The organism is Chitinophaga nivalis, from assembly GCF_025989125.1.
Lineage (GTDB): Bacteria > Bacteroidota > Bacteroidia > Chitinophagales > Chitinophagaceae > Chitinophaga > Chitinophaga nivalis.
This window is the reverse complement of record NZ_JAPDNR010000001.1, coordinates 1,378,000-1,435,670: the sequence shown is the minus strand read 5'-3', so window position 1 is coordinate 1,435,670 and position 57,671 is coordinate 1,378,000. Positions and strand designations below refer to the sequence as shown.

40 protein-coding genes (1 of these 40 running past the window's edge) are annotated in these 57,671 nt (G+C 47.7%); 24 read left to right on the top strand and 16 right to left on the bottom strand.

The features are described 5' to 3' along the window. The 4 genes from OL444_RS05895 to OL444_RS05880 all read left to right on the top strand — a co-directional run. Positions 1–91, top strand: the 3' portion of a protein-coding gene (locus OL444_RS05895) for a DUF3127 domain-containing protein (protein ID WP_264734155.1). The gene continues 299 nt to the left of window position 1, outside the view; the window shows 91 of its 390 coding nt (coding positions 300–390); the start codon falls outside the window, past its left edge; it ends in the stop codon at positions 89–91. A gap of 163 nt (positions 92–254) precedes the next feature. Beyond that, positions 255–1,814, top strand: coding sequence for an NAD(P)/FAD-dependent oxidoreductase (locus OL444_RS05890; protein WP_264734156.1), 1,560 nt, complete (start codon positions 255–257; stop codon positions 1,812–1,814). 56 nt (positions 1,815–1,870) lie between these two features. Continuing rightward, positions 1,871–2,815 carry an ABC transporter ATP-binding protein gene (locus tag OL444_RS05885; protein ID WP_264734157.1) on the top strand — a complete coding sequence of 315 codons (945 nt, stop codon included), beginning with the start codon at positions 1,871–1,873 and terminating at the stop codon, positions 2,813–2,815. Positions 2,816–2,830: 15 nt separating this feature from the next. Next, positions 2,831–4,141, top strand: coding sequence for an ABC transporter permease (locus tag OL444_RS05880; protein WP_264734158.1), 1,311 nt, complete (start codon positions 2,831–2,833; stop codon positions 4,139–4,141). Positions 4,142–4,168: 27 nt separating this feature from the next. Here OL444_RS05880 and OL444_RS05875 read toward each other — a convergent pair whose 3' ends face one another. Both OL444_RS05875 and OL444_RS05870 read right to left on the bottom strand, forming a co-directional pair. Then, positions 4,169–5,113 carry an NAD(P)H-dependent flavin oxidoreductase gene (locus OL444_RS05875; RefSeq protein WP_264734159.1) on the bottom strand — a complete coding sequence of 315 codons (945 nt, stop codon included), beginning with the start codon at positions 5,111–5,113 and terminating at the stop codon, positions 4,169–4,171. 118 nt (positions 5,114–5,231) lie between these two features. After that, complete coding sequence (locus OL444_RS05870) at positions 5,232–6,224, bottom strand: sugar phosphate nucleotidyltransferase (RefSeq protein ID WP_264734160.1); 993 nt, start codon at positions 6,222–6,224, stop codon at positions 5,232–5,234. Between the two features lie 212 nt (positions 6,225–6,436). On the opposite strand from OL444_RS05870, the gene glyA reads away from it, so the two are divergent. From glyA to OL444_RS05845, 5 genes are all read left to right on the top strand, one after another. Continuing rightward, a complete protein-coding gene (glyA, locus tag OL444_RS05865; RefSeq protein ID WP_307734787.1) occupies positions 6,437–7,720 on the top strand; it encodes a serine hydroxymethyltransferase in 1,284 nt (427 codons plus the stop codon). A 183-nt stretch (positions 7,721–7,903) separates the two neighbouring features. Next, positions 7,904–8,737, top strand: coding sequence for an ABC transporter ATP-binding protein (locus OL444_RS05860; protein WP_264734161.1), 834 nt, complete (start codon positions 7,904–7,906; stop codon positions 8,735–8,737). A 9-nt stretch (positions 8,738–8,746) separates the two neighbouring features. Then, complete coding sequence (locus OL444_RS05855) at positions 8,747–9,565, top strand: hypothetical protein (RefSeq protein ID WP_264734162.1); 819 nt, start codon at positions 8,747–8,749, stop codon at positions 9,563–9,565. A gap of 11 nt (positions 9,566–9,576) precedes the next feature. Continuing rightward, positions 9,577–9,948: a GntR family transcriptional regulator gene (locus OL444_RS05850; RefSeq protein ID WP_264734163.1), complete on the top strand. Its 372-nt coding sequence runs from the start codon at positions 9,577–9,579 to the stop codon at positions 9,946–9,948. Between the two features lies 1 nt (position 9,949). Next, positions 9,950–10,633 carry a hypothetical protein gene (locus OL444_RS05845; protein WP_264734164.1) on the top strand — a complete coding sequence of 228 codons (684 nt, stop codon included), beginning with the start codon at positions 9,950–9,952 and terminating at the stop codon, positions 10,631–10,633. Between the two features lie 142 nt (positions 10,634–10,775). On the opposite strand, the gene OL444_RS05840 is transcribed toward OL444_RS05845, so the two are convergent. From OL444_RS05840 to OL444_RS05795, 10 genes are all read right to left on the bottom strand, one after another. Then, positions 10,776–11,951: a M20 metallopeptidase family protein gene (locus OL444_RS05840; RefSeq protein ID WP_264734165.1), complete on the bottom strand. Its 1,176-nt coding sequence runs from the start codon at positions 11,949–11,951 to the stop codon at positions 10,776–10,778. Beyond that, positions 11,935–12,378, bottom strand: coding sequence for an SPOR domain-containing protein (locus OL444_RS05835; protein ID WP_264734166.1), 444 nt, complete (start codon positions 12,376–12,378; stop codon positions 11,935–11,937). Before OL444_RS05835 ends, OL444_RS05840 begins: the two co-directional genes overlap by 17 nt. Before the next feature lie 30 nt (positions 12,379–12,408). Then, the gene (deoC, locus tag OL444_RS05830; RefSeq protein WP_264734167.1) at positions 12,409–13,077 is read right to left on the bottom strand and encodes a deoxyribose-phosphate aldolase; all 669 of its coding nucleotides are present in this window, start codon (positions 13,075–13,077) and stop codon (positions 12,409–12,411) included. A 284-nt stretch (positions 13,078–13,361) separates the two neighbouring features. Beyond that, the gene (gene secA, locus OL444_RS05825; RefSeq protein ID WP_264734168.1) at positions 13,362–16,688 is read right to left on the bottom strand and encodes a preprotein translocase subunit SecA; all 3,327 of its coding nucleotides are present in this window, start codon (positions 16,686–16,688) and stop codon (positions 13,362–13,364) included. 353 nt (positions 16,689–17,041) lie between these two features. Next, positions 17,042–18,526, bottom strand: a complete 1,485-nt coding sequence (locus tag OL444_RS05820) for a PKD-like family lipoprotein (protein WP_264734169.1) — start codon at positions 18,524–18,526, stop codon at positions 17,042–17,044. A gap of 21 nt (positions 18,527–18,547) precedes the next feature. Beyond that, positions 18,548–19,303 carry a DUF4843 domain-containing protein gene (locus tag OL444_RS05815; RefSeq protein ID WP_264734170.1) on the bottom strand — a complete coding sequence of 252 codons (756 nt, stop codon included), beginning with the start codon at positions 19,301–19,303 and terminating at the stop codon, positions 18,548–18,550. 14 nt (positions 19,304–19,317) lie between these two features. Then, positions 19,318–20,748: a RagB/SusD family nutrient uptake outer membrane protein gene (locus OL444_RS05810; RefSeq protein ID WP_264734171.1), complete on the bottom strand. Its 1,431-nt coding sequence runs from the start codon at positions 20,746–20,748 to the stop codon at positions 19,318–19,320. Between the two features lie 20 nt (positions 20,749–20,768). Next, complete coding sequence (locus tag OL444_RS05805) at positions 20,769–24,179, bottom strand: SusC/RagA family TonB-linked outer membrane protein (RefSeq protein WP_264734172.1); 3,411 nt, start codon at positions 24,177–24,179, stop codon at positions 20,769–20,771. Positions 24,180–24,283: 104 nt separating this feature from the next. After that, positions 24,284–25,261: a FecR family protein gene (locus tag OL444_RS05800; protein ID WP_264734173.1), complete on the bottom strand. Its 978-nt coding sequence runs from the start codon at positions 25,259–25,261 to the stop codon at positions 24,284–24,286. A 134-nt stretch (positions 25,262–25,395) separates the two neighbouring features. Next, positions 25,396–25,995: an RNA polymerase sigma-70 factor gene (locus OL444_RS05795; RefSeq protein ID WP_264734174.1), complete on the bottom strand. Its 600-nt coding sequence runs from the start codon at positions 25,993–25,995 to the stop codon at positions 25,396–25,398. Between the two features lie 189 nt (positions 25,996–26,184). On the opposite strand from OL444_RS05795, the gene OL444_RS05790 reads away from it, so the two are divergent. The 7 genes from OL444_RS05790 (at position 26,185) to OL444_RS05760 (ending at position 34,124) form a co-directional block, all read left to right on the top strand. Beyond that, complete coding sequence (locus OL444_RS05790) at positions 26,185–26,379, top strand: hypothetical protein (protein ID WP_264734175.1); 195 nt, start codon at positions 26,185–26,187, stop codon at positions 26,377–26,379. Positions 26,380–26,398: 19 nt separating this feature from the next. Beyond that, positions 26,399–27,562, top strand: coding sequence for a Gfo/Idh/MocA family protein (locus OL444_RS05785; RefSeq protein ID WP_264734176.1), 1,164 nt, complete (start codon positions 26,399–26,401; stop codon positions 27,560–27,562). Between the two features lie 25 nt (positions 27,563–27,587). Further along, complete coding sequence (locus OL444_RS05780; RefSeq protein ID WP_264734177.1) at positions 27,588–28,643, top strand: sugar phosphate isomerase/epimerase family protein; 1,056 nt, start codon at positions 27,588–27,590, stop codon at positions 28,641–28,643. Positions 28,644–28,732: 89 nt separating this feature from the next. After that, on the top strand, positions 28,733–29,143 hold the full coding sequence (locus tag OL444_RS05775) for a c-type cytochrome (protein ID WP_264734178.1): 411 nt from the start codon (positions 28,733–28,735) through the stop codon (positions 29,141–29,143). A 31-nt stretch (positions 29,144–29,174) separates the two neighbouring features. After that, a complete protein-coding gene (locus OL444_RS05770; protein ID WP_264734179.1) occupies positions 29,175–29,897 on the top strand; it encodes a 3-keto-disaccharide hydrolase in 723 nt (240 codons plus the stop codon). A gap of 115 nt (positions 29,898–30,012) precedes the next feature. Further along, complete coding sequence (locus OL444_RS05765) at positions 30,013–30,759, top strand: ThuA domain-containing protein (RefSeq protein WP_264734180.1); 747 nt, start codon at positions 30,013–30,015, stop codon at positions 30,757–30,759. Further along, entirely contained in the window at positions 30,756–34,124 is a 3,369-nt protein-coding gene (locus OL444_RS05760; RefSeq protein ID WP_264734181.1) for a ThuA domain-containing protein, read from the top strand. The genes OL444_RS05765 and OL444_RS05760 overlap by 4 nt, the downstream gene beginning before the upstream one ends. 73 nt (positions 34,125–34,197) lie before the next feature. On the opposite strand, the gene OL444_RS05755 is transcribed toward OL444_RS05760, so the two are convergent. From OL444_RS05755 to OL444_RS05745, 3 genes are all read right to left on the bottom strand, one after another. Further along, a complete protein-coding gene (locus tag OL444_RS05755; protein ID WP_264734182.1) occupies positions 34,198–36,483 on the bottom strand; it encodes a GH92 family glycosyl hydrolase in 2,286 nt (761 codons plus the stop codon). A 210-nt stretch (positions 36,484–36,693) separates the two neighbouring features. Beyond that, positions 36,694–38,985 carry a GH92 family glycosyl hydrolase gene (locus OL444_RS05750; protein ID WP_264734183.1) on the bottom strand — a complete coding sequence of 764 codons (2,292 nt, stop codon included), beginning with the start codon at positions 38,983–38,985 and terminating at the stop codon, positions 36,694–36,696. Positions 38,986–39,237: 252 nt separating this feature from the next. After that, positions 39,238–40,254 (bottom strand): LacI family DNA-binding transcriptional regulator, encoded by a 1,017-nt coding sequence (locus tag OL444_RS05745; RefSeq protein WP_264734184.1) that lies wholly within the window; start codon positions 40,252–40,254, stop codon positions 39,238–39,240. A 255-nt stretch (positions 40,255–40,509) separates the two neighbouring features. Here OL444_RS05745 and OL444_RS05740 point away from each other — a divergent pair, with 255 nt between their 5' ends. From OL444_RS05740 to OL444_RS05720, 5 genes are all read left to right on the top strand, one after another. Further along, the gene (locus OL444_RS05740; RefSeq protein WP_264734185.1) at positions 40,510–41,580 is read left to right on the top strand and encodes a fatty acid desaturase family protein; all 1,071 of its coding nucleotides are present in this window, start codon (positions 40,510–40,512) and stop codon (positions 41,578–41,580) included. 191 nt (positions 41,581–41,771) lie between these two features. Next, a complete protein-coding gene (fabF, locus tag OL444_RS05735) occupies positions 41,772–43,034 on the top strand; it encodes a beta-ketoacyl-ACP synthase II (protein WP_264734186.1) in 1,263 nt (420 codons plus the stop codon). A gap of 131 nt (positions 43,035–43,165) precedes the next feature. After that, positions 43,166–46,042 carry an excinuclease ABC subunit UvrA gene (gene uvrA / locus OL444_RS05730; protein ID WP_264734187.1) on the top strand — a complete coding sequence of 959 codons (2,877 nt, stop codon included), beginning with the start codon at positions 43,166–43,168 and terminating at the stop codon, positions 46,040–46,042. A 24-nt stretch (positions 46,043–46,066) separates the two neighbouring features. Next, on the top strand, positions 46,067–46,540 hold the full coding sequence (locus OL444_RS05725) for a DUF6452 family protein (protein ID WP_264734188.1): 474 nt from the start codon (positions 46,067–46,069) through the stop codon (positions 46,538–46,540). Then, positions 46,506–47,306, top strand: coding sequence for a DUF6048 family protein (locus OL444_RS05720; protein ID WP_264734189.1), 801 nt, complete (start codon positions 46,506–46,508; stop codon positions 47,304–47,306). Before OL444_RS05725 ends, OL444_RS05720 begins: the two co-directional genes overlap by 35 nt. A gap of 79 nt (positions 47,307–47,385) precedes the next feature. On the opposite strand, the gene OL444_RS05715 is transcribed toward OL444_RS05720, so the two are convergent. Beyond that, complete coding sequence (locus OL444_RS05715) at positions 47,386–47,838, bottom strand: GNAT family N-acetyltransferase (RefSeq protein ID WP_264734190.1); 453 nt, start codon at positions 47,836–47,838, stop codon at positions 47,386–47,388. A gap of 93 nt (positions 47,839–47,931) precedes the next feature. Between OL444_RS05715 and OL444_RS05710 the strand changes: the two genes are divergently transcribed. From OL444_RS05710 to pbpC, 3 genes are all read left to right on the top strand, one after another. Next, positions 47,932–49,422, top strand: a complete 1,491-nt coding sequence (locus tag OL444_RS05710; protein WP_264734191.1) for an ATP-binding cassette domain-containing protein — start codon at positions 47,932–47,934, stop codon at positions 49,420–49,422. A 158-nt stretch (positions 49,423–49,580) separates the two neighbouring features. Continuing rightward, on the top strand, positions 49,581–55,151 hold the full coding sequence (locus tag OL444_RS05705; RefSeq protein WP_264734192.1) for an alpha-2-macroglobulin family protein: 5,571 nt from the start codon (positions 49,581–49,583) through the stop codon (positions 55,149–55,151). Between the two features lie 132 nt (positions 55,152–55,283). After that, positions 55,284–57,656, top strand: coding sequence for a penicillin-binding protein 1C (pbpC, locus tag OL444_RS05700; protein WP_264734193.1), 2,373 nt, complete (start codon positions 55,284–55,286; stop codon positions 57,654–57,656). The last annotated feature ends 15 nt before the right edge of the window (positions 57,657–57,671 follow it).

Below are 57,671 nucleotides of genomic sequence, written 5' to 3'. Positions count from 1 at the left end.
GGCTACCGGCGCAGATCCAATGCCTAACTATGGCGCACCTCAGATGCCGGCTACCGGCGGTAACGACGGCAGCGACGACTTACCCTTCTAATTACACTGACAGCACAGCTGTCAACAGAAAGTATACAACGATTAAAGCGAAGATTGGCGCAGTCCCTCAACTGCCTTTTCTTCGCTTTAATCGTTGTATACCCTTTCCTTGCGGCATTTCACTTATCTTTGCACTGTTTTAGGATAACCACCTAACCCGTCATATGATACAACAATTATCACTCAAATTATTGCCGGCAGATGCCGCCTCTGCTGCACACATCACCCAACAGGCTGCTGCCGAACTGGGTATACCCGCTCACAACATCACAGGTTATCACCTGCTCAAACGCTCTATAGACGCACGTTCCAGGCAAGCATACTTTATACTTACCCTACAGGTATTTATCAACGAACCTTTCCAGGAAAGAGTACATACAGCACCGGTGTACCCTGCATTACCCGCGGATGCACCACATGTCATCATTGCCGGCGCCGGACCAGCCGGTCTGTTTGCTGCACTTCGGCTCATAGAAGCCGGCATCCGTCCTGTTATACTGGAACGGGGCAAAGATGTACGCGCCAGGCGCCGCGACCTCGCCGCCCTGAATAAAACAGGTGTGGTACACCCTGATTCCAACTATTGCTTTGGAGAAGGTGGTGCAGGTACCTATTCTGATGGTAAGCTCTACACCCGGTCCAATAAACGCGGAGATATTAACCGTATTCTCAACATATTTGTTCATTTCGGTGCGGAAGAAAAAATCATGATCGACGCACACCCGCATATCGGCACCAATAAATTGCCGCATATCATCACAGCAATGCGGGAACAAATCATCGCCAGCGGCGGTGAAGTGCATTTTGAACAAAAAGTAACAGCACTCAACCTACACAACAATACTATCACCGGCGTTAAAACCGCCAGCGGAGAAACTTTCGAAGGAAAACATCTCATCCTGGCCACAGGTCACTCTGCCCGTGATATATTTACCATGCTGCACCGGCAACACATTCTGCTGGAAGCCAAACCATTTGCACTGGGTGTGCGTATCGAACATCCGCAGGAACTGATCGACAGTGCCCAGTATCATTGCACCACCCGGGGCGAATACCTTCCGCCTGCCAGCTACAGCCTGGTGGAACAAGTGGAAGGCCGCGGCGTATTCTCTTTCTGTATGTGCCCTGGTGGCATCATTGCACCGGCAGCTACTGATCCCGGCGAACTGGTGGTCAACGGCTGGTCACCTTCCAAACGAAATAATCCCTTTGCCAATTCAGGTATGGTAGTAACGGTAGATGAATCAGACTTCGCACCATTTGCCAAACATGGCCCGCTGGCCGCGATGTACTTCCAGCAAGCGGTAGAAAAGAAAGCCTATGCAGCAGGTGGCGGCAACTTTGTGGCGCCTGCACAGCGGATGACTGACTTTGTACAGAAAAAAATCTCTGCCACACTCCCCGAATGCTCTTATGTACCCGGCCTTCACAGCGCAGATCTCCGCACGGTATTACCCGCTACGGTACATCAACGCCTCGCTGGTGCATTCAAAGCCTTTGGTCGTAAAATGAAAGGATACTATTCCGAAAATGCCGTACTGGTAGCCACAGAATCCCGTACCTCTTCACCGGTACGCATTCCCCGCCTCAACGATACCCTGGAACATCCGCAGGTAGCCGGCCTGTACCCCTGTGCAGAAGGCGCCGGATATGCCGGTGGTATTGTATCTGCGGCGATGGATGGAGAACGCGTGGCGGCTGCGATTGCGGCTAAACTCCGGTAACTTTTCCAGTAGTGGCAAAGAGATTAATTATTGCAGATTAATCCTTATTTTCCAATATGAATCTACTCGAAGTCAAACACCTGAAAAAACATTATGAAACCCACAAAGCGGTAGATGATGTAAGCTTTGACATTCAGCAGGGAAGTATCTTCGGTTTGCTGGGGCCCAATGGCGCCGGCAAAACCACCCTCCTGCGCATGATCACTGGCATCTTCTATCCGGATGAAGGGGAAATATTGTTTAACGGTCATCCTTTTGATCCACGGAATGATACCCGGTTTATTGGCTATATGCCGGAAGAAAGAGGACTGTATAAAAAAATGAAAGTAGGGGAGCAAACCCTTTACCTGGCCCGGCTTAAAGGCATGAGCGAAAAAGATGCCCGGCAGAAAATCAAATACTGGTTCGATAAATTTGAAATCAGTTCCTGGTGGAACAAACGGGTAGATGAACTCAGTAAAGGCATGCAGCAGAAAGTACAGTTCATTTCCACTATCCTGCATCAACCTTCCCTGCTCATTCTTGATGAACCTTTTTCCGGCCTCGATCCCATCAATGCCAATCTGATTAAGGAAGAAATATTCCGGCTCAGCCAGGAAGGTACCACCATCATCTTTTCTACCCACCGCATGGAACAGGTAGAAGAAATCTGCGATCATATCATGCTGGTGAACCAGGGACATAAAATACTGGACGGCAGCGTAAAAGAGATCCGGCAACGTTTCAAACAGGGATTATTTCGTATAGGCCTTGGCGTGACTCCCAATGCGGCTCAGATGGCTACTTATCATTTTACAATTGTACAGGTAGAAGAACAGGGCTATACCTTAAAAATCAATGAAGACAGCAATACAAACGACATACTGTTACATTTTATCCGCCAGGATATCCCCGTTACCTATTTTCAGGAAATACTGCCTTCTATCAACGAAGTATTCATCACCCAGGTTAAGCTAACGGAAAACGGCGCCCCGCAGGCACCCGTTGTACAGTTCACCTGATTATCTGCTTATACTATGGAAAAAATATGGCTCATTATAAAACGGGAATTTCTGACCCGTGTGCGCAAACGCTCTTTCCTGGTGGTGACCCTGCTGGTGCCACTGGCCTTTGCCGCCATGCTCATTGTACCTATATTGCTGGCCACCAGTAACAGTGAAAAACAACGCATTGCCGTCATAGACCGCAGTGGTCTCTTTGCCAACAAATTTCCGGATGCCAATGGTATTTACTTCAAATACCTGCCAGACCAATCACCGGACAGCCTCAAAAAACATTATGAGGAAAAAGGTTATAATGGTGTATTGTTTATTCCGGCTATAGACATTAACCGGCCTTCCGGCATCGAATTTTACAGCAACGGACAAGCAAGCGTATCGCTGGAAAGTAATATCAACCGCAACATCAATGATATCATTGAAAAGAAACGGATGGAACTGCAGGGGATTGATCAATCCAGGCTCGATGGCATCCGTTCTGATATTTCAGCCGAATTCAAAAACGGAAAGGAAGAACAAAAAGGCAGCTCCTGGGTGGCCTATGCCGTAGGCTATGCCAGCGGTTTTATGATCTACATTGTATTACTGCTGTTTGGTACTTCGGTGATGAGAGGGGTGATGGAAGAGAAAGTAAACCGGATTGCAGAAGTGATGATCTCCAGTGTGAAACCTTTCCAGCTGATGATGGGAAAAATTATCGGTATTGCTGCCGTAGGGTTGCTGCAATTCATGATCTGGGGCGTACTGATTGGTATCATCTATACCCTGATACCTTTATTCCTCTCGCCGGAAACTATCCAGGCGGCCAGTCAGGGTGGCGCCATGGCCCAGGGCGATCAGGCGGAAGCCGCCGCTGCTTTCAGCAAGATCCGGGAAATTATGGGTAACATCCACTGGAGCTTACTCATCAGCTGTTTTATTTTCTACTTCCTGGGCGGTTATCTGTTTTATGCAGCACTGTTTGCAGCTGTAGGCAGTCTGGTCAACGAAGATGCCACCGATATCCAACAACTGTCTTTCCCCGTTTCCGTGCCTATCATCATTGGTATTATGATCATGATGAAAGCGGTGCACGATCCTTCCAGTTCGCTGGCCGTATGGGGTAGTATCCTGCCGTTTACGTCGCCGATGGTAATGATGGCCAGGTTGCCTTACGGCGTACCTGGTACCGTACCTTACTGGCAGCTGGGACTTTCTTTTGTGTCGCTGATAGGCGGTTTTATCTTTACTACCTGGATAGCCGGCAGAATATACCGTACCGGCATTCTCCTGTATGGTAAAAAAATTACGCTGAAAGAAGCGGCCAAATGGGTGACCAGAAAATCTTAACCTGCTGTTACAGGCTATCAGGTACGTTTACCTGATAGCCTGTAACCGTTGTATGGTTTGTTCAAAAGTAGTCATGATTTCCTGCACAATTTCCGCAGCTGGTTTTATATCATGTATCAGGGCACTTACCTGACCTATCTCGAGTTCTCCCTCTTCCATATTCCCTTCAAACATGCCTGTTTTAGCCCTTGCACGCCCCAATAATGCCTTGAGGGTCTCTACATCCGCACCGTCATCTTCTGCCGCTTTTACCGTATTGTAAAAGTGATTTTTGATCAGCCGTACCGGTGTCAGTTTTTTCAGGCTTAACATGGTATCACCTTCTTTGGCATTGACAATGGCCTGTTTGAAATTGATATGGGAAGATGCTTCCGGCGTGGTCACAAAACGACTACCGATCTGCACCCCTTCTGCCCCCAGGGCAAAAGCTGCTGCCATCGCCTTGCCACAGCCGATTCCTCCCGCTGCAATCACTGGTATTTTCACCTGTTCGCATACCGCCGGAATCAATACCATGGTCGTTGTTTCTTCGCGGCCATTGTGCCCGCCGGCTTCAAAACCTTCTGCCACCACGGCATCTACGCCGGCGGCTTCACTTTTCAACGCAAAGGCGGCACTGGATACCACATGTACAACGGTTACACCGGCTGCTTTCAGTACAGGGGTCCAGGTTTTGGGATTACCGGCAGAAGTAAATACCACAGGTACTTTTTCTTCCAGGATAATCTGTATCAGCTGTTCGATGTCCGGGTACAACAGGGGTACGTTCACACCAAAAGGCTTATCCGTGGCCTGGCGGCACAGCCGGATATGTTCCCGCAATACGTCCGGATACATGCTGCCGGCGCCGATCAGCCCCAGGCCACCGGCATTACTCACGGCACTGGCTAAACGCCAGCCACTTGCCCAGATCATCCCTGCCTGGATAACCGGATACTGAATATGGAATAAAGAAGTGATTCGATTGTTCATACAAACGAATATAAGCAGAAAGGTATAATGTAGAAAGCCGCAAAGGCAATCCTCACCAGGTACGCGGTACAACCGCTGTGAGAAATGCTTTTACGGCTTTAATATCTTATATGGGGAATTAACCCAGGTCTATTTCTGTATTGTCTCCGATATTCAGGCTTTGACTAAGCCCGCGGATATTGGCATCACTGCCGATCAGGGAAGATTTCAACACCACTTCATACAGGTTACTGAACGACCCGATGATGGAGTCTCTTACAATAGAATAATTGATCACGGTATTATCACCAACGGCCACATTAGGGCCAATGATCGCATTTTTGATATTACAGCCTTCCCCGATGCTTACCGGTGGAATGACAATGGTATTTTCATAAGGCAACACCGGATTGTTGGCGAGCTTATATTTTTTCAGGAGAATAGCATTGGTTTCCAGCAGGGTGTCTTTACGACCGCAGTCGAACCAGTTGCTTACTTTAAAGGCATTGAAACGTACCCCGCGCGCAATCATGCATTCCAGTGCATCTGTGAGCTGATACTCATCATGTGATTTAATTCTGTTGTCTACATTATTCTGCAGGCACTCGAACATTTCACGGGTTTCCTTGATCTTGTAAAGTCCCACCAGTGCAAGGTTTGACTTCGGAATCTGCGGTTTTTCCACCACGCGGGTAATACTACCCTGTTCATCCAGTTCTGCTACCCCAAAGTTCCGCGGATCATCCACCTTCTTCAATCCCAGCATGGAATAGGGCGCGTCAATCACTTCTTTGATATCGCATTCGCAAATGGTATCTCCCAAAACAATCAACACTTCATCATCACCGACTACTTCTCTTGTCAGTAATAAAGCATGCCCTGTACCTTCCCGGCTGTTCTGCTGTACAAAATGACAGGTCAGCTCAGGATATTTCTTCTCCACATAATGCTGTATTTTCTCACCGAGGTAGCCCACTACAAAAACAAATTCATTAATGCCAGCCTCTACCAGCTGATCTACGATGATACTGAGAATCGTGCGACCTGCTAAGGGTATTAATGCTTTGGGTTGTGTGTATGTGTGTGGACGAAGCTTGGTGCCTGCCCCTGCCACTGGTATTATTGCCTTCATGTACGCTGTAGTTAGGATTAGCTCCGAATGCCGCGAAAATAAAACAATTTTAAAAAATTTAAGAATTAGAGATGAAGAATTACCCATTGTTTAACAGATAACCGCAACCCTAGCAGCTATACGCATTTTAGATCTACTCCCGTTTTTTATCCCGAATTCGCCATTGCATTTCATCCAGCTTTACTTTACTTTTGCACCAAATTTTAGGCATCATGCAAAGAGATCAGCAAATATTTGATTTAATCAACCTGGAGTTGGAGCGTCAGCGCCACGGTCTTGAATTGATCGCGTCTGAAAACTTTACCAGTTTACAGGTAATGCAGGCGATGGGTAATGTGATGACAAATAAATACGCAGAAGGTTATCCAGGAAAAAGATACTATGCCGGCTGTGAAATAGTAGATCAAAGTGAACAACTGGCCATTGACAGGGCTAAACAAATATTCGGCGCAGCATATGTAAATGTGCAACCACATTCCGGCGCACAGGCCAATGCTGCTGTAATGCTCGCCATCCTGCAACCCGGCGATAAAATCCTGGGCCTGGACCTGAGCATGGGCGGACACCTCACACACGGTTCTGCGGTAAACTACTCCGGTAAACTCTATCAGCCTCACTTCTACGGTGTTAACAGAGAAACCGGCCTGGTAGAATACGATAAAATGGAGCAGATCGCCCACCAGGAAAAACCCAAACTGATTGTTTGTGGCGCTTCTGCCTACAGCCGCGACTGGGATTACAAACGTATCCGCGAAATCGCTGATCAGGTAGGTGCTTTTGTACTGGCTGATATTGCGCACCCTGCAGGGTTGATTGCAAAAGGCTTACTGAACTCTCCGTTCGAACATTGCCATTTTGTAACCACTACCACCCACAAAACACTGCGTGGACCTCGTGGCGGTATGATCATGCTGGGTAAGGATTTTGAAAATCCATTCGGCCTGAAAACACCAAAAGGTGAAATCCGTCTTATGAGCTCCCTCATCGACACAGCTGTATTCCCTGGTATCCAGGGTGGTCCGCTGGAACACGTGATTGCAGCGAAAGCCGTATCCTTCTTCGAAATCCTCTCCGATGACTACGATGTATACGCCAAACAAATGCTGAAAAACTCCCAGTCTATGGCGAAGAGCTTTGTCAGCAAAGGCTATCAGATCATCTCCGGCGGTACCGACAACCACCTGATGCTGATTGACCTGCGTAACAAAAATATCTCCGGTAAAAAAGCAGAACAAACACTCGTAAAAGCCGATATCACCGTGAATAAAAACATGGTACCATTCGACGATAAATCTGCCTTCGTGACTTCCGGTATCCGTATTGGTGTACCTGCTATCACTTCCCGTGGCCTCAACGAAGGACACATGGGCCAGATCGTTGACTGGATCGATCAGCTGCTGCTGGACGCTGACAATGAAGGCCTCATTACGAAAGTAAGAGGTGAAGTAAATACCTTCATGCAACAGTTTGCCCTCTATCCTGAATTAGGAAAATAAGGTTACCTTATATATAAGGCATTACGCCCTGTATAACAGCCTAAGCGAATCATCTTCGCCAACCGCTGATATACAGGGCGTAATGCTTTTTATGTTATCATGATAGAGAAATATTTGTCACACTTTAAAAAAGCGCGCTATATTTACAGTGTACTAGTTAAGTAGTACACTAAATCACACGATATGGTCAACATACAATCGCTCACCTTTAGTTACCAGAAAAAAAAGCCGCTCTTCACAGGACTAAACCTGCAGCTGGAAGCAGGCCACATCTATGGATTGCTGGGAAAAAACGGCGCCGGTAAATCCACCTTACTGAAACAAATCGCCGGCCTCCTGTTTCCCGACAGCGGCACCTGTGAAGTCATGGGTCGTCCCTCCGCACTCCGCCAGCCAGCCTTCCTGCAGGAAATATTCCTGGTACCGGAAGAATTTTACCTGCCTAAAGTAACGGTGAAACAGTATGTAAAGGTATATGCCCCCTTTTATCCCCGCTTCGATGAAACTGCCTTTAACAGCTACCTGCAGGAATTCGACATCCCCGGCAGTCAACGGCTGACAGAAATGTCGTATGGTCAGAAGAAAAAAGTGCTGATCAGCTTTGCTCTGGCCACCAACACCCGGCTGCTGATTATGGACGAACCGACCAACGGCCTGGATATCCCTTCCAAGAGCCAGTTCCGCAAAGTCATTGCTGCTGCAGTCAGTGAAGAAAAGTGTATCATGATCTCCACCCACCAGGTGCGCGATCTCGATAACCTCATCGACAGCATCGTGGTAATTGATGCCCACCAGATCATTTTCCGGGAAGAAGTGCAGACAGTAACCGAAAAACTTACGTTCAAAACAGTCAGTCACCTGGAAGACACACCTCACATCCTGTATGCCGACACCTCTTTACGCGGCCACACTGTCATCACCAAAAATACCGGAGAAGAACACAGTAAAATGGATATGGAACTGCTCTTCAACGCCATCCTGAAAAATCAATCTTCTATCCGGGAAATATTCCGCTAAAATCTACTTATGAAACAAAATAACTTCTTTGACCTGCACCGGATGCAGCTATACCTACAAAAACATTTTACGGAAACGTATCGTTTCTATCTGTTGGCCACCGGTTCGCTGGTGGGTATCATGATCATGGTACCCATTCTCATGATGACACTGGGTAAAAACGACGCACTCCAACTGATAGACCTCGCGCCGACTTATTACATCGGCCTCTTTGGCGGCGGATTGTTATTTACAGGCAGGTCTTTCGGTGAACTGGGCAATAAAGAAAAATGTGTAGACTACCTCCTGCTGCCGGCATCGCAGTTCGAAAAATTCATCACCCTGTTATTCACCAGTACCATCGGTTTTCTGGTGGTGTACCACCTCGCTTTCTATACCGGCTACCTGGTGGCGGATGCTATCCAGTTCTCTGTACAGCACCAGCATATCCAGACAAACTATACCTTTTTAAGTGACCCGGATGAGAAGACATACGTGTATTACTGCTACTTCATCCTGCAGGCCCTCTTCTTACTGGGCGCCACTTATTATCATAAATACAGTTTCATTAAAACCCTGCTGTCCATCTTTATATTTCTGTTTGGGATGGCTATGCTCAACTGCGTTTTTCTGTTCTGTTTATTTGGTACCGAAAAAAGCATCTGGAAAAGAGGAGTTCCTTTTGTAATGATCAATGTATTAGACCCCAAAGCGGCATACTCCTGGACTACCACTACGTATGTGATTCCGCAATGGTTAAGAGACATTTACCTGTTTGCCATCAGATTCCTGATTGCTCCCGCTATATGGACCATTGCCTATTTCCGGTTAAAGGATAAAGAAATTTAAAACATTGAAAAATGGAATTTAAAGATTCACAAGCCATATACCTGCAGATAGCAGATTACATCTGCGAACAGGTATTGCTCAATAAGTGGCCGGCGGAAGAGCGGATTCCATCTGTCAGAGAACTGGCAGTAACCCTGGAGGTAAATCCCAACACCGTCATGCGTACCTGTGAGCTGTTGCAACAACAGGAAATCATTTATAATAAAAGAGGAATCGGCTATTTCATCAGCAGTGATGCCATCAAAAAAATAAGGCAATATAAAAAACAGGCTTTCATTGCCCAGGAACTGCCCAGTTTTTTCCGTAGTCTTTACCTGCTGGATATAGACCTGGAGGAACTAAAACCTCATTTCGAAAAATTCAAAAAATCTAATTTTAAATAACATGAAAACGAGTAATAAACTACTGACCGGATTCACAGGTACACTCGTGTTATTGATGTTGTTCTCTGCCATTATCCTACGGGTCAATTATAGTAAAGGCATCACGCATAACACTACTCAAACTGTCATAAACCGGGATCATCACAAGGAGACCATTCATCCCTTTAAAGTACTGCTGCTCACCGGCGTTCAGACAACAACGCCCGGCGACATAGAAGAATATGAAAACAGTACACAGATAGATATCAGCTACCGGCCGGAATATTCCCTGCAACACCAGGGGGGCGTTACCTTCCGGCAATATGGTGATACCCTGCATATTACCGCGCAGCCTTCCCACGACATACAACTCACTTGTCCGACACTGGAAACGATCGACTGCCGCCAGGCTGACCTTAACATCGACGGATTTACGTTACCGCTGCTGGCCGTGCATATGGGACAGTTCTCTGCAGCTGTTTTCAGCAACATAAAGGTGAATAACTTCTCTTTTGCCGGCGACCAGGGTAGTAGTCTCAATATTCAGCAAGACAGTAAGGCGGATAGCATCCGGATAAAGCTGGGTAAATCCAGTGCGCTTACTTTTTCAGATATCCCTTACCGTTATGCAGATATTCAGGTAGATAGTTTAAGAGCGCTGCATATTTCCGGTAAAGCATTACAACATATTACCGTTATCAAATAACGTATATACATCTACGTTTGATACCCCCTATCTTATCAGGAGGTAACCCATTACCTCTTCCATCATTATAATAGCAGAACAAAATAAAAACGTCCCGGTATCTACCGGGACGTACTATTTTAATATCGTATCGTTGCTGTTATCAGAACTGCGTAGCCAGATAAGCCATCGTTCCCATACCAACTTCAATGGCACTTTCATCAATATCAAAAGTAGGGGTGTGTACACCGGAAGTAATGCCCCGGGCCACATTACCGGTACCTAACCGGAAAAAGCAAGCCGGTACCTGCTGAGAGTAGAAAGCAAAATCCTCTGCTCCCATCCGGAGTTCTGTATCTTCTACATTCGCCAGTCCCAGGTAATCTTCCGCCAGGCCACGGGCTTTCGCCGTTACGTCTTCATTGTTATACAGCGTCGGATATCCTACCAGTATTTCAATATCTATTTCCGCACCCATGGCTTCTGCAATACCTACTGCCTGTTTGCGGATCAGCTCATGCGCTTTAAAACGCCAGGTTTCGTCCATTGCCCGGAAAGTACCCATCAGCTTTACTTCACTGGGAATCACATTGGTAGTGAAACCACCGTTGAAAGCACAGATGGATAATACAGAAGGGGAGAACGGATTATTATTTCGGGAGATGACCTGCTGCAGACTTACTACCAGCTGAGAGGCCACCAGAATAGTGTCTACCGTCAGATGAGGTGTAGCAGCGTGCCCGCCTTTCCCTTTGATGGTAATATAGATTTCATCTGCACTGGCCATGTATTTACCTCCCCGGAATCCGAGTTTGCCGGCTTCCATGGTAGGTTGTACGTGCATACCCAGAATAGCATCCGGACGCGGATTCTCCAGCGCGCCTTCTTCAATCATAATACTGGCGCCACCCGGATGTTTTTCTTCACCTGGCTGAAAGAGTATTTTCACGGTACCTTCAAATTCATCTCTCAGTTCGTGTAATATCTTCGCCGCTCCCAGTACACAGGTGGTATGTACATCATGTCCGCAGGCGTGCATCACACCGGTACGCAGTGATTTATAAGGAACGTCGTTGGCTTCTGTAATCGGTAAGGCATCAATATCGGCGCGGAGGGCGATGATTTTAGATGCCGGATTTTTCCCTTCTATGAGGGCAATCACACCGGTACCTGCAATACCCGCTTTAAACGGGACACCAAACTCCGTTAGTTTTTCCTGTATAAACCGGGATGTTTCATATTCCTCGAAGGATAACTCGGGGTGCGAGTGTATATGACGCCTGATAGCGGTAAATGCTGGTGCATAGGCTTGGGCCAGCGCTTTAATACGGTTCTTCATTAGATAGTTCTTTATCCGGTGACACGTTGATGATGGCGGGCACTACAAATACGCCGCCTGAAAACAGGCCGGATAATTTGTCGCGCAATTCGCTGGCCTCTTCGCGGCTTTTGAAATCGCCTACGCGCACTTTGAAATAGGGAGCCTGATAATCCATATAGGTACGGTAATCGCTGTAGAGCTGCATTACCTTGGCTTTTGCTTCGTTTGCGTCGCCACGTTTGTTGGTGGAAATCACCTGTACCCGGAACCCGGATTGGTTACGAATAGCCAGTGTGTTAATATAGATCTGTTTTTTAATCAGTACATCCACACGGCTATCTTTAATCACTTTCACATTTCCATTGGAGGCAGTGGATGCATAATCCTGTGCCATCGCCCAACTGCTTCCCAACAAACAGCAAACCAGGACAAATAATTTTTGCATGAATACAGTATAATTAACTATGAATAATCTTTATTGTGCGCCGGCTTTCCTGCTCTCTTCCACGATATTCACACTGGCACTGGCTCCGATACGCGTAGCTCCGGCGGCTATCAGCTCTGCTGCAAAAGCAAAGGTACGAATCCCTCCGGAAGCTTTTATCTGTATATTCTCCGGCAGGTTGGCACGCATCAGCTTCACGGCTTCCACGGTAGCGCCTTTTTCTGCATATCCGGTAGATGTTTTCATGAAATCCACGCCATACTTACTATACAGCTGGCAGCATTTCACGATCTCTTCTTCCAATAATATGCCACTTTCGATAATGATCTTGATCACTTTTTGCTTTTCCCGGACAATATACATCAGGTGAGCGATCTCTTTTTCCAGGTATTCCCAGTCATTATTTTTGATAGCAGAGATATTAATCACTACATCCAGCTCATCTGCCCCGTCTACTATAGCCAATACTGTTTCCGCTACTTTGGCTTCTATGGCGGAGTACCCGAACGGGAATCCTATCACGGTAGCTACTTTGGTGTTGGTAGCACCTAAAAACTGTTTGGCTAATTTCACATATGGCGGCGGAACACATGCCGCAGCAAAATCATATTCCACACATTGCATACAGAGTTGTTTGATATCTTCCAGTACAGTCGTAGGTTTTAATATCGTATGGTCTATATAGCGATTTATATTCATGAGGCTTCTTTAGTTATTGACCCCAAAAATAAAGAATTACGGATTAAGAAGTAAGGATTACGCCGGGGGAAGCCATTTTAGCGGCAGGTACCTGACAATAATAAGGAAGTAAAGGGGCCATGCTATACCACCTTCCTGTAGGGTAGCTGCATAAAAAAACGGATTACAGATGGCACATTAAAAATGTTTCTCTGTAATCCGCTTGAATTAACTCAAAATATATGGTCCCTGTTACGCCTCATTCGCTGCTTGTTCATCACACATGGCGCAGGGTGGTTACCTGTTTACAGGTCTTTACCGTGGCATTGCTTGAATTTCTTGCCGCTACCACATGGGCAAAGATCGTTACGACCTACTTTAGGACCTACGCGTACCGGCTCAGATTTTACTTCTTCTGCCGTATCGTAATCAGGTGCTACTGCTTCCTGGCCGTTACTGCGTTGTTGTTGTTCCGCAATATCTTCATGGGAAGCGCGCAGGCGGCTCATGTCGGTTTTTTCTTCATGGCCTTCACGGATCTGTTCTTCTTCTGCTTCCTGGCTTACCGGAATACCGCATTTGCACAGGAAAGAAACGATATCGCGGCTGGTTTCACCATCCATTTGTTTGAACAGGTTAAAGGCCTCGAATTTATAGATCAGCAACGGATCTTTTTGTTCGTATACCGCACTTTGTACAGATTGTTTCAGATCATCCATAGCGCGCAGGTGTTCTTTCCAGGCATCGTCAATCAAAGCCAGGGTGATACTGCGTTCCAGGGCATTCATGGTTTCATGGCCATGAGTATCTACTACTTTTTTCAGGTTTGCCAGTACATTGATACCTCTCTTACCGTCGGTGAAAGGAATGGAGATATTTTCAATGTGGTGACCCTGTTCTTCATAAATACGTTCAATAACCGGCAGCGTGTTGCTAGTAATATCCTGTACTTTACGCTGGTAGTTATTTTTACCCTCATGATACAGTTTGGATGCCAGGGTAGGAATATCTGTACGAGCCAGTTCCTCTCTGGTAATTTCTGTATCAATGGAGAAGTTCATGATAGCTTCCATTTTGAAAGCATCGTAGTCGCCACTTTCTTTATGTGTAGTCACGAGACTTTCTGCTACATCGTAGAAGGCATTGTCCACATCGATCGCCAGTCGTTCGCCAAACAGGGCGTGATTACGTTTGGAGTAAATCACAGTACGCTGTTTGTTCATCACGTCATCGTATTCCAGCAAACGCTTACGGATACCGAAGTTATTTTCTTCTACTTTTTTCTGCGCTCTTTCGATAGAACGGGTGATCATGCTGTGCTGAATCACTTCTCCTTCTTTATAACCCATCCGGTCCATCAGACCAGCAATACGCTCGGAGCCGAACATACGCATCAGGTCATCTTCGAGGGATACGAAGAACTGAGAAGTTCCGGGATCGCCCTGGCGACCGGCACGACCACGCAGCTGCCTGTCTACACGGCGGCTTTCGTGTCTTTCTGTACCGATGATAGCCAGACCACCGGCTTCTTTCACACCGGGTCCGAGTTTAATATCCGTACCACGACCTGCCATGTTGGTAGCAATGGTCACCGCACCGGCCAGACCCGCTTCCGCTACGATCTGTGCCTCACGGGCGTGTTGTTTCGCATTCAGTACGTTATGGGGAACTTTATCGAATGCCAGCATTTTACTCAACAGTTCAGACACTTCCACGGAGGTAGTACCTACCAGTACCGGGCGGCCTTTCTGCTGCAGTTCTTTGATTTCTTCGATAACAGCTTTGTATTTATCACGTTTGGTTTTGTAAACCAGATCTTCTGCGTCGAGACGGGAAATAGGCAGGTTGGTGGGGATGGTTACCACATCCAGTTTGTAGATTTCCCACAACTCACCGGCTTCCGTAGAGGCAGTACCGGTCATACCGGCCAGCTTGTGATACATACGGAAGAAGTTCTGCAGGGTGATGGTTGCAAATGTTTGGGTAGCTGCTTCCACCTTCACATTTTCCTTGGCTTCAATCGCCTGGTGTAAACCATCGGAGTAACGGCGTCCATCGAGGATACGACCGGTTTGCTCATCTACGATTTTCACTTTTCCATCCATTACCACATACTCTACGTCTTTATCAAACAACGTATAGGCTTTCAGCAATTGCTGTACGGAGTGGATACGATCGGATTTCTGTGCGAAGTCCTGCAGGAGGATATCTTTACGCTGCAGTTTTTCATCAGGAGAAACTGACAGTTTTTCAATTTCAGCCAATTCACTGCCTACATCCGGCAGTACGAAGAAGTGTGCATCTTCGCCACCTTGTGTAATCAGTGCAATACCTTTTTCTGTCAGGTCTACGCTGTTCTGTTTTTCATCGATGGTGAAATACAGTCCTTCGTCTACTTTCGGCATTTCGCGTTGCTGATCTGCCAGGTAATAGTTTTCTGATTTCTGCAGTAACACCCTGTTACCGGATTCACTGAGGAATTTGATCAGGGCACTGTTCTTCGGTAAACCTCTCCAGGCGCGCATCAAAGCCATACCACCTGTTTTGGAGTCGTCTTTACCTTCCGCAATCAGTTTTTTAGCTTCCTGCAGGTATTGGTTGGTTACTTTTTTCTGCATTTCCACCAGGTATTCGATGCGCGGTTTTAACGCATGGTATTCCTGTTCGTCACCGCGGGGAATAGGACCGGAGATGATGAGTGGTGTACGGGCATCATCCACCAATACGCTATCCACCTCATCCACCATCGCAAAATGGTGTTTACGCTGTACCATTTCATCCGGGCTGTGTACCATGTTATCTCTCAGGTAGTCGAAACCGAATTCGTTATTGGTACCGTAGGTAATATCTGCCAGGTAGGCATTACGGCGTTCTGCGGTATTAGGTTGGTGCTTATCGATACAATCAACTGTGATGTCGAGGAATTCGAAGAGAGGACCGTTCCACTCCGAGTCACGACGTGCCAGATAGTCGTTCACGGTTACGATGTGTACGCCCTGACCAGCCAGTGCGTTGAGGTAGGCAGGCAGGGTAGAAACGAGGGTTTTACCTTCCCCTGTTGCCATTTCCGCAATTTTACCCTGGTGCAGTACCATACCACCGATGAGCTGTACATCATAGTGGATCATGTTCCAGGTAACATCACTGCCGGCAGCTTTCCAGGTATTTTTCCAGATTGCCTGATCGCCTTCAATGGTTACGTATTCTCTTCTTACTGCCAGCTGACGGTCCAGGTTAGTCGCGGCTACAGTCAGCAGCGGGTTCTGGGTAAACCGGCGGGCGGTTTCTTTCACTACTGCAAAAGCTTCCGGCATAATCTGCTGCAATACTACTTCCAGCTGTTTATCGCGGTCTTTTTTCAGTATATCTATTTCCTGATATATAGTGTCTTTCAGTGTTACATCTTCTGCAGCATCTGCTGATTCCTGCTTAGCGGCTATTTCCTGATCGATAGTAGCGAGGTGCGCTGCTATACGCTGACGGAAGTCCTGCGTTTTGTTACGCAGATCATCGATAGGCAAGGACTGCAGTTTTTCGTACTCCTCATTAATCTGCCGCACAAATGGAGAGATGGACTTAATATCCCTGTCTGATTTATTCCCTCCAAAAAGCTTTGTTAAAAAACCTAACATGTTGAATGTTTAATTACGAATTACGATTTATATATATTGTAACCTAAAACCTTATCCAGGCTGAGTCGATATCAGTTGGTTTATACCTGCTCCACCAGCCTGTGGCACATAGGCTGCGGCTTAGTTAATTGGATAAAGGGTATTCAAGTTACTCAAATATTATGCTTGTAAGAACAAACTGTCAAGCTGTCAGTTGCTGATAGCTGCTGCTTAAGGCCTGTAAAAGTAGTAATAAATTTGGGGATTTAACGGGGATTTTGGGCTGATTTTAAGAATTTAAAAGGATTGCAGCTCCGTCGCATGGGGGTTATAGCCCGAATATGGGATGACCGGGCTTACGCCCGGTCATCAACTTATCTGTAAAAAAGGTCCACTACTTTTCCCAGTCCTTCATAAGACTGATATTTTGTCAAGGGTTCATTCCGGCCAGGGATGTCATAGAAGTCAATCCGGCCATTCCGTCCTTCCGGCAATGCCGGATCATAACTACCTACGATAATGCTTTTCATCAGCTGACCATCCCATTTGCCTACCATCGGGCAATTGATATAGGTAATCGGCTTGCTACCCAGATCCAGCATCAGGTAAGACACATCAGCATAAATATCATATTGATACAAACGGCTGCCTGCCGCGTAAAACAAAGTACCAAACTGATTACTCACCGCAAACGCGGTAGCACGGGCAATATCCGTGGCATGATTCATATCACAGTAAAAAGTAGGCACCACCCCATTCCCCATATTAAACCGGTAGAGCGAGTATTTGCTGGTACCTGGTACTTTCAACACCGCGTAGTTATCCCGGTTGTTAAAGTTGGTAGACATCATCGTCACCAGATCTTTACCTGTCTGGAAACTGAAGATGGTATCGCTTCGCAGTACCGTACAGAAAGCACTGTACCCATCGTGTTGCAGAAACTGCCGGTTGGTAGCATCATATACCACCGAAGAAAAAGAGCCGCCTGTATTACTCGCAATAAAAGGCGCCGGATTAAAGTAAGCCGTATCACCGTCTATCCGGTTTGCAGGCAGGCCAAAACCGGATTTTCCAAATATCTGGTTCTGATAGAATAACCGGTCTGCTGTAATCAGGTAATCTACACTGCTATAAGAAGTAAGAATCGCTTCGGGCTTGAATCCCGCAGGTACCTGTCCAAGTATATCATAAGCAATGGTATAGGTAGGCTTCCAGGAAAAGTCTGCTGTCTTAAATTTCAGGACGGCTTCATCTGTATGCATATAAATATTCACCCCATCGCCATGCTGCGACTGGTTCAGCTTCCGCGGCCCCCGCACCACCGGTGCACCGGAATTCGTATAGGCCAGCAGGTCATTAATGATCAGGCTCTTGTTATCCAGCAAACTCACCATATCCATCCGCGCCACGCCGCCTACATCGCAGAGCAGCACCCATCCCGAAGAAGTAACAGATTGCACTTTCAGGTAGAAACGCTCCTGGTACCGGACATTCGTTTGTTTATCTGTCATGATAAAAAAACAATGATAATAACCCGGTTTCAGGTTAACGACGTAATTCAGATTCCGGCTGGTTCCCAATACCCGGCGTAAGGTATCTCCGACGCCGCCGGTCTGCATCAACGATTCCCAGCTGTAGGCATAACGCGCCGTATCATTATTATCCTGTGTGAATTTCGTCACAGGCCTGATTTGTAACGTATCCTTAAAAAAGAGGAAATACTCTTTGTGAATACTATCGAACGAAACAGATTCATTCACGGGTACATAATCATAATTACCCAGGTCTTTATAACAGCTGCTCCAGCATAATGCGGTGAAGAGCAGTATAAATATAAAAGATAGATGGTTGTGCTTCATGTTGATCGGATTTTAAACTGCTTATTGCGCATACTTACCCATTTTCATTAAATCGCCATTCTCTTCACGGATCGTATCTTTCGCCAGGGCATGGTCATCCAGGTAACGTTTCATGAAACTGGAGACATAGTACATTTTTCCCAGGGGAAAATCATTCTTATTAGGAGGATTAAAATCTGATAGTTTCATGGGTATTTCGCTGCACATGAGCAGGATTTTCTTTTTTGTGAAAACACCCAGGTAGTTGACCTCCCATACCTTGGGCATGTTCAGCTGATCTTCTACAATGACAACGTGTTTTAAAATACTCCGTTTGGTTTTAAGGGTATTGTCGATCACCGCAAAAGGCAGATTGGTAGTAAAGTTTTCATTCGGCTCCAGCGTCAGGGTAATAGAATAAGCCCTGGAAGCCATTTCCGCCGTCTTGTGCAACAGCACGGGCAAAGTTGTAACAACTTTGCCGGCAGGCATGATGGTTTTTGCCGGCAGGAAAAAATGTACCCCCTGCTTCGCCGCAGCTGCGGCGGTATCCACAATCTTTAGTTTAAACTCCCGGTCATAATCTGCTACCGGACCAACAGCCCTTATCAGCAAAGGAACAATCGTATCCGTAGTTGCCGGCGTAAAAGCGAAAGTAACCGGTGTAGTATCCTGGGTCACGCCGGAAGTATTAACTACAGAGAAATAAATATCATTATTGTTCGGATAGGGAGTAATATCAGTGCTTTTGCAGGCTACTGCTGCCAACAGCCATAGCCATCCGTATATTTTTTTCATAATGAAGTCTGCTTTTAGTTCCTGAATTGAATTTCACTATCGGGCAGTGGCAGGGTGTATTCCTTGGTGGTCATGGTCACATTACCACTACCGCTACCGGCAGGAATACTTCCCGTGAAGGTGCGTTTGTAATAAAAAAACACCTGTCCTTCACCATAAAACTCCCGTTTGTAATCTTTCTTTAACTCAGCGTCGATCCCCATACCAGGTAATACATCCGATACGTTCCGTACTTTCCGGATAGCATTGATATAAGTCAGTGCAGTGGCTTCATCCGGCTGACATTCTGCAGCGATGAAATACATTTCGCTGATACGGATCATCGGAATCAGGTTACGGTAATTCCGCCGGGTATCCGGAATGTCGGCATACTTGTAAAAGCAACGGAAGCTCTTTTTATTATCACTGGGACGCAGCCAGGTATTACCATACCTGGGATCAGGTTCTTTCTTTTCAAAATCACTTTCCAATCTGTTGGAAGCGGCAGCGAGTATTTTACGGTCGGCCTGCTCCGGACTGAAATACAGCAGGAACTTATCATTCAGGCGAATATCATGTAAGGCAAACAGGATCTCCGAAGAAAATACCCGGTCCGGGTTAGGCCCGGTTACCCGGTCGGAAGTTACCAGCGGAAATTTATCGCCGATTTGCTGCATCACGGCAGTAGCGCATTGCAGCGCAGCCGGCTTGTTGTTGGCATACAGATAAGCCCTGGCTTTCAGTGCCATCACAGCAAAATAGTTCATCCGCAAAGAGCGGTATTGCCACGTATCTGCGTTACCGTTAGGATCCGGAAAAAACAGTCTTCCACCTGTAATAACAGGATCATTCTTCAGGTAAAAAGCTGCACTATCCAGGTCTGTCAATACCTTCTGCATCACCTCACTGCCCGACAGCAACGGATTATACTGGGAAGTAAAAGTGGTATAATAAGGTATCCGCTTCGCCAGTGAATCCTTTATGTATACCGGGCCGAATAAACGAAAGGCATCGAAATGCAGGTAGGCACGCAGTGCAAACAGCTCTCCCTTCACCCAACCAAAATGGTTACCGGTAAACAAATCCCGGCGTTCATCTATCACAGAAAAAATCTTGTTGATATTGGCCACGTTCCGGTACAATCCCTGCCAGCTCCTATCCAGTATAGTTTTCACTTCCTCGCTGGCATAATCGTAGGTCACCAGTTTATACAGATCATGTCCGGAAGCAATGTTATACCGCTGGGCGAGTACCTCCGTCATCTGCATATTCATTTGTCCGCCATATAAATCATTGCTGGTAAGATCCAGGTATACGCCATTCAGGGCATTGAAAAATCCGTCTTCTGAATTAAATAAATCTGCTTCCGCCACTTTATCGCGTGGCCGCACATCCAGCCATTTTTTGCAGGCGGTAAACAACAGCACCGGCAACAACAGCAAAAGGGTAAATATTATCTTTCTCATGTAGTGTAGTGTTTGGCAGTTTAGAAACCTAAGCTGATAGAAAAGGACATCATATTGGCAAAAGGATAGTCAATACCTCTTTCCCGTTTGATCGTCGATATCCGGAAAATATCATTCATATAGGCGTTCAGTCGCAGATAGGACAGGTGCCAGCGTTTCACTATCGCATGTGGAACTTCATATCCCACGTTGATAGATTCTCCGGCCAGGGTATTTTCCTGCTCCACAAAGCGCGTCGACCTTTTCGCCATGTTGGCTTCTATCTGATTGGTGATAGTGGTCATGCTGATACGTCTGTACAAAGCTCTGTCGCCGGGCTGTTGCCAACGGTCGTATAAAGCACGCCGGTCCTGGTTATAGCGGATATCGGTCGTATTGATATTCTCCACCTTATTATACAGGGCGTCATTAAAAATATCGCCACCTACCCGGTAACGCAGGTAAACACCTACGGTGAGTCCTTTGTAGAAAAAGTTGGTACCGATGATACCATCCAACTTAGGCCTTTCATCTCCGACTACTACTTCATCATCTGCATCATAGCTGAACGTGAGTGAGCCATCTTTCTTAATAAACACTTCATTGCCCGTGCCGGGGTCAATACCTGCCGAACGTACCGCCCATATAGCAGTGGGACTACCACCATCATAATAACGGGTAAGGCTCTTGGATCTTTCTGCCTTGTTCATCTGATCCAGTTTATTACCGATGTTGGTAAAATGCGCCTTTTCATGTTTGGCAGAGAAGGAGAAACTCCAGGTAGTACGCTGTTCCGGCCGATATATAGGGAAAACGGTTGCCTGGAAATTGTAACCGGTACCCTGTTGGGCGCCCAGGTTGGTCGTATAGCTGGTGGTACCTACGGAAGATGGCACACTGATAACAGCAATCAACGGATCTGTTGTTCGCTGATAAACATCTGCATTTATTTTCAACCGGTTATTCAGCACCACAATATCCGCTCCCAGGTTTTTGTCGAGGGTTTGCTGCCATAACAGGGAAGGGTTGCCAAAATTGTCGATACTGGCGCCTACCCCGAAGTTATTGATGGCATTGGTATGGTAATAATAAGTAGTGTAAGACTGGTAGGCAGAAAAATTCTGGTTACCCGGTGTACCGATGGCCGCTCTCAGCTTCAGCATATTCACAAAAGAATAGGGCTGCATGAAAGTCTCGTTGTGCAGGTTCCAGGAAACACCTGCTGACCAGGAGCTCCGGAAAAAGTTACGGGAACCGAATACGGAAGAACCATCCAGGCGGTAGTTACCTTCCACCACAAAGCGCTGGTCATACATATAACCGCCATTCATATAAAAGCCGGTACTACGTGTAGTCGCTTCCGCGGAATACGGCCGCTTTTCCCGGGCATATCCGGCAGCATATGCCGGCGAATTCACTTTATCAGGAAAACCGCTCGCATCATACCCCTCGCTGGCACGCTGGTTTTGCTGGAAGTTCCAGCCAACCACCCCGTTTAGCTGATGTTTGCGGGCAATTACACGGCCATAGGTAGCCGTCAGTTCACCATCGTAATTCAATCCGGTAGTTTCCACATTGCTGTAGCTGCCTTTCTCCATCGGATCTTTGGCATCGAAACGGGTATTTTTGGGAGATAAAAATATCTCGTGCTTCTCCTGTTCTTTGGTGATTCCCACACGCGCCCTGATCCGGAGATCGTTGTTCACGGCATATTCCACATTGAAGTTATTGACCACCCCAAAGTTTTTGGTCCGGTCCATGTTCGGTTGCAAAGCGTTGAATAAAGGATTAGCAGTGGTATCATAGCCGCCTCCCGGTGTGGGCAATATATCCAGGTATTTGGATACGGTGCCGTCTTCATTTCTTTTAGGATAATAAGGATTGGCCCGCGCGAAATTTTCGAAAGACCCCCAGGACGATTCATTGGCGGTATAGAAATTCACCGACAGGTTATTATTGAAGCTGAGTTTCTTTTTACGATACATCAGTTTCAGGTTAGCCCCTCCCATATCACGGCCGGAGCCTTTCATTACGCCTTTCACTTTTTTGTAGTTGGCGCCGGCGCTATATCTCATCTGGTTATCGCCTCCTTCAATATATAGCGAATGGTTGGTCGCATAACCCACTTGCAGCGGCTCACTCATCCAATAGGTATTCACCCCTCTCAGTACCTGCAACTTTTTCACGTTATACAAACTGTCCATCAGCTGGCGGGCATTCTCATCATTCTCTATGCGTGAGTTGGGGCGGTAACGGCCTGTGATCCGTTCAAACTCCAGTTTCTCTGTTGCATTCATGAGATTATAGTCCCGCAGGTCTGGCATCACAATACTATTATCCGTACTATAGGATACTCTCAATTCACCCGGTTTCGGTTTACGGGTTTCCACCACAATCACACCATTGGCTGCTTTCGCGCCATAGATCGCGGTGGATGCCGCATCTTTCAGGATGGTAACACTTTCCACCCGGTTCATATCAAGATCTATAATGGTACGTAAGGTAGTCTGGAACCCATCCAGTATAAAAAGCGGTTGGTTAGGATCGGTACCAAACTGCTCTTTCAGGCCCAGGATACTGGTTTTACCCCGTATTTCCAGACTGGGAAGGATATTGGGATTAGCGCCCAGTTTATTATTTTCAAAAACGGTGAAAGACGGATCGAGGGAACGTAAGCTTTGAATAACGTTCTGGTTACCGATCTGTTTCAGTTCCTTCGCGGTATAGGTGGCAATAGATCCGGTAGTACTTTCCTTATTTCTTTCATAGATACCGGTAATCACTACTTCCTTCACTTTGGTGGCATCTTCCTCCAGCACAATCTCCAGCGGGCTATTGGCTTTAAAAGGTATTTCCCGGGTTTTGTAGCCTACGAAGCTCACCACAAGGATATCCCCTTCTTCCACCATTATACGAAAACTACCAAACCCGTTCGTCTGGGTACCGATAATTTTTCCTTTAACCCGGATGGTGATGCCGGGCACCCGTTGTTCGTTGCCTTTAGTGTCCCGGAGGGTCACCGAACCGGTAATGATCTGGCGTTTGTCTTGTACCGGCGTTGCAGCACGGCCGGCTACCTGATAGGAGGTCGCGCCGTTACTACCGGTATGTTTCACAATCACCTGGTTGCCTACGATGGTATATTTCACCGTTTCATTAAAGATGTTATGCAATACTTCCTTGAGTGTTGCATCGTTGGCAGAGATACTGATGAACTGCGCAGGATCTATTTGTGCGCCGTCGTATACAAAGCTGAGATTCGTTTGTTTCTCGATTTCAGATAATACATTGGAAATAGGCTGATTCCTGACTTTGACAGTTACTTTCCTGTTCAGTGTGAGATTGTCCTGGGCATTCAGCGGGGGACTGCCGATCAGCAATCCCACCATCAGTAATGGGCACGACATTTTGCGCCACCGCTGGCTGATGTACGGTACTAATTTTTTTTTCATGGCGTAAGCGATTTTACGTTAGGCTAAATGATTGGTTTTTTGGTTGTTGATAAATAGCCGGTAGTTGATTTCATCTGGTGGCTGATAATAAAGCCGGCGGTCTGTTATTTTACATATAGCGTATCTGCTTGCTGTTCAAAACTATAATCATAAAGTGCAGATAAAGTGGCTTTTACTTCTTCCAGGCTACGGTTACTGAAGTTGGCATTGAGCTTACGTTTATGACTGATCTTATAATCCGGTATGATAGTTACACCATAATAGTCAGAGAGGGCGCTACACACTTCTCCGATAGGTGCATTTTCAAAGCGCAGTTCATGTGTGCGCCATGACAGTTGATTGTATCCCGTTCCGGCATCTTCATTGAGATCGCCGTTATCGCTATAAAAAACGCCTCCTTTGCCGGCGGCCAGGCGCAGGGCGGTAGTACCCCCTGTTTGCTGCAGGGATATACTCCCCGTGAGTACAAATACCTGTACTGCATGCGGGCTGTTTTTTACATTAAAGGAAGTCCCCAGCACCTTTATCTGTGCCGGCCCGCTGGTCAATATAAACGGATGACCAGGATCTGTGGCGATATCGAAAAAAGCTTCCCCCGACTGGAGCGTTACGGTTCTGTTATGCCCTTTAAAAGTGGCAGGATACCTGACAGTAGCATGTTTGTTCAGCACGATGCGGGAACCGTCTGACAACAACAGGGAATCGATGGTATTGCCGGTGGTTTTACTCAGCCAGGCAATGGCTACACTGGTTTTATACCAGTACCATCCCATTGCAGTGCTAATCAGAATAGCAGCAGCTGCAGCGGCTCTTTTCCACCACGGACTACGTGTTGGCATATATATAACAGGTAGGGGTCCATCCAGCTTTTCCAGAAACCTCCTGGTGGCTGCGGCGGCATCTGCCCCTTCAAAATAACGTGTTTCTGCTGCCTGCTCCCACAACAGCTTTACTTTTTCATACAGTTCATTGTTCCGTACATCCGCTTCCAGCCAACGTTGGAGCTGTGCCTTACGCACAGCATCCTCCGGCAGCTGCAGGCAGTTGAGAATAAATAGAAAATCGTCGGTTGGTTTCATCATTTTACGAATGGGCCTGTTTTACTGAGACAAATAAGAATATGGTTCCCCCCAAAGCCGGGGAAAAAAAATTTTTACACGGCTATCCCATTTCGGATAACGTGCAATCAATAAAGCGTTTTAATGTTTTTGCTGGCCTAAATAGCGAACAGCCACCACAACAATTGCATACGACTGATAGCAGAAACCGGCCGTTCCGGATCATCCAGCAAGGCTGCTTTCAATTGCTTCAGCGCAATCGTCATTTGATTTTCGACTGTCTTAACCGATAAATTCAGTTGGTGAGCTATTTCATTGTTCTTTAACCCTTCGAACCGACTTAGTTTAAATATTTGCTGACATTTTTCAGGTAACCGGGAAACCGCCTGGTGGATGCGTTCCCGTAATTCCTGTTCTTCAATAAAGGTACATAAATAACTTTCTTCCTGCAGGTGCTGAATAGCAGAATGATGTTTTCTTAACAAACGGTTACGTTGCAAATGGTTGATGGCACGGTTGATAACAGCGCGATACAGGTAACTTTTCAACGCTGTGGCATGTTCCAATGTCCACTCTTTCTCCCACAGGTGCAGAAAAACATCCTGCACTATTTCTTCTGCCTGCACTTTGTCGCTTACGTATTTATGCGCCGTAGCAAACAAAACAGGGTAAAAGTGCTCGTATACGATGGCAAACACACCCCGGTCCCTGACCTGCAGGCCTTTTAAAATTTCATCACTGTACAAACCGTTAATCATAAAAATCTGTGCTCAGACGGCCATATTAAGGTTGACATTTCGGCTAAGATAGCCTATTACAGTGCGAAAAGAAAATTTCAGCAGAAAAATGAAGGAGAGCCGCCGTCAAAAAGATGAAAAAATGCAAATACTTTTTATAAATTTAAAGGTTTAATGTAAGTGTTTATTTTTACACCAATCTCCACGTTTATGGGACAGGCGATTCAGCCGCAGCAATTATTGACAGCCAGTAATATGGCTATGCCGGTAATATCCGGTTGTTGCGGTATCCGCGGCCACGGCATCGATTCCAACAGGCTGCCCGGCACCTTCCGGAGTATGGTCACTACACTTGCTGCATTTTCCTTTACCTACATCATCACAACACAGGTACCAATTGTTTAACTAAACGATCCTTGAAAATATGACACGGAAACTAAGAATGGGAATGATCGGAGGCGGTAAGGATGCCTTCATAGGCGCTATCCACCGGATAGCTGCCAACATGGACGGACTGATTGAACTGGTGGCAGGCGCCCTGAGCGTACACCCCGACGTGGCTATCGCTTCAGGGCAAATGCTGTTCCTGGATCCCGCCCGTACGTATACCGACTTCAAAACCATGCTGGAAAAAGAAGCCGCCATGCCGGCAGATCAACGCCTGGATTTCGTTACCATCGTAACACCCAACTTCGCTCACTTCGAACCCGCTATGATGGCGCTGGACCGGGGCTTTAACGTGGTAATAGAAAAACCTATTACATTTTCCCTGGACGAAGCCAAACAATTGGAAAAGAAAGTGGCCGATACCGGGCTTACCCTGTTACTCACCCATACCTACACCGGGTACCCGATGGTGAAACAGGCCCGCCAGATGGTAGCTGCCGGCGCTTTAGGCAAGATCCGCAAAGTATGGGTGGAATATCCACAGGGTTGGCTCAGCAAACTCAGTGAAAAAGAAGGCAATGCCCAGGCAGCCTGGAGAACAGATCCGACCAAATCCGGCAAAAGCGGTTGCATGGGCGATATTGGTACCCACGCCGCCAACCTGGCCGAATATATCAGCGGCGCCCGCATTGAAAAACTATGCGCAGACCTCAACGTAGTAGTACCCGGCCGCGCCCTCGACGACGACGGCGCCGTACTGCTCCGCTTCGATAATGGCGCCAGCGGTGTGCTCATCGCCTCACAGGTAGCGGCAGGAGAGGAAAATGCCCTGAAAATAAGGGTATACGGAGAAAAAGGCGGACTGGAATGGGCCCAACAGGAACCAAACACCTTGCTGGTAAAATGGCTGGATAAACCTACCGAAATCTATCGGGCAGGCGCCGGCTACAGCTTCCAGTCGTCCTACATGACACATAACACCCGTACCCCCGGCGGTCACCCGGAAGGATACCTGGAAGCCTTCGGTAACCTGTACCGCAACTTCGCACAAACCCTGTCTGCCAGAATAGATGGCGTGACGCCCTCACCGGAGTCACTGGACTTCCCCGGGGCTACCGATGGCGTACGTGGTATGGCATTTATTGATAACGTGGTAAGATCTTCACAAAGTGATACCAAATGGACCACTTTCGAGATCTGATTTACTTTATAACAAGCACGACTATATGAAAACGATCAAAGGACCTGGTATATTCCTCGCGCAGTTTATGGGAGACGCGGCTCCCTTCAACAGCCTGAAAACAATCTGTGAATGGGCGGCATCTATTGGTTTTAAAGGAGTACAGATCCCTTCCTGGGACGCCCGCCTGATAGACCTGCAAAAGGCTGCTGAAAGCAAAACCTATGCAGAGGAGATCAAAGGCATTGTACAGGAAGCCGGACTGGAAATCACAGAACTGAGCACCCACCTGCAGGGACAGCTGGTAGCTGTGAATCCGGCGTTTACGGAAATGTTCGACGGTTTTGCACCGGCACAATACCACGGCAATATACAGGCGCGTACCGCCTGGGCTACGGACCAGCTGAAATATGCAGCTAAAGCCAGCCGCCATATGGGCTTAACCGCGCATGCCACTTTCAGCGGCGCATTATTATGGGCGCCTGCCATGTACCCATGGCCACAACGGCCTGCCGGACTGGTGGAAGCCGGGTTTGCAGAACTGGCCAAACGCTGGCTACCCATCCTGCAGGAATTTGATGCCAACGGCGTAGACCTGTGTTATGAAATACACCCGGGGGAAGATCTCCACGACGGCGCCAGTTATGAACGTTTCCTGGAAGCCACCGGCAACCATAACAGGGCTTGTCTGCTTTATGACCCCAGCCACCTGGTACTGCAATGTCTCGACTATCTCCAGTACATCGATATCTATCATGAAAGGATCAAAGCCTTTCATGTGAAAGACGCAGAATTCAATCCTACCGGACGTTCCGGCGTATATGGCGGGTTCCAGTCGTGGATCGACCGGCCAGGCAGGTTCCGCTCCCTCGGCGACGGACAGGTAGACTTTAAATCCATATTCAGTAAACTGACCCAATACGATTTTTCCGGATGGGCCGTTATGGAGTGGGAATGCTGTATGAAACATCCGGAAGATGGCGCCAGAGAAGGTGCCCCTTTCATCAAAGACCACATCATCCGGGTAACGGAAAAAGCATTTGATGATTTTGCCGGCGCTGCTACCGATGAATCTTTCAACAAAAGAATATTAGGTATTTAAAACAAACAGGAAGACTTATTTTTGACTACTGCTAATTTCACGGAAACAAGTACGATCATCTAATTATTTTATAAATAAATCATCAAATTATGAGAAAGAGATATCTGGCGTCTTTGGTATTATGCACCGCATTATTTGCAGCATGCGGCGGAGAAAAAAAACAGGATCAACAGGCCGGCGATAACAGTCATGAAAACGCAACAGATAATTCCATGGTATCTCCGAATGCAGGAAAGCCTGCCAGCAAGGGAGAAACACTGATGGCGCAAAGCGATTGCAAAACCTGCCACAAAGAAGAAATGAAAGTAATCGGACCTTCTTTAAAAGATATTGCCGGTAAATATCCCAACACACCGGAAAACGTAGACAAACTGTCTGACAAAGTAATCAAAGGCGGTGCCGGTAACTGGGGCGATGTAGCCATGTTACCACATCCCAATATTTCAAAAGATGATGCGAAAGAAATGGTAAGTTATATTTTGTCGTTATCCGGCAAATAATAATGATTCTGTTATCACATAATCAATAATCATGAAAAGATTAACCATGGGTGCACTCCTGCTGAGTGCAGTCATCAGCACTTCCACGTTAAAAGCACAACAGGCCAATAAGCTGTCGGCCAAAGAAAGAAAAGCAGGATGGCAACTGTTATTCGATGGTAAAACCACCAAAGGCTGGCATACCTACCATCAGACTACTGCCAGCCCTGCATGGCACGCAACGGATGGTACCCTGGAACTGAACCAGGCCGCCAAAAAAGACGGCGCACCTGGTGGCGACCTCGTTACAGACGGTGAATATGAAAACTATGAACTGAGCATCGACTGGAAAATTTCTCCGGGCGGCAACAGCGGTATCATATTCAGCGTAAACGAGTCACCCGAATTCAAGGAAACCTACCTGACAGGTCCTGAAATGCAGGTATTGGACGACGACAAACACCGGGATGGCAAAATCATCAAACACAACGCCGGTGACCTGTACGATCTGAAAAAATCCGCACAGAAAGCCGTTAAACCGGTAGGAGAGTGGAACACCGCTACCATCACTAAAAAAGACGGACACCTGACCCTCCGCCTCAACGGTGTTACCACCGTAGAAACCACCATGGGCACACCGGAATGGGACGCCCTGGTAAACGATAGTAAATTCAAAACCTGGACAGGATTCGGCAAATATGCCAAAGGCCACATTGCCCTCCAGGACCACGGCGACCAGGTATGGTACCGGAATATCAAAATCAGACAACTTTAAAAGCGCATTGCCCTTTTATTGATTACGCATTGCCAGGTAGGTGTGAGCGGTTGCTATTTCCGTATAACTACCCGGTAATGCGTATTTTTTTGCGCACTCCTGCAAACGTTTTTCCATGATTAAAATAATCCTTGCCTTATTGCTGTCCGGCGTCCTGTACGCACAGGCAGCGCCTGTGCCACCCACCAAAAAAATACTGGTGTTTTCCAAGACCACCGGATTCCGGCACGATTGTATTCCCACCGCAAAGCAGGCCATCATGCAGCTGGGCGCGACCCATGGTTTTGCCGTGGATACCACCGAAGATGCCAGCGTTTTCACCACGGCCAACCTGCAGCAATACGCTGCCGTTATTTTCAGCTGCACCACCGGCGATGTACTCAACGATGCGCAACAAACTGCTTTCCAGGCATACATCCGGCAAGGTGGCGGCTTTGTGGGGATACATGCTGCCACCGATACCGAATATGACTGGCCCTGGTACAACCGGCTCGTAGGCGCCTGGTTTCTCAGTCATCCCCGGCAACAAACCGCTACACTGTTGGTGACAGATACGGCCCATCCTGCCACCCGGCATCTGCCGGCCAACTGGGTACGTAAAGATGAATGGTACAATTTCAAAGACCTGAATCCGGATGTCACTGTATTGATAAAAATTGATGAAAGCAGTTATGAGGGTGGCCAAAACGGTGACTATCACCCGATGTGCTGGTACCATGCGTTTGAAGGCGGGCGCGCCTTTTACACAGCAATGGGCCACACCATTGCGTCCTACCAGGATCCGCTTTATCTGCAACATTTACTCGGTGGTATTCAGTATGCAATTGGTAACTGGCACCCCAAAAAGACATCCTTACCATGAAACAGCTTGTTAAAATCATCCTGCCACTCATCATGGCCTGCAGCTTCGCCTGCAAAAAAACACCACCCGCCACATCGCGCGTACTGGTGTTTACCAAAACGATGGCTTACCGCCACAACGCCATACCCGCGGGTATCAGCGCCTTACAGCAACTGGGCCGGAAAAACGGATTTGACGTAGACACCACCGAAAATGCCGCCAGCTTTACGTCCAACAACCTGCAGCGATACGATGCCGTTATTTTCCTGAACACCACCGGCGATGTACTTAATAAAGAACAGGAAGCCGCATTTGAGCGGTATATCCAGTCCGGCGGCGGATATGTGGGGGTGCATGCTGCCACAGATACGGAGTATGAGTGGGGCTGGTACAACCACCTGGCCGGCGCTTATTTCCAAAGCCATCCGGATGGTGTACACGAAGCCGTACTAACGGTAACGGATACTGCTTTTCCGGCAACGGCTCGCCTTCCGCGTACCTGGAAGCATACAGACGAATGGTATAATTTCAAACAACTGGACACCTCCGTACATGTATTGTTGAAAGTGGATGAACACTCTTATGAAGGGGGCACGATGAACAACAATCACCCTGTCAGCTGGTACCACGACTATGATGGCGGCCGTGCCTTCTATACCGCACTGGGACACACCAAAGAATGCTATACAGATGATGTATTTCTGCAACACCTCCTGGGCGGTATCCAGTATGCCATGGGTGCTACCAAAGTGCCGGCAGAAGACCGCTTCACCAAAACCATGCTGGTAGCCGGAGAATTCTTTGAACCTACCGAAATGACGATACTGCCCAATCTCGATATCCTGGTAGCCCAGCGCCGGGGAGAATTGATGTTGTATAATCAGGCAACAAAAAAACTATCTCAGGCAGGTTTCCTGAAAGTGTATTACAAAACAGATATTCCGGATGTCAATGCAGAAGAAGGATTTATAGGACTGGCGGCGGATCCCGACTTCGCCAAAAATCACTATATCTATACCATGTATTCACCGGTAGATACCTCCGTGAACCGGCTATCCCGCTTTAAGTTCGAAAACAACCAGCTGGATATGTCTTCCGAAAAAGTGATCCTGGAATTCTACTCGCAGCGTTACATCTGTTGTCATACCGGCGGTTCTATTGCATTTGGCCCGGATAAACTGTTGTATGTTTCCACCGGCGACAATACCACCCCGTTTGATGAACCCGGACAAAAGTTTGGCAGTAAAGGTTTCGGTCCTACCGACGACCGCCCCGGCCACCAGCAATATGATGGCCGTCGCTCTTCTGCCAACACCAACGACCTCCGGGGAAAAATCCTGCGTATCAAAGTAGCCGAAGATGGCAGCTACACCGTGCCCGATGGCAACCTGTTTCCTAAAGGCACCAAAGATACCCGGCCCGAAATATTCGCCATGGGTACCCGCAACCCCTATCGTATTTCCATTGATCCCAAAAACGGATTTGTGTATTGGGGAGAAGTGGGGCCGGATGCCAATGAAGATGATCCCTCCCGCGGTCCGCGTGGGTATGATGAAATCAATCAGGCGAAGAAACCCGGCAACTATGGGTATCCGTTGTTTATTGCCAACAATCAACCCTATCATGCCTATAATTATGAAACCGGTGAAAGCGGCCCTGCCTATGATCCGCTGAAACCTGTGAATAATTCCCGCAACAATACCGGCCTGCAACTACTGCCGCCAGCTGTACCAGCCATGATCTGGTATCCTTACGGTCCTTCTGCGGAATTTCCGATCACCGGCAGCGGTGGCCGCAATGCAGAAGCGGGGCCGGTTTATTACAGCGATTTGTATCCGGAGGCTACCCGCCTGCCCGACTACTACAACGGGAAACTCTTTATCTATGACTGGATACGTGGCTGGATGATGGCCGTTACACTGGACAAAGACGCCAACTTCGCTAAAATAGAACGCTTCCTCCCCCACACCAAACTGAATGCACCCATTGATATGGAGATGGGGCCTGATGGGCGTTTATACGTGCTCGAATACGGCAACGGATGGTTCAGCAAAAATGCGGATGCAGGGTTGGCCCGCATTGATTACAACGGCGGCAACCTGGCGCCGGTAGCACGGATACAGGCCAGTCAGCTGACGGGCGCACTGCCCTTTACCGTGAAGCTTACGGCCAATGGTTCTATGGATCCGGAAGGAGATGCGCTCACTTATCTCTGGTATTTTGGTAATGGTAATAAAAAAGAAACCCATACCCCTGATGTGGAATACACCTATACTACAGCAGGCGAATATGCGGTAGCTGTAGAGGTGATAGATGCCCACCAGGCTAAAACCCGCAGCCAGCCAATTGATTTATATGCGGGCAATGAAACGCCACGGGTACAGATTAATATTACCGGCAACCGGCAGTTTTATTTTCCGGGTAAACCTGTGGCCTATAACATTACAGTAGACGACAAAGAAGACAACAGCCATGGCATCGATGCCGCCAATGTATGGGTGAAGGCAGACTACCTGCAGGGGCACGACAAAGCCGGTTCCACGCAGGGACATCAGGTGATTACCGGCGCCATTGCCGGCAAAAATATCATGGAAGTATCTGACTGTAAAACCTGTCATAAAACAGATGAAAAATCTATCGGTCCCAGCTTCAGACAGGTAGCGCAGAAATACCGGAAAGATCCGGCTGCACCAGACATGCTGGCGAAGAAGATTATCAACGGTGGTGGAGGCGTATGGGGAGAAACCGCTATGGCTGCACATCCTGGCATTTCTTTGGGAGAAGCCCGGCAGCTGGTGGAATACATCTATTCGCTGGATGACAAAGCGCCCAAAATGGCTTCCCTGCCCATGAAAGGCAGCCTGCAACCCGGTATGGGACAACCGCTGAAAGATAATGGTGTACTGTATCTGACAGCCAGCTATACCGACCGCGGTGCCCCTGGCATCAAACCGATCACCGGTACCGCAGCGGTGGAATTATACAGCCCCGTACTGACCGCAGCAGATTACAGCAAAGCAGACGGCGTAAACATATTTGCCGTAGGCGCTATGCGGTTCCTCGTTCCCGCAGCGCCACAAGGTTCCGCCACTTTTAATAACCTGGATCTTACCGGTGTGAATGGAATAGAGCTGACCTATATGGTACAGGCGCCGCAGCAATACGGATATGTAATGGAAATATGGATGGATGGAGAAAAGGGAACCCGCCTGGGAGAAATAACGATCGGGCCGGGAGCTGCACCCAAAGTACCTAATAAAGCAGCCATTCACTTTACGCCGCCAGCTGCTGGCGGCCAACATGCCCTGTATATCCGGTTCAGGACGACCACTCCTGGCCAGCAGGCACAATTAGGTATCCTGTCATTGAACTTGAAACAATCATAATAGGAGGGAGGGCGTTTTGTAAAAAAGATAGGCGTAGCCGTTATATTTTTACAAAACGCCCTTTATGAATGATTTACTGCTTTAAAGGTTTTGCTCCCATAAAGAAGGTAAGTTCCCCACCACGCATCATATCCGCATGCGTGATAAATGGTTCCCGTAAAGGTTGTCCATTGAGCAATACCCGTTGCACATACACATTTTTGTCGCCCTGATTTTTCACCTTTATCACCAAAGACTTTCCATTCTCCAGCTGTAAGGTAGCTTTATCAATGGCCGGACTACCCAATGCATACTGATCTGAACCCGGGCACACCGGATAAAAGCCCAGTGTACTGAATATATACCATGCACTCATTTGTCCGCAGTCATCATTACCTCCCAATCCATCAGGGCCGGGATGATACATCTTTTTCAGGATCATACGCACCCGCTCCTGTGTTTTCCACGGATAGCCGGTATAGTTATACAGGTAAGCCACGTGGTGGGAAGGTTCGTTTCCATGTACATAGTTACCGATAATACCATCGCGGGTGATGTCTTCTGTTTCCGCAAAATATTTATCCGGCAACTCCATGGTAAATAAGGAGTCCAGGTGGGCAGCAAATTGTTTTTTGCCGCCCATCATCGTTATCATCTCCGTCGGGTCATGCGGTACATACAAACTGTAGTTCCAGGCATTGCCTTCAATGAATCCCTGGTCATGTGTTTGCAGGGCATCGAAGCTGGCCTTAAAGGTGCCATCCGATAACCGGGGCCGCATAAAACCACTGCGGGCATCGAATACGTTGCGGTAATAACCAGCCCGTTTAATAAACTCCGTATAGATATCCGTGCGGCCAATCTTTTGGGCTATCTGTGCAATACACCAGTCATCATAGGCATACTCCAGGGTTTTGGAAACCGATGCCCCTATTTTATCTTCCGGTATATACCCCATATCCATATAATATCCCAGGCCGTCATAGGCGCGATGACGAGCTGTGGCCACACATGCATCCAATGCGGCGTTTACATCAAAAGGAGCGTTTCCTTTGATGATAGCATCAGCAATTACCGATACACTGTGATACCCGATCATGCACCAGTTTTCATTGGCATGATGCGACCAGATGGGCAGCATATGCTGTACACTTTGGTTATAATGCTGCAACATCGACTGAATCATATCTGCATTACGCTGCGGTTGTATCACATTAAACAACGGATGCAGCGCACGATAGGTATCCCAGAGAGAGAAAGTACTGTAGTTCGTGTATCCGTTGGCGGTATGGTTATTCATATCCAGGCCACGATAGGCGCCATCCACATCCATATAGGTAGTAGGATTGATGAAAGCGTGGTACATAGCCGTATAGAAGTTTTCCTTCTCTTCTTTGCTGCGGGATTCAATCTGTATTTTACGTAGTTCTTTTGACCAAAGTTCCTGGCCGGCTGCTTTTACCGCATTAAAATCCCAGCCGGGAATTTCTGTACGCAGGTTACGCAGGGCACCTGCTGTACTAACAGAAGACAGCGCAAATTTGATCTGTATTTTTTCACCAGGAGCGGTATTAAAATCAAAATAGGTGCGGAGTTGTTTGCCTGCCATTTCCGGGAAGTTGCGCGTCTGGTCGAACTTCCGCCAGAAACCTTTGTATACATCCTGCGCATAGTTTTGCTGACCGTATGCCGTAAAAGGTTTGGAGAAAGTCATGGCAAAGTATACGATTCTCGTACGGCCCCAACCGTTAGTTTGCCGGAAGCCGGTCACCAGCGAATCATTTTCTACCCGTATAAAAGACCATACATTTTTGTTGTCATAGTTATATAATCCCGACATCATATCCAGGATGATGTGCGCCGGTTCATTGCCGGGAAAGGTATATTGGTGAAAACCCACACGATTGCTGGCGGTCAGTTCTGCCAGGATGTTGTGGTCGTCCAGTTTCACCTTATAGTAGGCGGGTTCCGCTACTTCCGTGCTATGAGAAAACGAAGAACGGTAACCGGTTTCCGGATGTGTGGCGGTACCCGGGTTCAGCTGCAGTTTACCGGTAGTGGGCATGATCAGAAAATCGCCCAGGTCGGAATGCCCGGTACCACTGAAGTGGGTATGACTGAATCCAACGATGGTTTTGTCTTCATACTGGTATCCTGCACAGTATTTATATACATCCGGATTATATTTCCCGTTCATTTCATAGGGAATGGTATCTGTTTCCGGGCTGAGTTGTACCATACCAAAAGGTACGGTGGCGCCGGGATAGGTATGTCCCATCTTTTGTGTACCGGTAATGGGCTTTACATAAGAGAGCGGATTTTCCTGTGCCTGTAGCAACAGGGAAAGGCAAAGCAGTAAGGGTAACACCAGCTTTTTCATAAATAGTGGATTTATAACGGGTATTAAAAGCAAAAGGATTTACAGAACTGATGGGGGTTGCCTTTAGATATTTGTTATAATATGCCCCCACCCATCCTGTAAATCCTTTATGTTATCAACAACACTTGTTTTCAAATGAATTGATACACCCCGAAGAGTCGGGATGAATTGATCATAGTGAACAATGAAATCGTTTAAAAGATCAAAAAATTATTTTGCTGCCGGAGAATACGAATAAGGATAAGCCGCAGGCTGTGTACCTTTTGTCTGCTCAGGTGTTGCTCCCATGCGGAATATCAGGTTACCGCCCTGTTGCAGATCCTGGTGGCTGATCCAGTTTTTCGTATAGTCCTTGCCGTTTAAAGTAGTTTGTTGTACATACAGGTTCTTGTCGCTGTTGCCAGGCGCTGCAATCACCATTTTTTTACCGTCTTCCAGTGTCATGGTCAGTTTGGAAAACAGCGGCGCTCCCATCACATACTGATTGGTGCCGGGGCATACCGGATAGAAGCCCATGGCAGAAAACACGTACCAGGCAGAGGTCTGGCCATTGTCTTCGTCACCGCAGTAACCATCAGGTGTAGCCTTATACAAACGATCCATTACCTGACGTACCCAGTATTGGGTTTTCCAGGGCTGGCCGGCATAGTTATATAAATAGATCATGTGCTGGATAGGCTGATTACCATGTGCATATTGTCCCATGTTCATGATCTGCATCTCCCGTATTTCATGAATCACAGTACCGTAGTAACTGGCATCAAATACCGGCGGCATGTTGAATACAGAATCCAGCATGCGGGTAAACATTTGTTTGCCTCCCATCAGGTTGGATAATCCTTGTATGTCATGGAATACAGACCAGGTGTAATGCCAGCTGTTACCTTCTGTAAAGGCATCTCCCCATTTAAAAGGATTAAAAGGCGTCTGGAATTTACCGTCTTTGTTTTTGCCCCGCATCAGTTTTGTTTCCGGATCAAAGAGATGACGGTAGTTCTGCGCACGTTGTTCAAAACGGCTGATTTCTGCTTTAGGTCTGTTCAGGGCCTTTGCCAGCTGATAGACGGTGAAATCATCGTAAGCATATTCCAGGGTACGGGCGGCATTTTCATTCACGTTTACATCATAGGGTACATAACCCAGGCTGTTGTAGTATTTAACGCCTAAGCGGCCTACAGAGCCCAATGGACCTTCGTTTTCTGTATTTTTCAAAATAGCTTCATACAGGGTATTGATATCATATCCACGGATTCCTTTCAGGTATGCATCTGCAATCAGGGAAGCGGAGTTGGAACCGATCATGCAGTCGCGGTGACCAGGACTGGCCCATTCCGGCAACCAGCCACTTTCTTTATAGGTATTGGCCAGGCCTTCCATGATATGTGCACTCAGGGTAGGGTACATCAGGGTAAAGAAAGGATGTACAGCACGGAAGGTATCCCAGAAACCATTGTCGGTAAACATATAGCCGGGCAGTACCTGTCCGTTGTAGGGACTGTAGTGTACTACTTCCTGTTTCGCATTCAGCTCATAGAATTTCCGGGGAAACAGCATCACGCGGTACAGGGAAGAGTAGAAGGTAGTTACCTGTTCTACGCTGCCACCTTCCACGGATAAGCGGCCCAGTTCTTTATTCCAGGCGGCTTTCGCTTTTTTGCAGGTCTCGTCAAAGGCATCCCTGCCTATTTCCTGCTGCAGGTTCAGTTCCGCCTGCTCAAAGCTGATAAAGGAAGACGCGGTGGTTACATTTATTTTTTCACCTTTGGCCGTTTTAAAACCTACGATAGCGCCGGCATGACCCGCCTGTTGTTCCAGCTGCCCTTTGGCCAGTACGGAGTCGTGCCAGGTATGGGCAACCGTGAATGGTTTATCAAAAGTGATGACAAAGTAGTTTTTGAAATTCGCCGGTACGCCGCCACTGTTTTTGGTAGTATAGCCGATGATCTTCTTTTGTTCCGGCAGTATTTTAATATAGGAGCCGTTATCAAAAGCATCTACGACGAGGAAGGCGCTATCCGTAGCCGGGTAGGTAAAGCGCAACTGCGCCGCTCTTTCAGTAGGGGTGATTTCCGTAGTTACGTTGGCATCTGCCAGGTATACGCTGTAGTAGTAGGGTTTAGCTACTTCTGATTTATGAGAAAACCAGCTGGCGCGCTGGTGTTGGTCAAATTTTGTTACGCTGGTTACCGGCATGATGGCAAACTGTCCGTAATCATTTATCCACGGAGAAGGCTGGTGGGTTTGTTTGAAGCCCCTGATTTTATCTGCCGTATATTGATAGGCCCAGCCATCGCCCATTACATTGGTTTGCGGCATCCACGCATTCATTCCCCAGGGCAGTGCAATAGCAGGATAGGTGTTTCCGTTAGACAGGCTCACTTTCGAGTCGGTGCCCATCAGGGTATTTACCCATTCTACCGGATCAGTTACTTTATTAACTGTCTGGCTTTGTGCGCCATGTAAATAAAATAAGGCTGCTGCCAGCAATCCAATTTTCTTCATGATGTATAATTAAACAAATAATAAACCTGTCTCATTCCAGTTAAAAATCCCGGGACAGTATTGCCCCGGGCTACCAAAACGTGGAATTTTCAGAACTTAACAAAATCGATTTAGCATTGGTATCGAAAAAAAAGATTCTACGAATCCTTTTTTACTATTTCCATAGCTGATTCTAAAAGTATAACTATTTTCTCATCATTTGCAAGTATTGACCTGTTTTTTTAAAATTCGGGAGGGAGGTACCGGCCGGGATCAGGCAGATCCTCTTACGATGAACCTTCCGGGCAGTTCCACAGCGCATTGCCGGGCAGGCGGCTGATTTTTGTCCAGCTGGTGCATCAGCAGGTCGATGGCAGTACGGGCAATGCCTTCTATCGGTTGTTCTATCACAGAGATACCTGGTGGGTATAACCGGAAAATATCATGGTCATCAAAACAGATCACAGAAAGGTCTGCCGGCATCCGGATACCCAGGTTGGCAATCGCTTCCAGCCCCAGGATACCGAGGTAGTTGGTCGCAAAGAAAATCGCATCTATTTCAGGATTCTCTTCTATAAATAATTGCAGTTCTTTCAGGGATTCTTCGCGGGGTTTGTGATAATTAAGGCGGAAAACAAATTTTTTGCGGAGAGGAATATCATGATCTTTCAGGGCAGTTACATATCCGCGCATTCTTTCGTCGAGTTGTATCAGCTTCACATCTACCGTTACAAAGGCGATCTTGGTAATGCCTTTACTGATCAGGTGTTTCATCCCTTGCTGTACCCCGTCAAAATTATCGATCAGCACATAGGGTGTTTTAATGGAAGGAAAATAACTATCCATCAATACCACCGGTTTATGATGTTGTACCAGTTGCTGGATTTCCTTTTCCATTCCCGGCGCAGGCGTAATGAGGTATCCATCCACCATTTGCCGGCCCAGCATCCGTATCAGGTCTCCACCTTTCTGTGCATTATTTTCTGTGCTGCAGTACACCACATTGTATCCTTTGCGTTCTGCTTCCGTTTCGATGGTTTTTGCCAGGCTGGCGAAAAAGCTGCCGGAAATACTTTCTACAATGAGGCCCAATGTTTTGGATTGTCCGGTGCGCAGGTTCACTGCCATGCGGTGTGGTTCATAACCGGATTTCTCCACCACCTCCATGATTTTACTGGCTACCTCATCCCGTATACGCATTTGTTTGCCTTTGCCATTGAGTACAAACGAAACGGTGGAAGGAGCCACACCGGCCATTCTTGCAACATCTTTGAGTGTTAGTCTCTTCATTAATTTTGATTGGTTTGGTGCGTATCTTTTGCTGATTTGTTCCTGACAAGACAAATTCCCCGGAATACCTTCCAGCCGGATGGTTGCGAAAATTACAAAATAACCGTTAAATCATGCCAACAACTAATAAAATGGTTTATCTTACTGGGGGTTACCTGTAGTACAATAATAATATGCAGTAATGCACGTTAATGCTAATAAGCGGTCCACTATGCCAAACAGCAGCAGTTCCGTAAACACACACAACTGAATTTCATGAAGTATCTTTCCCAGCTTACAGACCCGGTTTATCAAAAACCGGAGAAATTGTCGTCGTTTGACCGTTTTCTATTAACACTCATCCGGGATGAACGCGACCTGCCGTTTTTGCATCTTACGCTGAAGATTACCTTCACGCTGTGGCCGCTGGCGATAATATTATATATACCAGGTCTGAACAACTGGCTGTGGTGGGCAGCTGCTATTGCCTATCACTTTTTTAACAACCTTGTTTTTAAAGGACCATTCGGTTTGATGTTACATTGTACCAGCCACCGCGTATTCTTCGAAAAAAAATACCAGTTCTGGAATCATTACCTGCCCTGGGCCATAGGCCCTTTGTTTGGTCAGACACCCGAAGGTTATTACTCCCATCATATCGGGATGCACCATCCGGAAAATAATATGCCGGAAGATGACAGCTCCACCATGATGTATCAGCGCGACTCTTTTTCCGGGTTCCTGCATTACCTGGGGAGCTTTATTGCATCGGGGGTGTATGACACCGCCTGTTATTTCCTCCGGAAAAAACGGAACCGGTTATGTATGCGTCTCGTCAGGGGAGAACTGATTTTCCTGGGCGCCTGTGTGGGACTCTCTTTTATTAACTTCCCGGCTACCTTCGCGGTATTTATATTGCCTTTTATTATCTCCCGTGTTATTATGATGGTGGGCAACTGGGCACAACATGCCTTTGTTTGTGCGGTAGAACCGGAGAACTCCTATAAAAACAGCATTACCTGTATCAATACCAAATACAACCACAAGTGCTGGAATGATGGTTATCATATCAGCCACCACGTAAAACCCAGTATGCACTGGACAGAACATCCTGTTTATTTCAAAAAAACACTGGATGAATATATTAGTAATGATGCCATCGTTTTTGACGGCATCCATTTTCTGCATGTATGGTTCTATTTAATGGGTAAACGTTATGACCTGCTGGCAAAACACTTTGTAAATATTGGCGACCGGTTCGAAACGGATGCCGAAATTATGAGCTTCCTGCAACAAAGAACCCGTCGCATTGTCACCATCCCGATGCCCACTGTGGCAGCTGCCTGACACCTATTTACACCTTTTTATATAACACTTCAATACCATTTATACCGCAATATGGACGCTCTAAACCGCGTCCATATTGCATTTCAGACCATCTCAAAGAAAGTTATATTATATTATCTTAATGAATATGCTTATTCATAACAATAAGTAACTAAATTTGCGCTCTAACTTTTTTTATTAAAGTAAAAAATATGCGTACTGTTACACTGAAAAGGGTTGTGATTACCGGCTTGGGAGCATTAACACCTATCGGGAATGATGTAAATACTTTTTGGAACAACCTGAAGTCAGGTGTGAGTGGCGCCGGCCCCATCACAAAATTTGACACCACAGAGTTTAAAACAAAATTCGCCTGTGAAGTCAAAGGTTTTGATGTGGAGAAATACATGGAAAAGAAAGAAGCCCGTAAAATGGATTGTTTTACGCAGTACGCTATGGCCGCTGCGCAGGAAGCAGTGCTGGATGCTGGTCTCGACAAAGAAGGTATAGATAAAACTAAAATAGGTGTAATCTGGGCTTCCGGTAACGGAGGTATGCTCACGTTCGAGGAACAGATAGTGGAATTTACGCAGGCTAATTTCGTCCCTAAATTCAACCCATTCTTTATTCCGAAACTGATTTGCGACATCGCTGCAGGCCAGATCGCCATGAAATACGGTTTCATGGGCATTAACTTCTGTACGGTTTCCGCCTGTGCTTCTTCTACCAGTGCATTGGTAGACGCCTTTAACTACATCCGCCTCGGTAAAGCTGCCGCTATCGTAACCGGTGGTTCCGAAGCGCCTGTTACCCGTGCAGGTATCGCAGGTTTCAATGCATTAAAAGCATTGTCTACCCGCAACGAAGATGCTACACATGCTTCCCGTCCGTTTGATATCGAAAGGGATGGTTTTGTAATGGGCGAAGGTGCTGGTGCACTCGTACTGGAAGAATATGAACACGCTATCGCCAGAGGTGCTACCATCTATGGTGAAATGATTGGCGGTGCCATGACCTGTGATGCCTACCACCTGACTGCTACCCATCCGGAAGGTATGGGCGCCAGACTGGGTATGGAACAGGCGTTGGAAGATGCCGGTATTACTACCACCGATGTAGACTACATCAACTCCCACACTACCTCTACACCAGTAGGTGATGTGAGCGAACTGAAAGCCATCGTATCTGCTTTCGGTGAACATGCAGAAAAGCTGAACATCAGTGCTACCAAATCCATGACCGGACACCTCCTCGGTGCTGCCGGCGCCATTGAAGCAATAGCCTGTATCAAAGCTACCCAGGAAGATATTATTCCTCCTACCATCAATACCAGTGTCCTCGGCGAAGGTATCCCAACTAACCTGAACCTCACCCTGGGCAAAGCACAGGAACGTACCGTAAATATTGCCATGAGTAATACTTTTGGTTTCGGCGGTCACAATGCTATTGTGGTATTTAAAAAATATAAAGCGTAGGCGCAAACGCCCTTACAGCATCATATTCACGGAAGCGAAGACAGAAGCGGATAACCCCGCTTTTATCTTCGCTTCCCCCGTTTTAAGTTACATGCTTTCGTAAATATCCCGTAGCTTAGTAGTTTAATATTATGGCAAAGAAAAAAGAGAATGTACCCGCAATTGCTGCTGCACCAGCTACAGCAGATGAACAAATAGCCGTATTCGGCGCACGGGAGCATAACCTGAAAAACCTGGATCTGCAGTTGCCCAAAAATAAGCTGGTAGTCATCACCGGTATCAGCGGCAGCGGTAAATCATCACTGGCTTTCGACACCATTTATGCTGAAGGACAACGTCGCTACATGGAAAGCTTTTCCGCCTATGCCCGGCAGTTTATCGGGGATATGGAAAGACCCGATGTAGATAAAATCACCGGTCTTTCACCCGTTATTTCCATAGAACAAAAAACTACCAATAAAAACCCCCGCTCTACGGTAGGCACCATCACGGAAATATATGATTTCCTCCGCCTCCTGTTTGCCAGAGCCGGCGTGGCTTATTCCTACAATACCAATAAGCGCATGACGCGCTTTTCGGAAGAAGAGATACTCACACATCTCTTTAAAAACTACCAGAAAAAGAAACTCGTTATACTCGCTCCCCTCGTACGCGGCCGTAAAGGTCACTACCGGGAACTGTTTGAACAGGTACGCAAACAAGGCTACCTGAAAGTGCGGGTGGATGGTGAAGTGCTCGACCTCAAAGAAAGAATGCAGGTAGATCGCTACAAAATCCACGACATCGAACTGGTGATAGACCGCATACAGGTACAGGAAGATGCCCGTACCCGTATCAGCCAAAGCGTACAGAAAGCCCTCACCATGGGCAAAGGACTCCTCTTTGTAATGGACCATGACTCCGGCAAAGTAAGTCAGTACAGCAAACAACTGATGTGTGAGGAAACCGGCCTTTCCTACGAAGAGCCCAGTCCCAACACCTTTTCCTTTAACTCCCCCTATGGCGCCTGCCCCCGTTGTAAAGGGCTCGGCACTATCTACCAGATCAATATGGAAGAAGTAATCCCTGATTACAACATCTCTATTAATGATGGCGGATTAAAACCACTGGGAGAAGCCAGAGATACCTTTACCTTTAAACAGGTACAGCAACTCGCAAAAAAATATAAATTCTCTTTAACAGCTCCCATTGCCAATATCCCGGAAAAAGCCATGAACGTATTACTGTTCGGCGACGAAAACGGGAAACTGGAAATGGATATGTCATTTGAAGAAAACAGCAATGGCCAGTATGCCACCGAATACGAAGGCGTGGTAAACATGGTACGTCGCTATTTCAATGATACCTCTTCCGATCACGTACGTACCTGGGCAGAAGGATTCATGCAACTCAGCACCTGCCCGGAATGTAACGGCGCCCGGCTGAAGAAGGAAAGTTTGTTTTTTAAGGTAGATGAAAAAAATATTTCCGAACTCGGCAACATGGACCTGGATAAACTGGCCGTGTGGTTCAGCAATATTGAAGACCGCCTGGAAAACAAACAAAAAACCATCGCCAAAGATATCTTAAAAGAAATACGGGAACGCCTGGGATTCCTCCTGAACGTAGGACTCAGCTACCTGACCCTCAACCGCCCTACCCGCTCACTGAGTGGGGGCGAATCACAACGTATCCGGCTGGCTACCCAGATCGGTTCCCAGCTGATGGGCATCACCTATATCCTGGATGAACCCAGCATCGGCTTACACCAGCGCGACAACATGCAGCTGATCGATGCCCTGCGCAACCTGCGGGAAATGGGCAATACCGTTATTGTAGTGGAACATGATAAAGATATCATGCTGCATGCCGATCATCTGGTAGATGTAGGCCCCGGTGCAGGTAAACACGGCGGACAAATCATTGCACAGGGTACACCCAAACAGATCCTCAAACTGGATACGCCTACCGCCGGTTACCTCAATGGTACCCGCGCGATGGACATCCCCGAGCAACGCCGCAAAGGCAATGGTAACTTCCTGGAGCTGAAAGGCGCTACCGGCAACAACCTGAAAAATGTGAACCTGAAACTGCCGCTGGGTACCTTTATTTGTATCACAGGCGTTTCCGGCAGTGGTAAATCTACCCTGATCAACGAAACCCTGTATCCGATTCTCTCCAAACATGCTTATGATTCCAAACTGGTACCGATGCCCTACAAAAGCATCAAAGGCCTGGAACATATTGATAAGGTAATTGAAATAGATCAGTCGCCGATCGGGCGTACGCCCCGGAGTAATCCGGCTACCTACTGCGGCTTTTTTACGGATATCCGTACGCTCTTTGCACAGGTACCGGAAGCCAAAATCAGGGGCTACAATGCAGGCCGTTTCTCCTTTAACGTGAAAACCGGCCGCTGTGATGTTTGTGAAGGCGGCGGCATGCGCGTCATTGAAATGAACTTCCTCCCGGATGTATATGTACACTGCGAAAAATGCAATGGCCGCCGGTACAACCGCGAAACACTGGAAATCCGCTATAAAGGAAAATCCATTTCCGATGTATTGGATATGACAGTAGATGAAGCCGTGGAATTCTTCCAGCCGGTGCCCTGGATCTACCGCAAGATAAAAACCCTGCAGGATGTTGGCCTCGGATATATTACTTTGGGTCAGTCTGCCGTTACTTTATCCGGTGGGGAAGCGCAACGGGTAAAACTGGCAACGGAATTATCCAAAAAAGATACGGGCAAAACCATCTATATACTGGATGAACCTACCACCGGGCTGCATTTTCAGGATATATTACTGCTCATGAATGTGCTCAATAAACTGGTAGACCGCGGTAATACCGTACTGGTGATAGAACATAACCTGGATGTCATCAAAATGGCCGATTTCATTGCAGACCTCGGACCGGAAGGCGGTGGCGGTGGTGGTACCATCTTATGTACCGGTACCCCTGAACAGGTGAGCACCTGCAAAGACAGTCATACCGCCCGATTCCTCAAAAAGGAACTGGGAATTTAATATATTGCCAACAGTAAATCAGGAATGAAACGTATTTATCAAATATTACTGCTTTGCGCATTGTTCGGTGGCGTCATTGCCTGCGAAAATGAAACAAAGGTCTGTGACCAGACCTTGCGCACAGACATACGGGTAGCCTTCAAACGCGACAGCGCCGGCATTATCAGAGACACGATTATGCCGAAGGTAACGTTGAAGGCCCTGGACCGGGATACGCTCATCAACCGGGCACGGCTCGGGGTGATCACCTTTCCGTTGTCTCCCACGGCCGACAGCAGCAGGTTCCACCTCCGGGTAGATTCTGCCCTGATACCGGATACCCTTACCTTCCGGTATGTCCGCAAATCCCATTTTATTTCACCCGGTTGCGGATTCGGTACCTATTTCAACATTGATACGGTAATCACTACACGAAATACCATTCTTTCTGTTCAGATTAATAATAAGTCAGTAACCAGCAGCGATGATACGCACCTTACTTTGTATTTTTCTTATTAGCAGCATCCTGTGCGGCATCCGGGCCCAGGCTCAGCAAAAGCCAGCCACACCGCCGCTCAAAACAGACAGTCTCCGTAAACCGGCGACCGATACTGTTATTGCGCAACCGCGAAAAGACAGCAGCTATGTACTGCCCGGCGGTATCCGGATAGGACTGGATCTCAGCCGTATTGCCACCTCCATCTATTATCCCTATAGAAAAGAGTTCACCATTATAGCAGACGCCCGGCTGAAAAGCAACCTGTATGCAGCCTTTGAGGGAGGTTATGCCAATACACCCTATAGTGATGACCGTTATACCTATAAAGGCAGCGGCGCATTCATTACACTGGGTATTGACTACAATTTTCTGAAAAGACAATATCCCTCAGAAAAAAACATGTTCTATGTAGGGGCACGCTACGGATTCTCCCATCTTTCCTACGAAGTACCTACCTATACCATAGAAAGCTCCTACTGGGGTAAAAACCTCACCGGGTCTATTCCCAAAAGCAGCGTAAATGCACATTGGATAGAGCTGGTAGTAGGTCTGAAAGCAGAAATATTCAAACACTTCTTCATGGGCTGGAATCTGCGGGAAAGGATATTGATCAACAACGTGAAAACAGAAGATTTTACACCACTGGTCATTCCCGGCTTTGGCAGTGGCTCCAAAAAGTCGGTGTTTGATGTACAATACACAGTATCCTATGTATTGCCATTATACAACATCCGGGAATATGTGAAACTGGCCGAAAACAAAAAGAAAAAGATTCCTAAAAGATAATAGATACCTCTTTGGTAAGATATACAGGCAGCTGATATTTCCGGATATCAGCTGCCTGATTTTTTTTATCGTAATCAGCTTAGGCTTTTCCTTTCCTTACCATCTCCACATGTGGGATGTTATCTTCCATATACGTGTCACTGGTTTGCTCAAAACCCAAAGAAGTATAAAAGGCCAGCAAATATTCCTGCGCACTTATTCTCACGGCTACATCGCCAAAATATGACGCTAAGGCCTCCAGGGATTTCTCCATCAGTTCCCGGCCGGCACCTTTGCCCCTTGCCAGGGGAGAGGTAACTACCCGCCCGATAGAAGTTTCCGGATATTTAATACCTGGCGCAAAAATGCGGGTATAAGCCAGCAACTGCCCCTTATCATCCCGCCCCATCACATGTATGGCTTTCTGATCGGCATAGTCCAAATCCTGGTAAGGACACTGTTGCTCCACTACGAATACTTCATTACGCAAATGCAGTACATCGTACAGTTCTGTTGTCGTTAATGCTTCAAAAGGTTTAATGCTCCAGTTCATACGCGTTTACTTTGACATAAATTTAGCAGAAGCTTTCAATAATCCTGCTAATTTTATAGGCGATAGACGAATATTCAGCGCAATCTCACAATCATGGAAGCAAAGCATCATCCGTTCCTCTCATTGGAACACATTACCGTCAGGTATCTCGACAAAACATTGTTCCAGACCCTCCAATGGCAGATCAACAAAGGGGAACAATGGGCTATTACCGGCGCCAGCGGATCAGGCAAAACCGCCCTGCTGAACACATTACTCGGAAAGTTCAACATCATCAACGGTAGTATTCAGTATCATTTTTACGACGAATGGCGACAGCAACATACGGTCACGGACCCTTATTTCACTTACCGTAACCTCATTGCCCTGGTAGGCCATCACCACACTTTCCGTAACCATTCCAATACCACTACCGACTTCTACTATCAGCAACGGTTCAACAGTATGGATGCAGAAAATGCACCCACCGTGCAGGAATACCTGAACATCACGGAAATACCCGCCAACCTGCAGGCCCTGCGGATTGCCCCCCTGATGAACAAACACCTCATCAAACTATCCAATGGCGAAACACGCCGGGTCATGATTGCCCGCGCACTGCTGCAACAACCGGTATTACTGCTGCTCGACAATCCCTACATAGGACTCGATGTACAGGCCCGGAAAGATTTTACGGCCATGATCAATGACATCATTGCCGGCGGCACAACGGTATTACTGACCACCTCTCCCCGGGAAATTCCTTCACATATCACCCATGTACTCACCCTGGATCAGGGAACGATAACGGGAAAGCATACACGCGAAGCATACCTGGAACTGCCCCTGCCGGAAACAACGGAAACCGTCATACCGGAAATGGCCGCAGAAAAAATAGCCGCCCTCGTACAAAGCAATACCGCACCGGTTTTCAACAACATTGTACAAATGGAAGCCGTACAGGTAAAATACGGCGAGAACACCATCCTGCAGCACATCAACTGGACCGTAAAACCCAACGACAAGTGGGCTTTGCTGGGACCTAACGGCGCCGGAAAATCTACCTTACTCAGCTTGATCAACGGCGATAACCCACAGGCCTATGCCAACAAAATATGGTTGTTCGACCGTAAACGTGGCAGCGGCGAAAGCATCTGGGACATCAAGAAAAAAATAGGCTTCGTATCGCCGGAACTGCACCAGTATTTTACCTCCCGCGATCACTGCCTCCAGGTAGTATGTTCCGGCTTTACAGATATCATCGGCAAAACCCGCCCGGTAACACCGGAACAGGAACACATTGCCATGGAGTGGATGGATATACTGGACATCGGCGCTTACCGGAATGTACCCTTCAAACAGGTGCCGGAAAGCACACAACGCCTGACATTACTGGCACGCGCGCTGGTGAAAAATCCACCGTTGCTGATATTCGATGAACCTTGTCAGGGACTGGACAGTCAGCAAAAATTACATTTCAAACAAACCATCGAACAACTATGTGCCCATATGCCGGTAACACTTATTTATGTTACCCACTATGAAGAAGAATTACCTGCATGTGTCAACCAATACATCCGCCTGCAAAAAGGTGAGATGTGCTAATCATCCCTGCTTTGCGGTAGCCGGCATCCCATGGATTACTGCTACCGCAAAACAGCGATCCTTTCCTGCCCGATCCTCCTGCTATCCCCAGTGTCAATAAATTTCCCGACATTCGCATCAAGTACCTAAACAGTTAATCACCCTAATTCGCGTTCCAGATGCATCCTACCAAACGGCTATTTGCTGTAGCAGCTTTATTTGTATGTCTGACAGCCTTGTCTGTACTCATTGGTTGCCGTACAACAAAAAAAGAAATGAACCCCGAATTCGCCAAATACATTGAGGCTTATACTGCGGGCATCATTTCCAAACAAAGTGCCATCCGGGTACACCTGTCCGGACAGGTCAATGTCACCCATACACAGAATGAAGCGCTGGACAAAGAAGTCTTCTCGTTTTCACCATCGGTAAAAGGTAAATCCTACTGGATAGATGCTACCACCATCGAATTCAGACCCGATGAAAACCTGCAGCCGGGAAAAACCTATCAGGCTACCTTTAAACTGGGTAAGGTGATGGAAGTACCTAAAGATCTCAAATCTTTCGACTTCGAATTCAAAGTCATCAAGCCTTCCTTTGCCCTGGATCATATGGGGCTGAAAGCCAGCAGCAACAACACGTTGGAGCAGATGACCTACACCGGCTCCATTGCTACCGCCGATGTAGAAGATCCACAGGCCATCGAAAAAGTACTGCACGCACAATATAACGGCAAATCATTACCGGTATCCTGGCAACACAATGCGGCCCAGAAAACGTCGCGTTTTACCGTCTCCAATATTATGCGCGGCAACATTGCCCGCAACCTGGAAATCACCTGGAACGGTCAGTCCCTTAAAGTGGACAACTCCGGTAAAAAAACCGTAGAAGTACCTGCTATCGGCGATTTCAAAGTACTGGATGTAAAAACACTCGCAGAACCGGAGCAACACCTGCTCGTACAATTCTCTGATCCGATCAGCGCCGCACAGACACTGGAAGGACTTATCGGTATCAGCGGCCAGAGTGATCTCCGCTATACCATAGACGGCAGTGAAGTAAAGGTATATGCACCGGTAAGACTCGAAGGCAACTATAACGTCATCATCAACGAAGGCATTCAGAATATCACCGATAAACGTTTGGGGAAAACATTCAGTGCCAATGTCAATTTTGAAAATACCCTGCCCTCTGTACAGATACCTGGTAAAGGCGTTATTCTGCCGGAAAGCAATAAGCTGGTGATGCCGTTTGAAGCCGTGAACCTGAATGCAGTGGATGTAACGATCATCAAAATATATGAAAACAATGTACCGCAATACCTGCAGCGGAACAACCTCAGCGGCAACGAAGAGTTACGGCGTGTAGGCAAGCCCGTGGTAGAAAAAACCATCCGGCTGGATACCGATAAATCCGTTAACCTGCGTAAGAAAAACCGCTTCTTCCTAGACCTCGACAAAATGCTGCGCACCGAACCAGGCGCCATCTATAATATTACCATCGGCTTCCGCAAAGCCTATGCATTAACCGCCTGTGCGGCAGATACCGGCAACACAGCAGAAGCAGCGGAAGAAGAAAGTGAATACTACGGCGGAGAAAAAATTGACGACGACGACGAATTCTGGCAGCGTTATGACAGCTATTATCCTTATGGTTATAACTGGGACCGTCGCAACGACGCCTGCTCTAACTCCTATTACAGCAAAGATAAATGGGCGGTCCGCAACGTCTTCTCTTCCAACATCGGCCTCATTGCCAAAAGAGGTAATGATAACAGCATGCTGGTAGCGGTAACGGATATACGCGATACCAAACCCATGATAGGCGTGGAACTGGAACTGCTGGACTATCAGAACCAGGTGATCTTCAAAACCAAAAGTGATGGCGAAGGCCTCGCCCTTTTTGATCTCAAACGCAAACCATTCCTGCTCATTGCCAAAAAAGGCAACGAAAGAGGTTACCTCAAACTGGACGATGGCAGCTCCCTGCCACTCAGCCGCTTTGATGTAAAAGGAGAGGAAGTACAAAACGGGATCAAAGGATTCCTCTACGGCGAACGCGGTGTATGGCGCCCGGGCGACTCGTTGTACCTCACTTTCATCCTGGAAGACAAAGAGAAAAAATTACCACCGGACCACCCGGTCACCCTGGAACTCTACAATCCTAAAGGACAGCTGTACAAACGTGTCAACCAGCACCAGGGCCTGAACGGCTTCTACAGCTTTGCCACTGCCACTGCACCGGATGATCCTACCGGCAGCTGGGTAGCAAAGGTGAAAGTAGGCGGCGCTACCTTCCAGAAAAACATCCGCATCGAAACAGTAAAACCTAACCGCCTGAAAATTAAAATGGACTTCGGTAGTCAGACATCCTTGTCCAAAGGCGGCGCTCCGGGTAACCTGTCGGCCATGTGGCTGTTTGGCGCTACCGCCCAGCACCTCAAGGCGAAAGTGGATGTATCACTCGTACAACAACGTACCAGCTTCAAGAACTTTTCGGATTACTCCTTTGATGATCCGGTAACACATTTTGAAGCCGAAAATAAAACCATCTTCGAAGGCCCGCTGAATGAAAACGGTACCGCTCCGGTGAATGCAGACATACAACTGGGTAAACTGGCGCCGGGTCAGCTGAAAGCCAACTTTGAAGTAAAAGTATTTGAACCAGGTGGCGATTTCAGTATCGACCACTTCTCTATGCCTTACAATCCGTTTACCGCCTACGCCGGCTTACGGATACCTCAGGGCGACCGCACCACCGGTATGTTGCTGACCGACAAACCACATAGCATCGACATCGTGGATGTAGATGGCAACGGTAACCTCATTGGCGGCAGCCGCGATGTACAGGTAGAACTGTATAAAATCAGATGGAGATGGTGGTGGGATGAAGGAGAAAACGAAGATTACTCCAACTTTACCCAGGATAGCTACAACCAGCTGCTGCGCAAAGAAACCATCACCCTGCAAAACGGTAAAGGAAAATGGAACCTGCAGATCAACTACCCCGATTGGGGCCGTTACCTGGTAAGGGTTAAAGACCTGCAAAGCGGTCATACCTCCGGTAAAGCAGTATATATCGACTGGCCGGGATGGGCTGAGCGGGTACAGAAAGAAAGTCCTGCTGATGCCTCCATGCTGGTATTCACTTCCGACAAACAACAATACAAAACCGGCGACGATATTACCCTCACCATCCCCAGCAGCGCCGGTGGACGCGGCCTGGTGAGCATTGAATCCGGCAGCAAAGTGCTGAAAACCTTCTGGCTCAATACCCAGCAGGGACAAACCACTTTCAAATTCAAGGCAGAGAAAAACATGACGCCTAATATATACGTCAACGTTAGTTTACTGCAACCACACGCACAAACCATTAACGACCTGCCGATCCGCATGTTTGGTACCATTCCGATCTCCATTGAAGATCCAGGTACCATCCTGAAACCGGTGATTACCATGCCGGAAAAACTGAAACCGGAAACAGAAGCCACCCTGACCGTCAGTGAAACCAACGGTAAAGCCATGACCTATACGGTAGCCATTGTAGACGAAGGCTTGCTGGACCTCACCCGTTACAAAACGCCGGATCCACATAGTATTTTCTATGCCCGGGAGGCACTCGGTGTAAAAACATGGGATCTCTTTGACTATGTAATTGGCGCATGGGGCGCCGATATGGATCGCATCCTCAGTATCGGTGGTGATGAAGGCCTCAACAAAAATGCCGGCAACGCCAAAGCCAACCGCTTCAAACCAGTGGTAAAATATATGGGGCCTTTCTACCTGAAAGGTGGGCAGAAACAAACCCATAAATTCAAACTGCCGCCGTATATCGGCTCCGTAAAAGCCATGGTGATAGCAGGGCAGGACGGCGCCTACGGTTTTGCAGAGAAAAATGTAGCCGTGAAAAAACCACTGATGCTGCTGGCTACCGCGCCGCGTGTACTCGGCCCATCAGAAACCATACAGCTGCCGGTAACCGTATTCGGCCTGGAACCTAACATCCGCAATGCCAGCGTTACCCTCAGCACCAGCCCGCTGCTGGAAGTAGTGGGAGAGCGTACGAAAACCGTTACCTTCTCACAACCTGGTGAACAACAGGTTTACTTTGATGTAAGGGTACGGCCGCAGACAGGCATCGCAAAAATAAAAGTAACCGCCACCAGCGGCAGCGAAAAAGCAGAAGAAAATATAGAACTGGATGTACGTAATCCCAATCCGGTGATTACTAACGTCATCGAATACACGCTGGAATCCGGCAAGGCATGGAATACTGCTTATAGTCCGGTAGGCATGGCAGGTACCAACTCCGGCGTACTGGAAGTATCTACCATTCCGTCCCTCAACCTGGGTAAACGTCTCCGTTTCCTGATAGAATATCCGCACGGCTGTATTGAACAAACTACTTCCGGTTTATTCCCGCAGCTGGTATTAAATCAGCTGATGGACCTGAAAGAAGGACAGCTGGCAGAGATCGACCGCAATGTAAAAGCAGGTATCAACCGCCTCAAAGGCTTCCAGACCTCCGACGGTGGTTTCAGCTACTGGCCGGGCGAAGGCAATGCCGACGAATGGGGTACCAGCTACGGCGGACATTTCCTCCTGGCTGCTCAGGAACAGGGCTATACCCTGCCACCGGGCGTACTGGACCAATGGAAAAAATACCAGCGTAACAAAGCGGCTACCTGGGCGCCTAACACGCTCAACTTCTACGGCAGTGACCTCACCCAGGCTTATCGTCTGTATCTGCTGGCATTGGCGAAAGTGCCGGAACTCGGTGCCATGAACCGGCTGAAAGAATTTAAGTACCTGTCTGTTCCCGCTAAATGGCGACTGGCAGCAGCCTACAAATTATCCGGCCAGCCGGAAGTAGCCAACTCGCTGGTACAAAATATCAATACCGATATCAAGCCATACAACCAGCTGGGCGGTACCTTCGGCTCCGACCTGCGCGACAAGGCCATGATCCTGGAAACACTCACTATCCTGGGACAACGGAACCGCGCCAATGAACTGGTGAAACAAATTGCAGCGCAACTGTCGCAAAACGACCAGTGGTACAGCACACAAACCACCGGTTATTCATTGATAGCCATCGCTAAATATTGTGGCAGTAACAAAGGCGGTAGCAAAATGAATTTCAGCTACACCCTCAACGGTGTTAAAGGCAATGTCAACGGCGCGTCCTTTGTAACGCAGATCCCCGTTACTTTCAATAGTAACGCCGGCAACATCAGTCTGCAGAACAACGGACAAAACCTGCTGTATGTAAGGCTGATCCTCCAGGGTCAACCGGAAGCAGGCCAGGAACCGGTAGCCACCAACAACCCGGATATACTGGGCCTGCAGGTGACCTACAGCACCCGCGATGGTAAACCACTGGATCCGGCTACCCTGAAACAAGGCAGCGACTTTATGGCTACAGTATCCATCACCAATCCGGGTAAACGCGGCTATTATGAGCAAATGGCCCTCAGCCAGATATTCCCTTCCGGCTGGGAAATCCTGAATACCCGGTTGATGGACAACGACAGTGCGTTCCATACTTCGCCGGCTACGTATAAGGATATACGTGATGACCGCGTATACACTTATTTCAACCTGGAAGAAAATAAAAAACATATTTACCATGTACTGCTGAATGCTGCTTACCTGGGTCGGTATTACCTGCCGGCTACGGCTTGCGAAGCCATGTATGACAACAACATACACGCCTTCCTGCCAGGTAAGTGGGTGGAAGTAGTGAAGTAACAAATAACCGGGATCACTGGTTATACGATACGCATTGTGCCACAGATTACAACGGATCATTACCGTATTATCTGTTTCACAATGCGTATTTTGTATTTTGCAGGTCCGTAATGATTTCATCAATTTTCAGGAATGAACCGATTTAAACGAAAATGGTGGCTGGTATTGGTAGCTGTGGTGATCACCGCCTATTACTTTTGTTTACCCCGGCAACTGTTTACTACCCCTACTTCCTTTGTACTGGAAGATAATAACGGCGATCTGCTCAACGCAGCCATTGCTCCGGACGGACAATGGCGGTTTCCGTATAATGCCCATGTACCGGAGAAATTCAAACAATGTATCATTGCCTACGAAGACAAACGCTTTTATTATCACTGGGGCATAGATCCCATTGCTATCGGGCGCGCCATTAAACAAAACCTGAAAGGCAACAAAGTAGTGAGCGGTGGCAGTACCCTCACCATGCAGGTGATCCGGTTGTCGCGCAACCAGCCCCGTAATATCTGGCAGAAAATGGTAGAAGCCTTGCTGGCTACCCGCCTGGAATTTGCTGCCTCTAAAAAGAAGATCATCGCCCTCTATGCTGCCAATGCTCCTTTCGGTGGCAACGTAGTAGGGCTGGAAGCCGCCTCCTGGCGGTATTATGGCCGTAAAGCCGATCAGCTCTCCTGGGGAGAGATGGCCGCACTGGCCGTATTGCCCAACAGCCCCGCACTCGTACACCCCGGTCGCAACCGGACTACGCTCAGGAATAAACGTAATCAGCTGCTCGACAAACTCTATGAGCGGCGTGTTATCGATAGCGTTACCTGCAGCCTCGCCCGCCTGGAACCCTTGCCGGATCAGCCGTTGCCGCTGCCACAATATGCACCGCACCTACTGGACCTGTTCCGCCGCGATTACCAGCAACAACAGTCGGATGGCCCTACCCGCATCAGCAGCACTGTATCAGCCGACCTGCAACGTAATGTAACGGCTATCGCAGAACGGTATCACAACGCCTACAAGGCCAATGGTATCAACAATGCAGCGGTACTGGTACTGGATGTAGAAACCGGTAATACGCTGGCTTACGTAGGGAATATCTATCATCCTGCTGAGCCGGAACTGGAAAGCCATGTGGATATCATCCAGGCCCGCAGAAGCCCCGGCAGCACCCTGAAACCCATCCTGTATGCCGCTATGCTGCACGACGGCTTAATACTGCCCAATACCCTGATACCCGACATCCCTACACAGATTGCCGGTTACTCCCCGCAAAACTTTGACCTCGGCTACGACGGTGCGGTTCCCGCTTCCCGGGCCCTTGCCAGGTCGCTCAATATTCCATCTGTCAGGATGCTCCAGCAATACCGCTATGAACGTTTTCATACCCTGCTGCAAAAAATGGGCATCACTACCCTCGACAAACCGGCCGACCACTACGGCCTGTCGCTGATACTGGGCGGTGGCGAAACCACCCTATGGGAGCTGAGCGGCGTATATGCCAGCATGGCGCGTACACTCCTCCATATGGAGCAATACAAAGGCAAATACGATCAGGATGATATTCACCCACCCAACTACCAGCGGAACCTGCAACGTCCGTCTCAATTCGGGCTGAGTAAAAGCGGACAACTGGATGCCGGCAGCATCTGGCATACCTTTCAGGCCATGACAGAAGTAATGCGGCCAGGGGAGGAGTTATTATGGCAACAGTTTTCGTCGTCACAGCGCATCGCCTGGAAAACCGGTACCAGCTTCGGTTTCCGGGATGGGTGGGCCATCGGCGTAACACCGCAGTATGTAGTAGGCGTTTGGGTAGGCAATGCCGACGGAGAGGGGAGACCCGGGCTGATAGGCGTATCCACGGCAGCGCCAATCCTTTTTGATGTATTCCGTTTACTACGCACCGCCAGCTGGTTCAATACACCCTATGCGCAACTGACGAAGATAGCAGTATGCCGTAAAAGCGGCTTCCGGTCCGGAGAGCTGTGCGAAGAAACCGATACCATCTTTGCACCCGTAGCCGGCGTTCGTGCAGGCGTATGTCCGTACCACCAGCTGGTACACCTGGACAGAACCGGCCAGTGGCGGGTAACAGAAGCCTGCGAGTCGCCGCAATATATGCAGCACAAATCCTGGTTCATTCTGCCGCCTTCTCAGGAATATTATTACCGCAGTAAAAATTACTATCAGCAACTGCCGCCCTACAAGCCGGATTGTGTGGCCTCGCTGGGGTTAGACCGGGCGCCGATGGAGCTGATTTATCCGCGGCCGAATGCCCGTATATTCGTGCCCGTAGAAATCGACGGCAAGCCGGGTCAGACCATCTTTACGGCTACCCACCGCAACAGTACCGCCAAAATATTCTGGCACCTGGACAATAACTTTATTGGTACAACCAGCGAGTTTCATCAGATGGCGCTGCGGCCGCCGGCCGGTAAGCATACCATTACCCTGGTAGATGAAAACGGAGAAAGAATAGCGCTGGAGTTTGAGATATTAGATAAAGAGAGATAAAAAAGGAAATGAAGC

Coding starts and splice junctions, on each gene's coding strand:
- OL444_RS05890 (WP_264734156.1), top strand. CDS start 255: ATGATACAACAATTATCACTCAAATTATTGCCGGCAGATGCCGCCTCT.
- OL444_RS05885 (WP_264734157.1), top strand. CDS start 1,871: ATGAATCTACTCGAAGTCAAACACCTGAAAAAACATTATGAAACCCAC.
- OL444_RS05880 (WP_264734158.1), top strand. CDS start 2,831: ATGGAAAAAATATGGCTCATTATAAAACGGGAATTTCTGACCCGTGTG.
- OL444_RS05875 (WP_264734159.1), bottom strand. CDS start 5,113: ATGAACAATCGAATCACTTCTTTATTCCATATTCAGTATCCGGTTATC.
- OL444_RS05870 (WP_264734160.1), bottom strand. CDS start 6,224: ATGAAGGCAATAATACCAGTGGCAGGGGCAGGCACCAAGCTTCGTCCA.
- glyA (WP_307734787.1), top strand. CDS start 6,437: ATGCAAAGAGATCAGCAAATATTTGATTTAATCAACCTGGAGTTGGAG.
- OL444_RS05860 (WP_264734161.1), top strand. CDS start 7,904: ATGGTCAACATACAATCGCTCACCTTTAGTTACCAGAAAAAAAAGCCG.
- OL444_RS05855 (WP_264734162.1), top strand. CDS start 8,747: ATGAAACAAAATAACTTCTTTGACCTGCACCGGATGCAGCTATACCTA.
- OL444_RS05850 (WP_264734163.1), top strand. CDS start 9,577: ATGGAATTTAAAGATTCACAAGCCATATACCTGCAGATAGCAGATTAC.
- OL444_RS05845 (WP_264734164.1), top strand. CDS start 9,950: ATGAAAACGAGTAATAAACTACTGACCGGATTCACAGGTACACTCGTG.
- OL444_RS05840 (WP_264734165.1), bottom strand. CDS start 11,951: ATGAAGAACCGTATTAAAGCGCTGGCCCAAGCCTATGCACCAGCATTT.
- OL444_RS05835 (WP_264734166.1), bottom strand. CDS start 12,378: ATGCAAAAATTATTTGTCCTGGTTTGCTGTTTGTTGGGAAGCAGTTGG.
- deoC (WP_264734167.1), bottom strand. CDS start 13,077: ATGAATATAAATCGCTATATAGACCATACGATATTAAAACCTACGACT.
- secA (WP_264734168.1), bottom strand. CDS start 16,688: ATGTTAGGTTTTTTAACAAAGCTTTTTGGAGGGAATAAATCAGACAGG.
- OL444_RS05820 (WP_264734169.1), bottom strand. CDS start 18,526: ATGAAGCACAACCATCTATCTTTTATATTTATACTGCTCTTCACCGCA.
- OL444_RS05815 (WP_264734170.1), bottom strand. CDS start 19,303: ATGAAAAAAATATACGGATGGCTATGGCTGTTGGCAGCAGTAGCCTGC.
- OL444_RS05810 (WP_264734171.1), bottom strand. CDS start 20,748: ATGAGAAAGATAATATTTACCCTTTTGCTGTTGTTGCCGGTGCTGTTG.
- OL444_RS05805 (WP_264734172.1), bottom strand. CDS start 24,179: ATGAAAAAAAAATTAGTACCGTACATCAGCCAGCGGTGGCGCAAAATG.
- OL444_RS05800 (WP_264734173.1), bottom strand. CDS start 25,261: ATGATGAAACCAACCGACGATTTTCTATTTATTCTCAACTGCCTGCAG.
- OL444_RS05795 (WP_264734174.1), bottom strand. CDS start 25,995: ATGATTAACGGTTTGTACAGTGATGAAATTTTAAAAGGCCTGCAGGTC.
- OL444_RS05790 (WP_264734175.1), top strand. CDS start 26,185: ATGGGACAGGCGATTCAGCCGCAGCAATTATTGACAGCCAGTAATATG.
- OL444_RS05785 (WP_264734176.1), top strand. CDS start 26,399: ATGACACGGAAACTAAGAATGGGAATGATCGGAGGCGGTAAGGATGCC.
- OL444_RS05780 (WP_264734177.1), top strand. CDS start 27,588: ATGAAAACGATCAAAGGACCTGGTATATTCCTCGCGCAGTTTATGGGA.
- OL444_RS05775 (WP_264734178.1), top strand. CDS start 28,733: ATGAGAAAGAGATATCTGGCGTCTTTGGTATTATGCACCGCATTATTT.
- OL444_RS05770 (WP_264734179.1), top strand. CDS start 29,175: ATGAAAAGATTAACCATGGGTGCACTCCTGCTGAGTGCAGTCATCAGC.
- OL444_RS05765 (WP_264734180.1), top strand. CDS start 30,013: ATGATTAAAATAATCCTTGCCTTATTGCTGTCCGGCGTCCTGTACGCA.
- OL444_RS05760 (WP_264734181.1), top strand. CDS start 30,756: ATGAAACAGCTTGTTAAAATCATCCTGCCACTCATCATGGCCTGCAGC.
- OL444_RS05755 (WP_264734182.1), bottom strand. CDS start 36,483: ATGAAAAAGCTGGTGTTACCCTTACTGCTTTGCCTTTCCCTGTTGCTA.
- OL444_RS05750 (WP_264734183.1), bottom strand. CDS start 38,985: ATGAAGAAAATTGGATTGCTGGCAGCAGCCTTATTTTATTTACATGGC.
- OL444_RS05745 (WP_264734184.1), bottom strand. CDS start 40,254: ATGAAGAGACTAACACTCAAAGATGTTGCAAGAATGGCCGGTGTGGCT.
- OL444_RS05740 (WP_264734185.1), top strand. CDS start 40,510: ATGAAGTATCTTTCCCAGCTTACAGACCCGGTTTATCAAAAACCGGAG.
- fabF (WP_264734186.1), top strand. CDS start 41,772: ATGCGTACTGTTACACTGAAAAGGGTTGTGATTACCGGCTTGGGAGCA.
- uvrA (WP_264734187.1), top strand. CDS start 43,166: ATGGCAAAGAAAAAAGAGAATGTACCCGCAATTGCTGCTGCACCAGCT.
- OL444_RS05725 (WP_264734188.1), top strand. CDS start 46,067: ATGAAACGTATTTATCAAATATTACTGCTTTGCGCATTGTTCGGTGGC.
- OL444_RS05720 (WP_264734189.1), top strand. CDS start 46,506: ATGATACGCACCTTACTTTGTATTTTTCTTATTAGCAGCATCCTGTGC.
- OL444_RS05715 (WP_264734190.1), bottom strand. CDS start 47,838: ATGAACTGGAGCATTAAACCTTTTGAAGCATTAACGACAACAGAACTG.
- OL444_RS05710 (WP_264734191.1), top strand. CDS start 47,932: ATGGAAGCAAAGCATCATCCGTTCCTCTCATTGGAACACATTACCGTC.
- OL444_RS05705 (WP_264734192.1), top strand. CDS start 49,581: ATGCATCCTACCAAACGGCTATTTGCTGTAGCAGCTTTATTTGTATGT.
- pbpC (WP_264734193.1), top strand. CDS start 55,284: ATGAACCGATTTAAACGAAAATGGTGGCTGGTATTGGTAGCTGTGGTG.